At 70.7% G+C, this 49,142-nt stretch carries 53 protein-coding genes (1 of these 53 cut by a window edge); 11 read left to right on the top strand and 42 right to left on the bottom strand.

Translation table 11 applies throughout. The annotated features are described in order from the left end of the window. Nucleotides 1-353 precede the first annotated feature (353 nt). Entirely contained in the window at nt 354-512 is a 159-nt protein-coding gene (locus tag ACGF0J_RS12675) for a hypothetical protein (RefSeq protein ID WP_393144957.1), read from the bottom strand. 81 nt (nt 513-593) lie between these two features. Between ACGF0J_RS12675 and ACGF0J_RS12670 the strand changes: the two genes are divergently transcribed. Then, on the top strand, nt 594-1,493 hold the full coding sequence (locus ACGF0J_RS12670) for a CDP-alcohol phosphatidyltransferase family protein (protein ID WP_393144955.1): 900 nt from the start codon (nt 594-596) through the stop codon (nt 1,491-1,493). A 270-nt stretch (nt 1,494-1,763) separates the two neighbouring features. On the opposite strand, the gene ACGF0J_RS12665 is transcribed toward ACGF0J_RS12670, so the two are convergent. Genes ACGF0J_RS12665 through msrA form a run of 3 tightly spaced genes read right to left on the bottom strand, consistent with a single transcriptional unit; the run spans nt 1,764 to nt 3,323 of the window. After that, nucleotides 1,764-2,282, bottom strand: a complete 519-nt coding sequence (locus tag ACGF0J_RS12665) for a type II toxin-antitoxin system RelE/ParE family toxin (protein WP_393144953.1) — start codon at nt 2,280-2,282, stop codon at nt 1,764-1,766. 3 nt (nt 2,283-2,285) lie between these two features. Then, entirely contained in the window at nt 2,286-2,594 is a 309-nt protein-coding gene (locus tag ACGF0J_RS12660; RefSeq protein WP_393144951.1) for a hypothetical protein, read from the bottom strand. A gap of 57 nt (nt 2,595-2,651) precedes the next feature. After that, the gene (gene msrA / locus ACGF0J_RS12655; protein WP_393144949.1) at nt 2,652-3,323 is read right to left on the bottom strand and encodes a peptide-methionine (S)-S-oxide reductase MsrA; all 672 of its coding nucleotides are present in this window, start codon (nt 3,321-3,323) and stop codon (nt 2,652-2,654) included. A 120-nt stretch (nt 3,324-3,443) separates the two neighbouring features. Between msrA and rarD the strand changes: the two genes are divergently transcribed. After that, nucleotides 3,444-4,382 (top strand): EamA family transporter RarD, encoded by a 939-nt coding sequence (gene rarD / locus ACGF0J_RS12650; RefSeq protein WP_393144947.1) that lies wholly within the window; start codon nt 3,444-3,446, stop codon nt 4,380-4,382. Here rarD and ACGF0J_RS12645 read toward each other — a convergent pair. The 17 genes from ACGF0J_RS12645 to ACGF0J_RS12565 all read right to left on the bottom strand — a co-directional run bounded on the left by ACGF0J_RS12645 (nt 4,358) and on the right by ACGF0J_RS12565 (nt 22,779). Continuing rightward, nucleotides 4,358-5,347 (bottom strand): polyprenyl synthetase family protein, encoded by a 990-nt coding sequence (locus tag ACGF0J_RS12645; RefSeq protein ID WP_393144945.1) that lies wholly within the window; start codon nt 5,345-5,347, stop codon nt 4,358-4,360. The two genes, rarD and ACGF0J_RS12645, sit on opposite strands and share 25 nt — an antisense overlap. Nucleotides 5,348-5,356: 9 nt before the next feature. Next, on the bottom strand, nt 5,357-6,943 hold the full coding sequence (gene nuoN, locus ACGF0J_RS12640; protein WP_393144943.1) for an NADH-quinone oxidoreductase subunit NuoN: 1,587 nt from the start codon (nt 6,941-6,943) through the stop codon (nt 5,357-5,359). Beyond that, a complete protein-coding gene (locus ACGF0J_RS12635) occupies nt 6,940-8,505 on the bottom strand; it encodes an NADH-quinone oxidoreductase subunit M (protein ID WP_393144941.1) in 1,566 nt (521 codons plus the stop codon). Before ACGF0J_RS12635 ends, nuoN begins: the two co-directional genes overlap by 4 nt. Next, nucleotides 8,505-10,349 (bottom strand): NADH-quinone oxidoreductase subunit L, encoded by a 1,845-nt coding sequence (nuoL, locus tag ACGF0J_RS12630; protein ID WP_393144987.1) that lies wholly within the window; start codon nt 10,347-10,349, stop codon nt 8,505-8,507. Before nuoL ends, ACGF0J_RS12635 begins: the two co-directional genes overlap by 1 nt. Before the next feature lie 73 nt (nt 10,350-10,422). Further along, complete coding sequence (nuoK, locus tag ACGF0J_RS12625) at nt 10,423-10,719, bottom strand: NADH-quinone oxidoreductase subunit NuoK (protein WP_185084414.1); 297 nt, start codon at nt 10,717-10,719, stop codon at nt 10,423-10,425. Next, nucleotides 10,716-11,474, bottom strand: a complete 759-nt coding sequence (locus ACGF0J_RS12620; RefSeq protein ID WP_393144939.1) for an NADH-quinone oxidoreductase subunit J — start codon at nt 11,472-11,474, stop codon at nt 10,716-10,718. Before ACGF0J_RS12620 ends, nuoK begins: the two co-directional genes overlap by 4 nt. Then, the gene (nuoI, locus tag ACGF0J_RS12615; protein ID WP_101786346.1) at nt 11,467-11,982 is read right to left on the bottom strand and encodes an NADH-quinone oxidoreductase subunit NuoI; all 516 of its coding nucleotides are present in this window, start codon (nt 11,980-11,982) and stop codon (nt 11,467-11,469) included. The genes ACGF0J_RS12620 and nuoI overlap by 8 nt, the downstream gene beginning before the upstream one ends. Beyond that, nucleotides 11,969-13,318, bottom strand: coding sequence for an NADH-quinone oxidoreductase subunit NuoH (gene nuoH, locus ACGF0J_RS12610; RefSeq protein WP_393144937.1), 1,350 nt, complete (start codon nt 13,316-13,318; stop codon nt 11,969-11,971). The genes nuoI and nuoH overlap by 14 nt, the downstream gene beginning before the upstream one ends. Continuing rightward, nucleotides 13,315-15,702, bottom strand: a complete 2,388-nt coding sequence (locus ACGF0J_RS12605; RefSeq protein WP_393144935.1) for an NADH-quinone oxidoreductase subunit G — start codon at nt 15,700-15,702, stop codon at nt 13,315-13,317. The genes nuoH and ACGF0J_RS12605 overlap by 4 nt, the downstream gene beginning before the upstream one ends. After that, on the bottom strand, nt 15,699-16,988 hold the full coding sequence (nuoF, locus tag ACGF0J_RS12600) for an NADH-quinone oxidoreductase subunit NuoF (RefSeq protein ID WP_393144933.1): 1,290 nt from the start codon (nt 16,986-16,988) through the stop codon (nt 15,699-15,701). The genes ACGF0J_RS12605 and nuoF overlap by 4 nt, the downstream gene beginning before the upstream one ends. Continuing rightward, nucleotides 16,985-17,641, bottom strand: a complete 657-nt coding sequence (gene nuoE / locus ACGF0J_RS12595; protein ID WP_393144931.1) for an NADH-quinone oxidoreductase subunit NuoE — start codon at nt 17,639-17,641, stop codon at nt 16,985-16,987. The genes nuoF and nuoE overlap by 4 nt, the downstream gene beginning before the upstream one ends. Next, nucleotides 17,638-18,963 (bottom strand): NADH-quinone oxidoreductase subunit D, encoded by a 1,326-nt coding sequence (locus tag ACGF0J_RS12590; RefSeq protein WP_393144929.1) that lies wholly within the window; start codon nt 18,961-18,963, stop codon nt 17,638-17,640. Before ACGF0J_RS12590 ends, nuoE begins: the two co-directional genes overlap by 4 nt. Further along, complete coding sequence (locus ACGF0J_RS12585) at nt 18,960-19,640, bottom strand: NADH-quinone oxidoreductase subunit C (protein ID WP_393144927.1); 681 nt, start codon at nt 19,638-19,640, stop codon at nt 18,960-18,962. Before ACGF0J_RS12585 ends, ACGF0J_RS12590 begins: the two co-directional genes overlap by 4 nt. Continuing rightward, nucleotides 19,637-20,185 carry a NuoB/complex I 20 kDa subunit family protein gene (locus tag ACGF0J_RS12580; RefSeq protein WP_393144925.1) on the bottom strand — a complete coding sequence of 183 codons (549 nt, stop codon included), beginning with the start codon at nt 20,183-20,185 and terminating at the stop codon, nt 19,637-19,639. The genes ACGF0J_RS12585 and ACGF0J_RS12580 overlap by 4 nt, the downstream gene beginning before the upstream one ends. 2 nt (nt 20,186-20,187) lie before the next feature. Further along, entirely contained in the window at nt 20,188-20,583 is a 396-nt protein-coding gene (locus tag ACGF0J_RS12575; RefSeq protein ID WP_101786362.1) for an NADH-quinone oxidoreductase subunit A, read from the bottom strand. Nucleotides 20,584-20,656: 73 nt separating this feature from the next. After that, nucleotides 20,657-21,913, bottom strand: coding sequence for a geranylgeranyl reductase family protein (locus tag ACGF0J_RS12570; protein ID WP_393144923.1), 1,257 nt, complete (start codon nt 21,911-21,913; stop codon nt 20,657-20,659). Nucleotides 21,914-22,062: 149 nt separating this feature from the next. Next, a complete protein-coding gene (locus ACGF0J_RS12565; RefSeq protein ID WP_393144921.1) occupies nt 22,063-22,779 on the bottom strand; it encodes a demethylmenaquinone methyltransferase in 717 nt (238 codons plus the stop codon). Nucleotides 22,780-22,856: 77 nt separating this feature from the next. Here ACGF0J_RS12565 and ACGF0J_RS12560 point away from each other — a divergent pair, with 77 nt between their 5' ends. Next, entirely contained in the window at nt 22,857-24,068 is a 1,212-nt protein-coding gene (locus tag ACGF0J_RS12560) for a hypothetical protein (protein ID WP_393144919.1), read from the top strand. Here ACGF0J_RS12560 and ACGF0J_RS12555 read toward each other — a convergent pair. Further along, nucleotides 24,065-24,283, bottom strand: coding sequence for a DUF4229 domain-containing protein (locus tag ACGF0J_RS12555; RefSeq protein WP_393144917.1), 219 nt, complete (start codon nt 24,281-24,283; stop codon nt 24,065-24,067). The two genes, ACGF0J_RS12560 and ACGF0J_RS12555, sit on opposite strands and share 4 nt — an antisense overlap. Before the next feature lie 256 nt (nt 24,284-24,539). Here ACGF0J_RS12555 and ACGF0J_RS12550 point away from each other — a divergent pair, with 256 nt between their 5' ends. Beyond that, nucleotides 24,540-24,761: a BldC family transcriptional regulator gene (locus ACGF0J_RS12550; RefSeq protein WP_026214226.1), complete on the top strand. Its 222-nt coding sequence runs from the start codon at nt 24,540-24,542 to the stop codon at nt 24,759-24,761. 147 nt (nt 24,762-24,908) lie between these two features. Here the strand turns inward: ACGF0J_RS12550 and ACGF0J_RS12545 are convergent, their stop codons facing one another. Continuing rightward, nucleotides 24,909-25,157: a hypothetical protein gene (locus ACGF0J_RS12545; protein WP_393144915.1), complete on the bottom strand. Its 249-nt coding sequence runs from the start codon at nt 25,155-25,157 to the stop codon at nt 24,909-24,911. A 10-nt stretch (nt 25,158-25,167) separates the two neighbouring features. Next, entirely contained in the window at nt 25,168-26,223 is a 1,056-nt protein-coding gene (locus ACGF0J_RS12540) for a hypothetical protein (RefSeq protein ID WP_393144913.1), read from the bottom strand. A 168-nt stretch (nt 26,224-26,391) separates the two neighbouring features. Here ACGF0J_RS12540 and ACGF0J_RS12535 point away from each other — a divergent pair, with 168 nt between their 5' ends. Then, on the top strand, nt 26,392-26,697 hold the full coding sequence (locus tag ACGF0J_RS12535; RefSeq protein ID WP_393144911.1) for a PLDc N-terminal domain-containing protein: 306 nt from the start codon (nt 26,392-26,394) through the stop codon (nt 26,695-26,697). A 24-nt stretch (nt 26,698-26,721) separates the two neighbouring features. Here ACGF0J_RS12535 and ccsB read toward each other — a convergent pair whose 3' ends face one another. The 6 genes from ccsB to ACGF0J_RS12505 all read right to left on the bottom strand — a co-directional run bounded on the left by ccsB (nt 26,722) and on the right by ACGF0J_RS12505 (nt 32,221). Further along, nucleotides 26,722-27,669: a c-type cytochrome biogenesis protein CcsB gene (gene ccsB, locus ACGF0J_RS12530; RefSeq protein WP_393144909.1), complete on the bottom strand. Its 948-nt coding sequence runs from the start codon at nt 27,667-27,669 to the stop codon at nt 26,722-26,724. Further along, nucleotides 27,659-29,218 (bottom strand): cytochrome c biogenesis protein ResB, encoded by a 1,560-nt coding sequence (locus tag ACGF0J_RS12525; protein ID WP_393144907.1) that lies wholly within the window; start codon nt 29,216-29,218, stop codon nt 27,659-27,661. The genes ccsB and ACGF0J_RS12525 overlap by 11 nt, the downstream gene beginning before the upstream one ends. 13 nt (nt 29,219-29,231) lie before the next feature. Continuing rightward, a complete protein-coding gene (locus tag ACGF0J_RS12520; RefSeq protein ID WP_393144905.1) occupies nt 29,232-29,954 on the bottom strand; it encodes a cytochrome c biogenesis CcdA family protein in 723 nt (240 codons plus the stop codon). Further along, nucleotides 29,947-30,516: a TlpA family protein disulfide reductase gene (locus tag ACGF0J_RS12515; protein ID WP_393144903.1), complete on the bottom strand. Its 570-nt coding sequence runs from the start codon at nt 30,514-30,516 to the stop codon at nt 29,947-29,949. The genes ACGF0J_RS12520 and ACGF0J_RS12515 overlap by 8 nt, the downstream gene beginning before the upstream one ends. A gap of 88 nt (nt 30,517-30,604) precedes the next feature. Then, nucleotides 30,605-31,246: a histidine phosphatase family protein gene (locus ACGF0J_RS12510; RefSeq protein ID WP_393144901.1), complete on the bottom strand. Its 642-nt coding sequence runs from the start codon at nt 31,244-31,246 to the stop codon at nt 30,605-30,607. Between the two features lie 54 nt (nt 31,247-31,300). Further along, the gene (locus ACGF0J_RS12505) at nt 31,301-32,221 is read right to left on the bottom strand and encodes a LysR family transcriptional regulator (protein WP_393144899.1); all 921 of its coding nucleotides are present in this window, start codon (nt 32,219-32,221) and stop codon (nt 31,301-31,303) included. 191 nt (nt 32,222-32,412) lie between these two features. Here ACGF0J_RS12505 and ACGF0J_RS12500 point away from each other — a divergent pair, with 191 nt between their 5' ends. Then, nucleotides 32,413-33,294 (top strand): EamA family transporter, encoded by an 882-nt coding sequence (locus ACGF0J_RS12500; protein WP_393144897.1) that lies wholly within the window; start codon nt 32,413-32,415, stop codon nt 33,292-33,294. 157 nt (nt 33,295-33,451) lie between these two features. On the opposite strand, the gene hemL is transcribed toward ACGF0J_RS12500, so the two are convergent. Beyond that, nucleotides 33,452-34,741: a glutamate-1-semialdehyde 2,1-aminomutase gene (gene hemL / locus ACGF0J_RS12495; protein WP_393144895.1), complete on the bottom strand. Its 1,290-nt coding sequence runs from the start codon at nt 34,739-34,741 to the stop codon at nt 33,452-33,454. Between the two features lie 130 nt (nt 34,742-34,871). On the opposite strand from hemL, the gene ACGF0J_RS12490 reads away from it, so the two are divergent. Beyond that, entirely contained in the window at nt 34,872-35,729 is an 858-nt protein-coding gene (locus ACGF0J_RS12490; RefSeq protein ID WP_393144893.1) for a CPBP family intramembrane glutamic endopeptidase, read from the top strand. Nucleotides 35,730-35,745: 16 nt separating this feature from the next. Here ACGF0J_RS12490 and ACGF0J_RS12485 read toward each other — a convergent pair whose 3' ends face one another. The 6 genes from ACGF0J_RS12485 to ACGF0J_RS12460 form a co-directional block, all read right to left on the bottom strand. After that, on the bottom strand, nt 35,746-36,375 hold the full coding sequence (locus tag ACGF0J_RS12485; protein WP_393144891.1) for a bifunctional DNA primase/polymerase: 630 nt from the start codon (nt 36,373-36,375) through the stop codon (nt 35,746-35,748). A 266-nt stretch (nt 36,376-36,641) separates the two neighbouring features. Then, a complete protein-coding gene (gene hemB, locus ACGF0J_RS12480; protein ID WP_393144889.1) occupies nt 36,642-37,625 on the bottom strand; it encodes a porphobilinogen synthase in 984 nt (327 codons plus the stop codon). Then, the gene (locus ACGF0J_RS12475; RefSeq protein WP_393144887.1) at nt 37,622-39,166 is read right to left on the bottom strand and encodes a uroporphyrinogen-III synthase; all 1,545 of its coding nucleotides are present in this window, start codon (nt 39,164-39,166) and stop codon (nt 37,622-37,624) included. The genes hemB and ACGF0J_RS12475 overlap by 4 nt, the downstream gene beginning before the upstream one ends. Continuing rightward, a complete protein-coding gene (hemC, locus tag ACGF0J_RS12470; RefSeq protein WP_393144985.1) occupies nt 39,163-40,035 on the bottom strand; it encodes a hydroxymethylbilane synthase in 873 nt (290 codons plus the stop codon). Before hemC ends, ACGF0J_RS12475 begins: the two co-directional genes overlap by 4 nt. A 29-nt stretch (nt 40,036-40,064) precedes the next feature. Then, entirely contained in the window at nt 40,065-41,321 is a 1,257-nt protein-coding gene (locus ACGF0J_RS12465; RefSeq protein ID WP_393144885.1) for a glutamyl-tRNA reductase, read from the bottom strand. Beyond that, entirely contained in the window at nt 41,318-42,010 is a 693-nt protein-coding gene (locus ACGF0J_RS12460; protein ID WP_101786406.1) for a redox-sensing transcriptional repressor Rex, read from the bottom strand. Before ACGF0J_RS12460 ends, ACGF0J_RS12465 begins: the two co-directional genes overlap by 4 nt. A gap of 99 nt (nt 42,011-42,109) precedes the next feature. On the opposite strand from ACGF0J_RS12460, the gene ACGF0J_RS12455 reads away from it, so the two are divergent. Continuing rightward, a complete protein-coding gene (locus ACGF0J_RS12455) occupies nt 42,110-42,343 on the top strand; it encodes a glutaredoxin family protein (RefSeq protein WP_393144883.1) in 234 nt (77 codons plus the stop codon). A 27-nt stretch (nt 42,344-42,370) separates the two neighbouring features. Here the strand turns inward: ACGF0J_RS12455 and ACGF0J_RS12450 are convergent, their stop codons facing one another. After that, complete coding sequence (locus ACGF0J_RS12450) at nt 42,371-44,092, bottom strand: antibiotic biosynthesis monooxygenase (RefSeq protein WP_393144881.1); 1,722 nt, start codon at nt 44,090-44,092, stop codon at nt 42,371-42,373. Nucleotides 44,093-44,270: 178 nt separating this feature from the next. Here ACGF0J_RS12450 and ACGF0J_RS12445 point away from each other — a divergent pair, with 178 nt between their 5' ends. The 3 genes from ACGF0J_RS12445 to ACGF0J_RS12435 all read left to right on the top strand — a co-directional run bounded on the left by ACGF0J_RS12445 (nt 44,271) and on the right by ACGF0J_RS12435 (nt 46,516). Next, nucleotides 44,271-44,921, top strand: coding sequence for a sigma-70 family RNA polymerase sigma factor (locus ACGF0J_RS12445; RefSeq protein WP_393144879.1), 651 nt, complete (start codon nt 44,271-44,273; stop codon nt 44,919-44,921). Nucleotides 44,922-44,991: 70 nt separating this feature from the next. Continuing rightward, entirely contained in the window at nt 44,992-45,630 is a 639-nt protein-coding gene (locus tag ACGF0J_RS12440) for a DUF5667 domain-containing protein (protein WP_393144877.1), read from the top strand. A 10-nt stretch (nt 45,631-45,640) separates the two neighbouring features. Beyond that, nucleotides 45,641-46,516, top strand: coding sequence for an HAD family hydrolase (locus ACGF0J_RS12435; RefSeq protein ID WP_393144875.1), 876 nt, complete (start codon nt 45,641-45,643; stop codon nt 46,514-46,516). A 4-nt stretch (nt 46,517-46,520) separates the two neighbouring features. Here ACGF0J_RS12435 and ACGF0J_RS12430 read toward each other — a convergent pair whose 3' ends face one another. From ACGF0J_RS12430 to ACGF0J_RS12415, 4 genes are all read right to left on the bottom strand, one after another. Then, complete coding sequence (locus ACGF0J_RS12430) at nt 46,521-47,360, bottom strand: hypothetical protein (protein ID WP_393144873.1); 840 nt, start codon at nt 47,358-47,360, stop codon at nt 46,521-46,523. Between the two features lie 77 nt (nt 47,361-47,437). After that, nucleotides 47,438-48,430 carry an LCP family protein gene (locus ACGF0J_RS12425; RefSeq protein ID WP_393144871.1) on the bottom strand — a complete coding sequence of 331 codons (993 nt, stop codon included), beginning with the start codon at nt 48,428-48,430 and terminating at the stop codon, nt 47,438-47,440. A gap of 2 nt (nt 48,431-48,432) precedes the next feature. Next, on the bottom strand, nt 48,433-49,014 hold the full coding sequence (locus tag ACGF0J_RS12420) for an RNA polymerase sigma factor (RefSeq protein WP_393144869.1): 582 nt from the start codon (nt 49,012-49,014) through the stop codon (nt 48,433-48,435). Between the two features lie 69 nt (nt 49,015-49,083). After that, nucleotides 49,084-49,142: the final stretch of an SDR family NAD(P)-dependent oxidoreductase gene (locus ACGF0J_RS12415; protein WP_393144867.1), read on the bottom strand. Its footprint extends 736 nt past the window's final position; 59 of the gene's 795 nt are visible here — the last part of the coding sequence; the start codon falls outside the window, past its right edge — the gene reads right to left on this strand; it ends in the stop codon at nt 49,084-49,086.

The raw sequence follows: 49,142 nt of genomic DNA, 5'->3' as shown, positions 1-49,142 counted from the left end.
ACGCTACGAGCGCCGCGCCGACCACTTCGCGTCCTTCGTCGCCATCGCCGCAGCGCTCATTTGCTACCGCCGACTCGCCAAATGAGACGACGTCTAAGGGAGTTGGACGTTGGAGGATGATGCCCGCTTCGCGGACTTCGTCGCGGACCGGGCCGATGCGCCACCGCGCCACCGGCGACGTGCTTTGGCGAGAACTGGCGTGATGCGGTCGATCTCAGAGTCAGCCGCATCGCGTCTGGCCAGGCGGCGAAAGCAGGGTACGCGGACGCTGTGCGGCACGGAAATCCCTTGAGAAGCGAGCGAATATCAGTGAATAAACGCTCGGAGACGAGAGTCGAGTATTGAAGACATTCTTAGAGCGGATGGCAAGGTTTTTCGGGGCCGACGACGCACTGCATCTCGGAGATGACACGCATGCGCTCGACGACGACGAGGAAATAGACGATGCGGAATACACGGACGATGATTTCTGAAAGACCCGTCCTGATTTCCCGGGACAGGGGCGGGTTCATCGGGCGAGTCCGTGCCGGCAAAGACCGGGGCCGGGGTTGGGAAGGGTGCGGGCCGGACAGCGGGCCGAGGGGGTTTTACTCATGACGTTCACGCTGGCGGAGGTTCGCTCGCGCACCTATAAGGCGAGGGACGCCTGGTGGACGGTGTTCCTGGTGGACCCTTTGGCGGGCCCGCTGGTGGTGGGGATCGCGAATCGGACCTCGATCACCCCGAATCAGATCACCTGGGGCGCCTTCGTTCTCGGGCTCGGCTCGGCAGGCTGCTTTGTGATGGCCGACTGGTCATGGCTGGTCGCGGGGGCCGTTCTCTATCATCTGAGCTTCGTGCTGGACTGCGTGGACGGCAAGGTCGCGCGTTTGAAGGGCAGCGGAACCGTCCTGGGTGGCTGGCTCGACTACGTCTTCGACCGGATCCGGGTGCTCACCTGCACGCTCGCCCTGACCTGGGGGCAATACGCGGCGAGCGGACAGGAGATCTACCTGGTTCTCGGCGTGGTGATCGTTTTCCTCGACATGCTCCGCTATGTCGACGCCCTTCAGATCGCGAAGGTCCGCCGCCAGATGCGCCGCACGCTGAAGAAAGCGACGCAGGACTCGGCCGCGGCGGGCCTGCCGGCCGTCTCTGCAGACCTGCTGCTCGAAGACGGCGACTTCGACGCCGATGAGGTCACGATCCGCCCAGCCGGGGCTGTTGACCTTCAGCGGGAGTTTCGCACGCGTTTCGCCTGGTATCTCCGGGTGCGCGAGTGGTTGCGCGTCCACCGTGTCCGCACGCACCTGGTCAGCGGCATCGAGTTCCAGATGGCCGTGTTCATCGTCGGCCCGCTGCTGGGCCAGATCGTCGCGGTCACCATCGGCGCGGCGATCCTCCTGCTCGTCTTCGAGGCCGCGATCATGTACAAGCTCTGGCTGTCCTCCCGCGACTTCACCCGCACGCTGGCGAGCATCCCCCCGCCGCACACGCGCTCCGCACTCGGGTAGGCGCCCGCCCTTCTCTCGAACAAGGCCGACACGCCCGCGCTACCGCCCGGGCCCTCACCCCTGGCCATGCGCTTCGGCCAGGCGCTTCTGAGATACGCGGCATCAGCGGGACTGTACGGTTTTCGACTCTGTCGCAGATTCGGTGGTGACGATACGGGTAGCGTCACGCTGAGTCATGCATATCGACGATCTTGTGGGCACGGTGTTTTCTGGGTTATCGCCGCTGGTCGTGGAGGATGTGGCGGATGAGGGAGGCAAGAGATACACAACCTAATGAGGCTTGGACCGGTACTCGGCCCACACGTCGACCGCCTCTTGAAGATCAAGAGCGGCAACGTCCTCGCGCGCCATCCCGACCGTGTAGATCAACCGGTCCGCGAGCCAATCTGGGACCGGTTCCCTAGGAGGAGCCTTCTCCACTCGGATGTGATCGGCCAGCGTGCCAAGGCGTTCGATCACCTGGCCGAGCCGGACGATCTCGGGACGGCCAGCACCCACCTCGCGAACCCTCGCCGTCGCCTCCGCGTATACTTCCGCGTCGGCCCGCTCACCGACAGCACACACCTCGCAGATCTCCACCGACTTGTCCTCGGTGATGCGGTAGACGACCCGCCAGGTATTGCGACCGACCACCAGCTTCCGGAAACCGGTCAGTTCCCCGCCTAGCGGGTAACCCGCCTCAGGGTTGTCCAGCAGAGGAAGGATCTTCTTGAGTACCTTGGACACCGCGTCTGGGCCGATGCGCCGGAGGTCGTCGACCGCCGGCGCCGTGAAGACGACGTCGGACACGATTCACTCATCGTCCGGGACGGCGGACAACGACTCGCGGGTATGCCCGAAAGCGGCAAGCACCTCGTTGAGCGAAACCCGCTCCCCCGTGTCCGTGACCGACCGGGCGAGCACAAGCGCCAGATCACGCAGATCGGCCGCCGCGTCCTCCAACTCATTGAGCCGGCGAATGCTCACCACGGCCGCCACTGGCTGATGCCGACGGGTAACCACAAGATCGGCCCCCTGCTCCGCATCAGCCACCAGGCGCGCAACGCCTCGCCGGGCCGCCTCTGTAACGCTCAGCTCGGTAGCGTCGTGCAGAACAGTCATGCATCGAGTGTACATTTTCCTATATAGAACCGCTCGCGCCCCGGCACGAGCATCGGCTCACGCGTCGCCGGACGTCAGCCCCACCGGGCAGGAGACGCCGGTGCCGCCGATGCCGCAGTAGCCGTTCGGGTTCTTGAACAGGTACTGCTGGTGGTACTCCTCGGCGTGGTAGAACGGGCCTGCGGGGGCGAGTTCTGTGGTGATGTCGCCGTAGCCGGCCGCCTTGAGGACCTGCTGGTAGGCGTCGCGGGACGCCTCCGCCGCCTGCCGCTGCTCCGGGGAGTGGTAGTAGAGGGCCGAGCGGTACTGGGTGCCGGTGTCGTTGCCCTGGCGCATGCCCTGGGTGGGGTCGTGGGCCTCCCAGAAGACCTTCAGCAGGTCCGCGTAGGAGATCCTGGCCGGGTCGTAGACGACCCTGACGGCCTCGGTGTGGCCGGTGCGGCCGCTGCAGACCTCTTCGTAGGTGGGGTTGGGCGTGTAGCCGCCCTGGTAGCCGACGGCGGTGCTGACGACGCCGGGGGTCTGCCAGAAGATGCGCTCGGCGCCCCAGAAACAGCCCAGGCCGAAGTCGGCGATCTCGGTGCCGGCGGGGTACGGCGGGGCGAGGGGGGCGTCGAGGACGGCGTGCCGGGCGGGCACCGGCATGGACTCGTCGCGTCCGGGGAGAGCCTCCTCCGGCCGGACCATCGTCGCCTTGTCGCCGAAACCGCTGCCGAACAGCCAGCCCATGGTGCTACCTCCGCAGTCTCCGTCCACTGTACAGAACGCTCAACCGTTTAGAAGTCCTACATATTTCCACATAGTGATCCGCGTTTGTGTTTAAAGGAGTGGATCGCCTTAGATGGGGGTATGCCTGACCTTCGCCGTGGTGTGCTGTTCGGCGTGGCCGCCTACACCATGTGGGGGCTGTTCCCCCTCTACTGGCCGCTGCTCAAACCGTCCGGAGCCGTCGAGATCCTGGCCCACCGGATCGTGTGGTCGCTCCTGGCCGTCGTCGTCGTGCTCGCCGTGCGCAGGCACTGGTCGTGGATCACGGGGCTGCTCCGCCAGCCGCGGAAGCTGGCGCTTCTGGCGCTGGCCGCGGCGATCATCACGGTCAACTGGGGCGTCTACATCTACGCCGTCAACACCAACCACGTCGTGGAGAGCGCCCTCGGATACTTCATCAACCCCCTGGTGAGCGTGCTGTTCGGGGTGGTGCTGCTGCGCGAGCGGCTGCGGCCGCTGCAGTGGACGGCGGTCGGATTCGGCACGCTGGCGGTTCTGGTGCTCACCCTCGACTACGGCCGGCTGCCGTGGATCGCGCTGACGCTCGCGGTCTCGTTCGGCGTGTACGGCCTGGTGAAGAAGCAGGCGAACGTCGGCGCGGCCGAGAGCCTGACCGTGGAGACGCTGGTGCTGATGGCCCCGGCCGCCGCCTACCTCGTGTACCTGCAGGCGGCGGGCGAGGCGACGTTCGGCCACCTGACGACGGGGCACGCGCTGCTCCTGGTCGGCGCTGGAGTGATCACCGCGGTGCCGCTGCTGTGCTTCACCGCGGCCGCCATCAGGGTGCCGCTCAGCACGATCGGGCTGCTGCAGTACATCGCGCCGGTGCTGCAGTTCATGTGCGGGGTGCTCGTCGCCAAGGAGACCATGCCGACCAGCCGCTGGATCGGCTTCTCGATCGTCTGGCTGGCCCTGGCGATCTTCACCTACGACAGCATCCGCGCGGCTCGGGCGACCGCCAGGGGCCGCAGGCAGGCCATGACGGCGGTCCAGGGTCAGCCGGAACGCTCGACCACGTAGTCGCACAGCGCCAGGAAGGCGTCCTTGGCCGGGATGTCGGGTAGGCCGGCCAGGTCGGCCCGGGCCCGGTCCACCCAGGCCGTGAGCTCGGCACGCGCCTGCTCCATCGCCGGGTGCGCCCGGAGCAGCCGCAGCGCCTCCGCGACGTCCTCGTCGGCCACCGGGCCGGACAGCAGCTCCACGAGCCGGGAGGAGCCGTCTGAGGCCAACGCGTACAGCACGGGCAGCGTGCGGATGCCCTCGCGCAGGTCGGTGCCGGGCGTCTTGCCCGACTCCGTCGAGTCGGACGCCACGTCGAGCAGGTCGTCGCCGAGCTGCCAGGCCACGCCGATGGCCTCGCACGCCCTGCTGAGCCGCTCCTCGACGTCCGCCGGGGCGCCCGACAGCAGCGCGCCGAACCGCCCGGAGGCGGCGATCAGGGAGCCCGTCTTGTCGGCCAGCACGCTGATGTAGTGGGTGACCGGGTCGTCGTCGCCCTTCGGCCCGACCGTCTCGCGGATCTGCCCCTGCACCAGCCGGGAGAACGTCTGGGCCTGGATGCGGATCAACTCCGGGCCGAGGTCGGCCAGGATGTCGGAAGCCTGGGCGAACAGGTAGTCGCCGGTGAGGATGGCCACGGTGTTGTCCCACCGGGCGTTGGCGGACGGCGACCCGCGGCGTACGCGGGCCTCGTCCATGACGTCGTCGTGGTAGAGCGACCCCAGGTGGGTCAGCTCGATGACCACCGCGCCGGGCACGACCCCGGGCGCCGACGGGTCGCCGAACTGGGCGGCCAGCAGCACCATCAGCGTGCGGAACCGCTTGCCGCCCGCCTCGATGAGGTGCTTGGACGCCTCCGTGACGAAGGCGTCCTCACTCTCCACCGACGAGCGCAGCAGCTTCTCGACCGCGGCCAGCCCGGAGGACACGTCCTGCGCCAACCGCTCGTCCTCGATCGGAAGGTCAACAACGGGAGGCGCAGACATTCAGGTCCCCTATCGGATGAACAGGCCGGAGGCGGCCTGGTTGGCCAGGTCGAGCGCGGGCTGCGGGAACAGCCCCACCCCTACCGTAACCAGCAGGGCGACGGTGATGACGGCCACGGTGCCCATACTGGGCACGGCGATCGTCGGCCCGTCGGCCGCGGGCTCGCTGAAGAACATCAGCACGATGACGCGGACGTAGAAGAACGCGGCGACGGCCGAGGCGACGACGCCCAGCACGACCAGCCCGGTCATCCAGCCGCCCAGCGAGTCGCCGGCCTCCATGCCGCTGCCCAGCGCCGCCGTGAAGACGGCGTACTTGCCGAAGAAGCCGCTCGTCAGCGGGATGCCGGCGAAGGCGAGCAGGAAGAACGCGAAGACACCGGCCAGGATCGGCGACCGCTTGCCCAGCCCGGCCCAGCGGGACAGGTGCCAGGCCTCGCCTCCGGGGTCACGCACCATCGTCACCACCGCGAACGCGCCCACGGTCGTCAGGCTGTAGACCAGCAGGTAGAACAGGATGGCCGACAGCGAGCCGGCGTTCTGCTCGGGCTTGTCGTAGGTGGCCATGACGCCGATGAGCAGGAAGCCCGCGTGCGCGATCGACGAGTAGGCGAGCATCCGCTTGATGTCGGTCTGCGTGATGGCCAGCACCGAACCGATGATCATGGTGAGGGCCGCGACGGCCCACATGACCGGACGCCAGTTCCAGTCGAGGTTGCCCAGACCCACCCAGAACACCCGCAGCACGGCGCCCACGGCCGCGACCAGCGTGCCGGAGGCCATCAGAGCGGTGACGGGCGTCGGAGCGCCCTGGTAGACGTCCGGCTTCCACGCCTGGAACGGCGCCGCACCGATCTTGAACAGCAGGCCGACGCCGAGCAGCGCCAGGCCGATCATCAGCAGCGGGTCCAGCAGACCGCTGGTGCCCAGGGCCTTGCTGATGCCCGTCAGGGACACGGTGCCGGCGAAGCCGTAGACCATCGCCGCGCCGTACAGGAAGAACGCCGAGGAGAACGCGCCGAGCAGGAAGTACTTCATCGACGCCTCCTGCGACAGCAGGCGACGGCGCCGGGCCAGGCCGCACAGCAGGTAGAGCGGCAGCGACATGACCTCAAGGGCGACGAACATCGTCAGCAGGTCGTTGGCGGCGGGAAACAGCATCATGCCGGCCACCGCGAACAGGACCAGCGGGTAGACCTCGGTGTGCTCGCTGCCGGCCGCCTCGGCCTCCTCCTCCTCGGCGCTGCCGGGAACGGCCGCGGCCGAGGCGACGAAGTGCCCCTCGTCATTGATCATCAGCACGCACACGGCCGACAGGATGAGCACGACGCCCCAGATGAACAGGCTGGGCCCGTCGATCGCGACCGCGCCCATGGCCGCGGCGACCCCGGTCACGTCGCCCCTGACCACCGTGACGATGACCAGCGCGAACGCGCCCAGCAGCGACAGCAGCGTGAGCGGCATGTGGATGGCCCGGCGCAGGTAGCGCGGCGCGAACGCCTCCACCAGCACGCCGAGGACGGCCGCGCCGAACACCAGCAACAGCGGCGCCAGCGCTCCGTACTCGATGGTCGGCGCCTCTATGACACCGTTCACTGGCCGGCCCCCTTCTCAGCGATAGCCGGGTTGTCCACTTTCACGTTGACCAGCGTCTGGGTCACCGCGGGATTGATCACGTCGAGCAGCGGCTTGGGGAAGAACCCGAAGCCGATGATCAGAGCGACCAGCGGCGCGAGCACGGCCACCTCGCGCACGTTCAGGTCCTTGAAGGCCTTGACCGGCTCCGCAGTCGGGCCGTTCAGCGCCCGCTGCACCATCCACAGGATGTAGACGGCGGCCAGGATCACCGCCACCGCGGACACGATCGCTGCGACGGTCAGCGCGCCCGAGCCGAAGGCCGGGCTGGAGTACGTGCCGACCATGACCATGAACTCGCTGACGAACGACGACAGCCCCGGCAGCGACAGCCCGGCGAGACCGGCGATCAGGAAGTAGCCGGCGAGCAGCGGGGCGACCTTCTGCACGCCGCCGTAGTCGGCGATGTGCGGCGAGCCGCGCCGGGCGATGAGGAACCCCGCGGCCAGGAACAGCGCCCCGGTGGCGAAGCCGTGGTTGACCATGTACAGCGTCGCGCCGGCCTGGGAGACCTGCGACATGGCGAACACGCCCATCACGATGAAGCCGAAGTGCGAGATCGACGTGTAGGCGATCAGGCGCTTCATGTCGGTCTGGCCGATGGCCACGATCGCGCCGTAGATGATGCTGATGACCGCGAGCACCACGATCGGCATCGTGAACGCCTTGGCGGCCTCCGGGAACAGCTCCAGGCAGAAGCGCAGCATCCCGAACGTGCCCACCTTGTCGAGCACGCCCACGAGCAGCACCGCGGCGCCGGCCGGGGCCTGCGCCGCCGCGTCGGGCAGCCAGGTGTGCACCGGCCACAGCGGCGCCTTGATGGCGAACGCGATGAAGAAGCCGGCGAACAGCCACTTCTGCGTGCCCGGGTCCTGGATGACCCCGACGAGCTCGGGGAACATGAACGTGCCCTTGCCCGCGACCACGTAAAGCCCGATGACCGCGACCAGCATGAGCAGGCCGCCGAACAGGGAGTACAGCAGGAACTTGACGGCCGCGTAGGACCGCTGGGCGCCGCCGTACGACCCGATCATGAAGTACATCGGGATCAGCATGGCTTCGAAGAAGACGTAGAACAGGAAGATGTCGGTCGCCGCGAAGACGCCGATCATCATCGCTTCCAGGACGAGCAGCAGCGAGAAGTACGTCTTGACCGACCGCTTCGGCGTGATGAGCGTGCCGTCGGCGGTGCGGACGCCGTCGGCGTCGTGCCAGGACGCCAGCACCACGATCGGCACGAGCACCGCCGACAGGGCGATGAGCACCAGCGCGATGCCGTCGACTCCGACCCCGAAGTGCACCCCGAAGCTGGGGATCCAGTCGTAGACCGCCTCGAACTTGAACCGCTCGCCGCTCGCCGACGGGAACTGGAACGCCATGACCAGCGTCAGCGCCAGCACCACCAGCGAGACCGCCAGCGTGAGCTGCTTGGCCGGCTTGTCACTGCCCTTGGGCAGCAGCGCCACCACGATGGCGCCCAGCACGGGCACCGCCATGAGTATTGGGAGCCAGAGTGACGACATCAGATGTTCCCAACGAGGAGCAGGGCGCCGGTCAGCAGGGCGGCACCGATCAGGATGGACAGCGCGTACGTTCTGGCGAAGCCCGTCTGGATCCGCCGCAGGCGGCCGGAGGTCCCGCCGATGCCCGCGGCCAGGCCGTTGACCACCCCGTCGATGCCGCGGTTGTCGAAGAACACCGCGATGCGGGTCAGCCACTGGCCGGGGCGCATGAACAGCGACTCGTTGAGCGCGTCGCCGTATAGGTCACGCCGGGCGAACGTGGTGAGGAACGAGCCGCGCGGCGCGACGACGGGCACCGTGGCCTTGCCGTACCGCATCCAGGCGAACCCCGCGCCGACCGCGACCAGCGCCAGCGTGGCGAGACCCGGGGTCGTGAACGGGTTGAAGCCCGGCTTCACCGCGGGTGCTCCCACCGCCGGGCTGAGGAAGTCCATCAGCCGGTTGCTGAGCACCAGGTAGCCACCCAGGAAGACCGAGCCGATCGACAGCACGATCAGCGGGATCGTCATGACCTTCGGCGACTCGTGCGGGTGCGCGTCCTCGGCCCACCGCTTCTCGCCGAAGAAGGTCATGAAGACCATCCGCGACATGTAGAAGCCGGTGATGCCCGCGCCCAGCACGGCCAGCCAGCCCAGCACGGGCTGCTCGTGGACCGCGGTCTCGATGATGCCGTCCTTGGTGAAGTAGCCGGACAGCAGCGGGAAACCGATGATCGCCAGGTAGCCGACCATGAACGTGGCGAAGGTCAGCGGCATGTACTTGCGCAGGCCGCCGTACTTGCGCATGTCCACCTCGTCGTTCATGCCGTGCATGACCGAGCCGGCGCCGAGGAACATGTCGGCCTTGAAGAAGCCGTGCGTGATCAGGTGGCCGATCGCGAAGGCGTAGCCGGCCGGACCGAGGCCCGCGCCGAGCATCATGTAGCCGATCTGCGACATCGTCGAGCCGGCCAGGCCCTTCTTGATGTCGTCCTTCGCGCAACCGATGATCGCACCGGCGAGCAGCGTGGCCGCGCCGACGATCGCGACGGCCAGCGCCTGCGGCGAGCCCGGCTCGAAGAAGAACGCGCCGGAGCGGACCACCAGGTAGACGCCGGCGGTGACCATGGTCGCGGCGTGGATGAGGGCCGAGACCGGGGTCGGGCCCTCCATCGCGTCGAGCAGCCAGGACTGCAGCGGAAGCTGGGCCGACTTGCCGCACGCGCCGAGGAGGAGCAGCAGGCCGATCGCGGTGACGGTGCCCTGGGAGGCGGTGCCCACCTGGGCGCCGAGGTCGGCGAAGGCGAACGTGCCGAACGACGTCCAGATGATGAACATGCCGACCAGCAGCCCGAAGTCGCCGACGCGGTTGACGACGAACGCCTTCTTCGCGGCGACCGCTGCCGACGGCTTGAACTGCCAGAACCCGATGAGCAGGTAGGAGGCCAGGCCGACGCCCTCCCAGCCGATGAACAGCCCGACGTAGTTGTCGGCCAGCACCAGCAGGAGCATCGCGGCGACGAACAGGTTGAGGTAGGCGAAGAAGCGGCGCCGGTCGGAGTCGTGCGCCATGTAGCCGATCGAGTAGATGTGGATCAGCGACCCGACACCGGTGATCAGCAGCGCGAAGCAGATCGACAGCGGGTCGATCAGCAGCCCCATGTCGACCATGCCGGGGATGAACTCCCACAGGTGCACGGCCTGGCGGCGCTGCCCGTCAGGCAGGCCGATCAGCTCGACGAAAGCCAGCACCGCCACGACGAACGAGGCGAGGGACATGGCCACGCCCAGCAGGTGTCCCCACCGGTTGGTGACCCGCCCGAGGATCAGCAGGATCGCCGCCCCCAGCAACGGGAACGCGATCATGAGCCACGAGACGCCGATCACTCCGCCGGCGGTGTGCTGGACGATCTCAACAGGAGATTCCACCAGTCACCTCTTAGTACTTCAGCAGGTTGGCGTCGTCGACCGACGCGGACCTGCGGGTTCGGAAGATCGTCACGATGATGGCCAGGCCGACCACGACCTCGGCCGCTGCCACCACCATCACGAAGAACGCGATGATCTGGCCTTCGAGGTTGCCGTGCTGCCGGGCGAAGGTGACGAACGCGAGGTTGCAGGCGTTGAGCATGAGCTCGACGCACATGAACACCACGATCGCGTTGCGCCGGATCAGCACCCCGAGGGCGCCGATCGCGAACAGCAGGCCCGACAGGACCAGGTAGTGCGTGGTCACTTGGACTCCTCCTCGGCCTTGTGCTGGATCGCCTCGGCCAGCTTGGGGTCCTCGGGGAGGTGGTCGTGCTCCACGTCGTAGCGCGCGATGTAGCGGTTGACCGAGTCCTCCGCGACGGAGCCGTCGGGCAGCAGCGCCGGCATGTCGATGGCGTTGTTGCGGGCGTACGTGCCGGGGCCGGGCAGCGGGGACGGCCGGTCGCCGCGGAAACGGGCCCGGGACAGGTCCTTCTGCGTGGCCTTCTCGGTGAGCCGCTCGCGGTGCGCCAGCACCATCGCGGCGAGCGCCGCCGTGATCAGCAGCGCCGAGGTGACCTCGAACGCGAACACGTACTTGGTGAACAGCAGCAGCGCCACCGAGCGGACGTTGCCGCCCTGCGCCGTCGCCATGGCCAGCCCGGTCGGCCCGGTGAACACCGCGTTGCCGATGGCCAGCACGATGAGGACGGCGAAGCCGGTGCCGGCGATCGCGGCCCAGAAGCGCTGGCCCTTCAGCGTCTCCACCAGCGAGTCGGACGAGTCGACGCCGACCAGCATGAGCGTGAACAGGAAGAGCATCATGACCGCGCCGGTGTAGACGATGATCTGCACCGCGGCCAGGAACGGCGCGTCCTGCACGGCGTACAGGACGGCCAGGCAGAGCATCACGGAGCCGAGCATCAGCGCGGAGTAGACGGCCTTCCGGTTGAAGACCATGCCGAGCGCCGCGCCGACGGACACCACGGCGAGCACCCAGAACGTGATGGTCTCACCCATTGGTCCGTCCCAGCCGGTAGTAGTCCTCTTCGGTGTCGCCGAGGCGCATCGGGTGCGGAGGCTGCTCCATGCCCTGCGTCAGCGGCGCGAGGAGCATCTCCTTGGTGTAGATGAGCGCCTCGCGGTCACCGTCGGCCAGCTCGTACTCGTTGGTCATGGTGAGCGCCCGCGTGGGACAGGCCTCGATGCACAGCCCGCACAGGATGCACCGCAGATAGTTGATCTGGTAGGTGCGCCCGTAACGCTCACCCGGCGAGAAGCGCTCCTCCTCGGTGTTGTCCGCGCCCTCCACGTAGATCGCGTCGGCGGGACACGCCCAGGCGCACAGCTCGCAGCCGACGCACTTCTCCAGCCCGTCGGGCCACCGGTTGAGCTGGTGGCGACCGTGGAAGCGCGGCGCCGTGGGGCGCTTGACCTCCGGGTAGTTGGTCGTGACGGGCTTCTTGAACATCGTGTGGAAGGTGACCCCGAAGCCCTTGACGGGGTTCAGCCAATCAGTTAGTCCCACTGGGAATCTCCTTGTGCTGCACCCCGTGGTAGTGCGGCAGATCGAGCGGCGGCACCGGGAAGCCACCTGCCGCCGGCTCGTTGGACAGCTCCTCGAACTCGGCCTCGACCTGGGCCTTCCTGGCCTCCTTGCGGCGCTGGTTGACCGTGTCGAACCGGGCCCAGATGGCCAGCGAGCCGATGACCACGATCGCCGCGAGCACCAGGACCGGCACCAGGCTGGCGTCGGTGAACGTGCCGTCGCGGACGTACATGACGGCCCGGACGGAGGCGACCAGCATGATCCACGCCAGGTTGAGCGGGATGAGGACCTTCCAGCCGAGTGACATGAGCTGGTCGTAGCGGACGCGCGGCAGCGAGGCCCGCACCCAGATGATGAAGCTGAAGGTCAGCGCGAACTTGATGAAGAACCACAGCACCGGCCACCAGCCCTGGTTGGCGCCGTCCCAGAGGGAGATCGGCCAGGGGGCCCGCCAGCCGCCGAGGAACAGCGTCACGGCGATGCCGGAGGCGGTGAAGGTGTGCAGGTACTCGCCCATCATGATCAGGGCGAACTTCAGCGACGAGGAGTATTCGGTCTGGAAGCCGCCGACCAGCTCGCCCTCGCCCTCCGGCAGGTCGAACGGGATGCGGGCCGCCTCGCCGAACATGCAGACCACGTAGATGAGGAACGACGGCAGCAGCAGGATGGCGAACCACGACGGCATCGAGATGCCGAAGAACTCGCCGCCGCCGGCCTGCGCCTTGACGATCTCCGACGTGGACAGCGTCCCGGCGAAGAGGAACACGCCCACGAACGACAGACCCATCGCGATCTCGTAGGAGACCACCTGGGCCGCCGACCGCAGCCCGCCCAGCAGCGCGTACGGCGAGCGCGACGACCATCCGGCGAGCACCACCCCGTAGACCGAGATGGCGCCCATGGCCAGCATGAACAGCACCGCCACCGGCAGGTCGACGAGCTGCAGCGGCGTCTGCACGCCGAACAGGTTGACCATCGGCCCGAACGGCACGATCGAGAAGGCCAGGAAGGCCGGGATGACCATGATGACCGGGGCCAGCAGGTAGAGCACCTTGTCCACGGTCCGCGGGAAGATGTCCTCCTTCAGTCCCATCTTGATGCCGTCGGCCACCGACTGCAGGAGGCCGAACTTGCCGGCCCGGTTGGGGCCGAAGCGGTTCTGCATCCGCGAGATCAGCTTGCGCTCGTACCAGACGCCGAACAGGATGCCCAGCATCAGGAAGGCGAAGAGCATCACGGCCTTGATGATGGTGATCCAGAGCGGGTCCTTGCCGAAGTCGGCGAGGGTCGGATCGGCCGCGAGAACGTGGGTCATGAGGCGCTCCCGATGGTGACGATGTCGCCGGCCACCACGCTCAGGTCACGGGTGACCGAGCAGCCGCCGGAGTTCGCCGGGACCCAGACCACCCTGTCGGGCAGGTCCGCGACCCGGACCGGCAGCGTGACCGGGTTGGGCCCGGGGCCGCCGATGACGAGCTTGTCGCCGTCGGCGACGCCGATCTCCGCGGCCGTGTCCGGCGAGAGCAGGGCCTCGGCGGGGCGGGCGGTGCCCGCCAGGTAGGGCTCGCCGTCCTGCAGCCGGCCGTCGTCGAGGAGCTGGTGCCAGGTGGCGAGCAGCGCCTGGCCCGCCGCGGCGGCGGGCTCCGGCCGGGTGGCGGCGTTGGGAGCGGCCACCCGGCTGCCGCGCCAGGCGCCGATGGCGCTCAGCTCGCGGCGGGCGGCCTTGGCGTCAGGCAGGCCCAGGTGGACGTCCATCCGGTCGGCCAGGTTGCCGAGGACGGCCAGCTCGCTCTGCAGGCCGGGCTTCTTCAGCGGCGCCTCGAACGAGCGGCCGCGGCCCTCCCAGTTGACGAACGTGCCGCCCTTCTCCTGCACGGCCGCGACCGGCAGGACCACGTCGGCGCGGTCGGTGACGGCGCTGGCGCGGATCTCCAGGCTGACGATGAACGGGGTGTTCTCCAGCGCCGCGAGGGCGGCGGCCGGGTCGGCCAGGTCGTAGGGGTCGACGCCGGCCACGACCAGCGCGTCGATCTCCCCCGCGGTGGCCGCGGCCAGGATGCCGGCCGTGTCGCGGCCCGGCGTGGCGGGCAGCGAGGCCACGTTCCACGCCCTGGCCACCTCGGCGCGGGCGCTCTCGTCGGCGACCGGCCGGCCGATCGGCAGCAGGTTGGGCAGCGCGCCGGCCTCCAGGGCGCCGCGCTCGCCGGCCCGCCGCGGGATCCAGGCCAGCCGGGCGCCGGAGGCGGCGCTGAGCCGCACCAGGGCCGACAGGGCGCCGGGGACGGTGGCCAGCCGCTCGCCGGCGAGCACGACCGTGCCCTCGGCGAGGGAGCCGACCAGGTCGCCGATCGCGTCGGCCTCGCCGCCGGGCGCGGTGCGGATGAGCGTGGCGCCCATCCTGGCCAGGCTCGGGGAGGCGAACGGCGCGATGGCGCTGATCTTCAGGCCGTGCTTCTTCCACGCCTTGCGCAGGCGCAGGAAGACGATCGGCGACTCCTCCTCCGGCTCGAGCCCGACGAGCAGCACCGCGGGCGCGCTCTCCAGGTCGGCGTAGGAGATCTCGATGCCCTTGCCGGCCACCGCGTGCGCGAGGAACTGCGCCTCCTCGGCGGAGTGCGGGCGAGCGCGGAAGTCGACGTCGTTGACGCCGAGCGCGACGCGGGCGAACTTGGCGTAGCCGTACGCCTCCTCGACCGTCACCCGGCCGCCGACCAGCACGCCGGCCTTGCCGCGGGCGGCGGCGAGGCCCTGGGCGGCTACGCTGAGCGCCTCCGGCCAGGAGGCCGGGACGAGCACGCCCTCCTCGTTGCGGACGAGCGGCTGCTGCAGGCGGTCGGGCTGCGTGGCGTAGGTGAACGCCCAGCGGCCCTTGTCGCAGTTCCACTCCTCGTTGACCTGCGGGTCGTCGCCGGCCAGGCGGCGGGTGACCCGGCCGCGCCGGTGGTCGGTGCGCATCGCGCAGCCCGACGCGCAGTGCTCGCACGCGCTCGGCGTGGACACCAGGTCGAACGGCCGCGCCCGGAACCGGTAGGCGGCGCCGGTCAGCGCGCCGACCGGGCAGATCTGCACGGTGTTGCCGGAGAAGTAGGACTGGAACGGCTCGCCGTCGGCGACGCCCACCTGCTCCTTGGCGCCGCGCTCGAAGAACTCGATGAACGGGTCGCCGGCGATCTGGTCGGAGAAGCGGATGCAGCGGGCGCACTGCACGCAGCGCTCCCGGTCGAGCAGCACCTGCGTGGACAGCGGCAGCGGCTTGGGGAAGGTCCGCTTCTGCTCCTGGAAGCGCGACTCGCCCTGGCCGTTGCTCATGGCCTGGTTCTGCAGCGGGCACTCGCCGCCCTTGTCGCAGACGGGGCAGTCGAGCGGGTGGTTGAGGAGCAGGAACTCCATCGCCGCGCGCTGCGCCTTCTCGGCGACCGGGGAGGTGAGCTGGGTCTGCACGACCATGCCCTCGGCGACCTCGATGGCGCAGGACGGCTGCGGCTTGGGGAAGCCGCGGCCGTTGCCCGCGTCGGGGATGTCGACGAGGCACTGGCGGCAGTTGGCCGCCGGGTCGAGCAGCGGGTGGTCGCAGAAGCGCGGGATCTGGATGCCCAGCAGCTCTGCCGCCCTGATGATCAGGGTGCCCTTGGGGACGCTGACCTGGAACCCGTCGATCGTGCAGGTCACCAGGGTCGTCTCTACAGCGGTCGTTGTCACTGGTCACCCCAGAGAGTGGACTTCTTCGCGTCGAACGGACAGCCGCCGATCTCGAAGTGCTTGAGGTACTCGTCGCGGAAGTACTTCACCGAGGAGTGGATCGGGCTGGTCGCGCCGTCGCCGAGGGCGCAGAAGGAGCGGCCCAGGATGTTGTCGGCGATGTCGGTGATGGTCGCCAGGTCCTCCTCGGTGCCCTGGCCCTTCTCCAGCCGCTTGAGCACCTGCTTGAGCCAGTAGGTGCCCTCGCGGCACGGGGTGCACTTGCCGCACGACTCGTGGGCGTAGAACTCGGTCCAGCGCAGCACGGTGCGGACCACGCAGGTGGTCTCGTCGAAGATCTGCAGGGCGCGGGTGCCGAGCATGGAGCCCTTGGCGCCGACCGCCTCGAAGTCGAGCGGCACGTCCAGGTGCTCGTCGGTGAAGATCGGCGTGGAGGAGCCACCCGGGGTCCAGAACTTGATCCGGTGCCCGGCGCGGATGCCGCCCGCCATGTCGAGGAGCTCGCGCAGGGTGATGCCGAGCGGCGCCTCGTACTGGCCGGGCCGGGTGACGTGGCCGCTCAGCGAGAAGATGCCGAAGCCCTTCGACTTCTCGGTGCCCATCCCGGCGAACCAGTCGGCCCCGTTGGCGATGATCGAGGGAACACTGGCCACGGACTCCACGTTGTTCACCACAGTGGGCGAGGCGTACAGGCCCGCCACGGCCGGGAACGGAGGCTTGAGACGCGGTTGACCTCTGTGGCCCTCCAGCGAGTCGAGCAGCGCCGTCTCCTCGCCGCAGATGTAGGCGCCGGCCCCGCTGTGCACGACGAGTTCCAGGTCGTAGCCGGAGCCGAAGACGTCGGTGCCGAGGTAGCCCTTGGCGTACGCCTCGCGCACGGCCGCGTGCAGCCGGCGGATGACGTGCAGCACCTCGCCGCGCACGTAGATGAAGGCGTGGTTGGCGCGGATGGCGTAGGAGGTGATGATGACGCCCTCGATGAGCGAGTGCGGGTTGGCCATCATCAGCGGGATGTCCTTGCAGGTGCCCGGCTCCGACTCGTCGGCGTTGACGACGAGGTAGTGCGGCTTGCCGTCGCCCTGCGGGATGAAGCCCCACTTCATGCCGGTCGGGAAGCCGGCGCCGCCGCGGCCGCGCAGGCCCGAGTCCTTCACGGCCTGGATGACGGCGTCGGGGTCCATGCCGAGCGCCTTCTTGGCGGCGTCGTACGGGCCGTAGCCGTCGAGGGTGAAGGAGTCGGGCCGGTCCCAGTTGGCGGTCAGGACCGGAGTCAGAGTCGTCGTCATGCCTCGGGGGCCTTCCATCCGTTGGCCTTGGCGACCTTGAGGCCCTCCAGCGAGGGGCCGGCGGCCGACGGGCCCTCGCCCGCCAGGTCGTCGGGCAGGCCCGCGAGCACGCGCGAGGCCTCCTTGAAGGTGCACAGCTTCTTGGGACCGCGGGTCGGCCGCACGTCCTTGCCGTCACGCAGGTCGTCGACGAGCTGCTTGGCCGACTCGGGCGTCTGGTTGTCGAAGAACTCCCAGTTGACCATCATGACGGGGGCGAAGTCGCAGGCCGCGTTGCACTCCAGGCGCTCCAGCGAGACCTTGCCGTCGGACGTCGCCTGCTCGTGACCGACGCCGACGTGCTCCGACAGCTCCTCCCAGATCTCGTCGCCGCCCATGACCGCGCACAGCGCGTTGATGCACACGCCGACGTGATACTCGCCGGCGGGCCTGCGCTTGTACATGGTGTAGAAGGTCGAGACGCCGACGACCTCGGCCTTGCTGAGGCCGAGCAGCTCCGCGCAGAACTCGTGGCCGTCGTCGGAGACGTAGCCGTCCTCCGACTGCACGAGGTGGAGCAGCGGCAGCAGGGCCGACCGCGTCTTCGGGTAGCGGCCGATGATCTCCTTGGCGTCTCTTTCGAGACGCTCGCGGACCTCCGGTGCGTAGCTCACCGGTCCACACCTCCCATGACGGGGTCGATAGATGCCACCGCGGCGATCACGTCGGCGACCTGGCCGCCCTCCGCCATGGCGGGGAAGCCCTGCAGGTTGCAGAAGGACGGCTCGCGGAAGTGGACGCGGTAGGGGCGGGTGCCGCCGTCGCTGACCACGTGCGCGCCGAGCTCGCCCTTGGGCGACTCGATGCTGGCGTACGCCTGCCCGGCCGGCACCCGGAAGCCCTCGGTCACCAGCTTGAAGTGGTGGATGAGGGCCTCCATGGAGCTGCCCATGATGTGCGCGATGTGGTCGGGGGAGTTGCCGAAGCCGTCGGGGCCGAGCGCGAGCTGCGCGGGCCAGCCGATCTTCTTGTCCTCGATCATCACCGGGTCGCCCTTGAGCGGGCCGGCGATGCGGTCCAGGGCCTGCTCGACGATCTTGAGGGACTCCTCCATCTCCGCCATCCGCACGAGGTAGCGGCCGAACACGTCGCAGCTGCGCTCGGTCGGCACGTCGAACTCGTAGGTCTCGTAGCCGCAGTAGGGCTGCGACTTGCGCAGGTCCCACGGCAGCCCGGCGGCGCGCAGGATCGGGCCGGTGATGCCCAGCGCCATGCAGCCGGTCAGGTCGAGGTAGGCCACGTCCTGGGTGCGGCGCAGGTAGACGGGGTTCTCGTCGAGGAGCTTGCGGATGTCCTTGATCCGCTTGGGCATCACCTTGAGGAACTCGCCGACCTTGTCCACCGCGCCGGCGGGCAGGTCGACGCTCACGCCGCCCGGCCGCACGTAGGCGTGGTTCATCCGCAGACCGGTGATGTACTCGAACAGGTCCATGATCAGCTCGCGGTCGCGGTAGCCGAACAGGAACGGCGTGGTGGCGCCCAGCTCCATGCCGAACGTGCCCATCGCGACCAGGTGCGAGGAGATCCGGTTGAGCTCCATCATCATCACGCGGATGGCCTGGGCCCGGTCGGGGATCTGGTCCTCGATGCCGAGCAGCCTTTCGACGCCCAGGCAGTAGGCCGTCTCGTTGAAGATCGGCGAGAGGTAGTCCATCCGGGTGACGAACGTGGTGCCCTGCGTCCACGTCCGGTATTCCATGTTCTTCTCGATGCCGGTGTGCAGGTAGCCGATGACGCCGCGCGCCTCGGTGACCGTCTCACCGTCGAGGGTCAGCACGAGCCGGAGCACGCCGTGGGTGGACGGGTGCTGCGGGCCCATGTTGACGACCAGGCGCTCCTCCTCGGAGTCGCGCACGCCGGCGACGACCTCGTCCCAGTCGGCGCCGGTGACCGAGTAGACCTTGCCCTCGGTGGCCTCGTCGTAGCCGGTGGTCACTGGTAGGACCTCCTGTGGTCGGGCGACGGGATGGTGGCGCCGCGGTACTCGACGGGGATGCCGCCCAGCGGGTAGTCCTTGCGCTGGGGGTGACCGTCCCAGTCGTCGGGCATCATGATCCGGGTCAGCGCGGGGTGGCCGTCGAAGACGATGCCGAAGAAGTCGTACGTCTCGCGCTCGTGCCAGTCGTTGCCCGGGTAGAGGCCGACGGTCGAGGGGATGTGCGGGTCACCGTCGGGGCAGCTCACCTCCAGCCGGACGCGCCGGTTGTGGGTGATGGAGCACAGGTGGTAGACGGCGTGCAGCTCCTCGCCCACCAGGTGCGGGTAGTGGACGCCGGACACGCCGAGCGACAGCTCGAAGCGCAGGGCCGGGTCGTCGCGCAGCTTGCCGCACACCTCGAGGAGGCGCTCGCGCTTGACGTGCAGGGTCAGCTCGCCGCGGTCCACGACGACGCGCTCGACGGCGTCGTCGAGGCCGAGGCTGTCGACGACCTCGTCGAAGTAGCTCCCGTACGGGCGGGGCGTGGAGAGCTGCGGCGCCCGCCGGACGACGAGACCGCCGTAGCCGGAGGTGTCACCGGAGTCGGCGGCCCCGAACATCCCGCGCCGGGCGACCGGCGACTCCGGGACCTCGGGAACCCCTGGCGTCTCGGGAAGGTTGTCTGGGGAGGTCACTTGTCAGCCCCCTGGATCAGCGGCAGGGCGCGCAGCTTCTGGCGTTCGAGCTCTTCGATCTGCTCGGCCCGGTGCGCGCCGAACTTCATGTTCTGGATCTTGTCGTGCAGCTTGACGATCGCGTCGATGAGCATCTCCGGCCGGGGCGGGCAGCCGGGCAGGTAGATGTCGACGGGCACGATGTGGTCGACGCCCTGCACGATGGCGTAGTTGTTGAACATGCCGCCGCTGGAGGCGCACACGCCCATCGCGATGACCCACTTGGGCTCGGCCATCTGGTCGTAGATCTGCCGCAGCACGGGCGCCATCTTCTGCGACACGCGGCCGGCGACGATCATCAGGTCGGCCTGCCGGGGAGACGCCGAAGCGCGCTCCATGCCGAAGCGCGCCAGGTCGTAGTGGGGGCCACCGGTGGCCATCAGCTCGATGGCGCAACAGGCGAGCCCGAACGTGGCGGGCCACACGGAGTTCTTGCGGGCCCATCCGGCGGCCTGCTCGACCGTGCTGAGGATGAAGCCGCTGGGGAGTTTCTCTTCAAGTCCCATTTTCAGTCCCAGTCCAGACCCTTGCGGCGCCACACGTACGCGTAGGCGACGAGCACGGTGACGATGAACAGCAGCATCTCGACAAGCGCGAACACTCCGAGGCCCGAGGAGAGCACGCTGCCCACGTCGTTCTTCAGCGGCGCGAAGGACACAGCCCAGGGGTAAAGGAAGATGATCTCGATGTCGAACACGATGAAGAGCATCGCGGTGACCATGTATTTGAGCGGGAACCGTCCGCCACCGACAGGCTGGGGCGTCGGCTCGATGCCGCATTCGTAGGCGTCAAGCTTGGCGCGGTTCCAGCGCTTGGGACCGGTGAAGGGGGCGATGGCGACCGAGAAGATCGCGAAGCCCCCCGCGAGAACGGCGAGCACCAGGATGGGCACGTAAAGGTCCATCGCTACGCCTCCTCTGGAGCCACGCGCGCGAACGCGCAGCCTGATCTATGGATGTGCCTGGGTCGTGTGGGATTCATGCTGGCGGCGCGACCTTCGAGAGTGCGTTAATGATCTTGTCTGACGCATCGCCCCGCCGGTCGGTGAGATTACCAAGGAGTTTGAGCGCGAAGCGCATCAGCCTCGGGTGGGGCAGACCGTGGCGGGTGCCGAAGCTCATGACCCCCGGCTTCCCGATCGCCTCGACGAACCACCTGCCGAGCGTGAAGTAGCCGCCGTAGGCGTCCTTCAACACCTGAGGATAGGTGCGCAGGGTCCGTTCGCGGTGCGCGGGCGTGGTGTCCTTGCGCAGCGCCCGGGTGATGACCTCGGCCGCGATCTCGCCGGTCTCCATGGCGTAGGCGATGCCCTCGCCGTTGAACGGGTTGATCGAGCCGCCGGAGTCGCCGACGAGCACGAGGCCGCGCGTGTAGTGGGGCTGGCGGTTGAACGCCATGGGGAGGGCGGCGCCGCGGATCGGGGCCGTCATGTTCTCCTCGGTGAAGCCCCATTCGGCCGGCATGGCCTTGCACCAGCGCTTCAGCAGGACCCGGTAGTCGATGTTGCCGAAGTGGGCGCTGGTGTTGAGCAGGCCGAGCCCGACGTTGGCGGTGCCGTCGCCGACGCCGAACACCCAGCCGTAGCCGGGCAGCAGCGTGTCGCCGTCCCACAGCTCCAGCCAGGTCTCCAGGTAGTCGTCGTCGTGGCGCGGGCTGGTGAAGTAGGTGCGCACGGCCACGCCCATCGGGCGGTCCTCACGCTTGTGCAGCCCCATGCCGAGGGCGAGCCGGGTGCTGTTGCCGTCGGCGGCCACCACGAGGCGGCTGCGGTAGGTCGCGCCGTCCTTGGTCGTCACGCCGACGACGTGGCCGCTGCGGTCGTCGAGGACCGGGCCGGTGACGGTGACGCCCTGCTTGAGCCGCGCCCCCGCCCGGACGGCGTGGTCGGCGACGATCTGGTCGAAGTCCTGGCGGGTGCGCACCAGGCCGAAGTCGGGGAAGCGGTCCAACTGCGGCCAGTCGAGCTCGAAACGGAGGCCGCCCCCGACGACCCGCAGGCCCTTGTTCCTGACCCAGCCGGGCGCGTCGACGTCGACGCCCATGTTGAGCAGCTGCTTGACCGCGCGGGGGGTCAGCCCGTCACCGCAGACCTTCTCCCGGGGGAAGGTGGTCTTTTCGAGGAGCAGCACGTCAAGCCCGGCCCGAGCGAGGTAAAAGGCGGTTGCGGAACCGGCGGGACCGGCGCCGACGACGATGACGTCGGCGTCAGCCTGTGTGGCTGTGGGCACGGTCACGGGACTGTCCTGTCCTACACGCTTGAAGGCCTCGGGTGGTGTCGCCTTCGTTCCTTTGTGAACCCCTTCACAAACTTGTCGGGCCGCAGTCTACTGCTTTTCGTGGGGACAGTGGCAGCCGGGGCACACCGTTTGACCCAACCCGTCCGTCACACCGGCTTGACCGCGCGGTGCATGGCCACGATGCCCATCGTGAGATTGCGCCACGCGACCCGCTCCCACCCCGACTCGCGGATCAACCGGGCCAGCGTGGCCTGGTCGGGCCAGTCGCGGATCGACTCGGCCAGGTATGCGTAGGAGTCGTCGTTGGAGCCGAACACCGTGGCCACCCTGGGCAGCAGCTTCATCAGGTATTCGCGGTAGACCAGGTCGAAGGCCGGCACCGTGACGTGCGAGAACTCCATCACCACGAGCCGCCCGCCCGGCTTGGTCACGCGCAGCATCTCGCGCAGCGCCTGCCCGGTGTCGTGCACGTTGCGCAGGGCCACCGAGATCGTCACCGCGTCGAAGCTGTCGTCGGCGAACGGCAGCCGCATCGCGTCTCCGGCGACGAACGGCACGCCGGGCCCGCTCAGCGCGTTGCCGCCGTGCCGGCGCACGCCCGTGCGCAGCATGCCGAGGGAGAAGTCGGAGGCGATCGCGCGGGCGCCCAGCGTCGTGAACGTGTCGGTGGACGTGCCGGTGCCGGCCCCGAGGTCGAGCACCACCTCGCCGGGCCCCGCGTCGACGGCCCTGGCCACGGCCCTGCGCCACAACCGGACCTGCCCCAGCGAGATCACGTCGTTGACCAGGTCGTAGCGGCGGGCGGTGCGGTCGAACATCGCGGCGACCTCGCCCGGCTTCTTGTCCAACTGAGCGCGCGTCATGACCCAACCCTATGGCCATACCGGCAATTGACGGAAAGTATCCGCACCGCTACGGACAGCCTGCTAAAACTTGGCGAATGCTTGCCCGAGTCACCCTTGCGGCCCTGCTGGCCGCCTCACCCACCGCCCACTCCCGCGTCGTGTCCGCCGACCCGGTCGACACCACTCCGCACGTGCTCGACGGCATCGTCAACGCGATCGCGCTGGTCGGCGGCACCGTCGTGGTCGGGGGGTCGTTCAGCGAGGTGAGCGACGCGGGGCGCACGCAGACCCTCGCCCGCGACAACCTCTTCGCCTACGACCTCGCCACCGGCCGCATCCTGCCGGACTTCGCGCCCGAGGTGGACGGCGCCGTGCACGGCCTGGCCGCCGGCGAGGCCGGCACGGTCTACGTGGGCGGCGACTTCCCCGAGGTCAATGGCGCGGCCACGGGGTCGCTGGCCAGGCTCAGGCTGCGCGACGGCGCCCTGGTGCGCGGCTTCGCCCCGCGGGTCACCGGCGGCATGGTCGCCACGCTGGCCAGGCAGGGCCGCCACCTCTACGCCGGGGGCGACTTCACCCGGCCCCGCACGGCGCTGGCCAGGCTCGACGCGACGACCGGCGCGGCCGACCCCAGGTTCGCGATCACGCCGGGCGCGCCGCTGACCCCGCGCGTGAAGGTGCAGGCGCTCGCGGTGGCGGGCGGCAGGCTCGCGGTGGACGGCAGCTTCACCACGCTCGGCGGCCGGTCACGGCCGCAGCTCGGGCTGATCGACGTCAGCGGGCCGACGGCCACGGTCGCTGCCTGGCGCACCTCGGCGTACGCGCCGGCGTGCAAGCGGGTCTTCCCCTCGTACGTGCGGGGTCTCGACTTCTCCCCGGACGGGCGCTACTTCGTCGTCGTCACCACGGGAGGGGCGGGCACGGGGACGAAGCTGTGCGACACCGCGGCGCGGTTCGAGACTTACGCGACGGCGGCGGACGTGCGGCCCACCTGGGTCAACCACACCGGCGGCGACTCGCTCTACGCGGTGGCGGTGACGGGGGCGGCGGTCTACGTGGGCGGGCACCTGCGGTGGCTGAACAACCCCCGCGGCCGCGACTCCGCGGGGCCCGGCGCGGTGGCGCGCGAGGGGATCGCCGCCATTCACCCGGGCACGGGCAGGGCGCTCACGTGGAATCCGGGACGTGAGCGCGGGATCGGGGTGAAGGCGTTTCTGCCGCACCGGGGCGGACTACTGGTTGGTAGCGACACCACGAGACTCGGACGGGAGTACCATGCCCGGATTGGCATGTTCCCCCTGCCCTAGTCGTCGTGCCGCTTGGAACGGTCGAGCCTGCCGCTGAGTCGTGCGCTCATCGCGTCGCGCTGCTTCGACAGCAGCACGTAACTCACGACGCCGCTCACCAGGAACGCCACGACGGTCAGCAGGAACAGGTTTTGCAGGCCGAGCAGATAGAGCACGCCGAACGTCACCACGAACAGCAGGACGCGCAACAGGGTGTAAACGAGAACAGGACGCACAACATCGAGGTTACTCGGCGGACAGTGCGGTCGCTCTTCGCATCCGGCGCGAGCGCTGCTAGTGTTCACAGTCAGGGAGTTTCGTAAAGAAACACCCATGAGAGCCCCAAAGAGGCTCTATCATATAACAATCGGGCAGTCAGCTGATAACAACCCGTGATCTTTGTCGAAAACCACGGATAAATCAGGCTTCGCTCGACACACTGGTTACCTGTCCGCCCGCTGGCAGGAAGCGGGATGCGAGGGGGAGAGATTGGTGGAGAGTAGCAGCGAGCGTCTGCTGACCCCGGGAGAGGTTGCCGCCCTCTTCCGAGTAGACCCAAAGACGGTTACGCGCTGGGCTGCGGCAGGCCGCATCAGCAGTATCCGCACCCCCGGAGGGCACCGGCGGTTCCGCGAGTCGGAAGTGCACGCCCTTCTGCGTGGCGAGGATGTTCTGACGGCCGACCGGCCGGCAGGTGAGTCCCCGCGCGTGTGACGTTCCGTCATGGTGATCCTGCGCGCCAGGGTCACCGCGACGGGATGCCGATCTGAATCACGAACGGCACCTCCGGGCGCCAACCGCCGACCGTGGCTGGCGCCTGTCCGGAGCTTCTCCCCCATCACCGGCCCCGCCGGCCTCACGCTAGCCCCGCTCCGGCTCCTGCTCCGCCTTGAACGCCAGGAACTCCCGCTCCAGCTCCTCGTCGCCCTCCTGCCACCGCTCGCGCCGTTCGGCCAGTTCCTCCTCCGTCAGCGACTCCTTGAGCCAGCGGTCGTAGTCGGGGTCACCCGGCTCGACGTCCACGTAGGCGTTGCCGATCAGGCGCCCGTCCTCGCTGGCCAGGCTTCGCGGCACGCGCAGGGTCCCGTCAGCGAGCCGGATGACGTACATGCCCGATCACCTAGATTCCGTAGCGCCGGTTGAAGAACAACATGACGTTCAGCGCCATCCGCGTGTCTCCGTTCAGCATGTCGACCAGGGCGGGCCGCTGGCGCGAGGCGATCGCGGCGAAGGCGTCGGCGAAGAACTCCTTGCGGCCCAGCCCCCCACCCTGGCGGTGGAAGGACGAGGCCAGCAGGGGCAGCACCTGCTCGTACAGTGCCACGAACTCCGGCGAGTCCGACACCCAGTCGCCGTAACCGGAGTCGATGTCGTCGATGGCGTGCCCCACCTCGTGCATCATCACGTCGGGTGTCGGAGACGGCCGGTCCCCGACGACGATCTTGCGGTCGCCGTACGCGCCCGCGCAGATGTCCCAGGTGGCCCGGCCGGACGGCAGCGGGGCGCCGCGCAGGTAGCCCATGTCGTCGAGGTCGGGCACGCCGCCCGGGCCGACGTAGATGCCTTCGAGCCCGTCGGCGAGCAGGTCCCTGAGCCGTTCGGGCAACCGGGCGAGGCTCTCCACCGCCCGGACGATCTCGGCCGGCGGCGGGCCGACGCGGGCGTCCCACTGGCGGTGCAGGATCGTCTCCAGCCGGCCGCAGTGCCGCAGCCCGTCACCCAGCGAGGGCGCCTCCGGGCGGTGCGGCCGGGCTCGCAGGGGCGTGTCGGCCAACTCGAAGTCGTGCCAGGTGTACGCGGAGCGGTCCACCACCGCGGCCGGCAACCGTTCGGCGCCGTCCCGCCGGCGGCGGTCCCGCGATCGGGAGCCCTCGCCGAGGTCGGGCAGGACGCGGTGCCGGTCGTCGTGGTGGAGCCAGTCGCGGACCGATCGGTCACGGTCGGCGCGGCCGCCGCCGGGCCACAGGCGCCGGCGGCCTCCGTCGCCGCGTCCGCGTCCCGTCTCGGAGCCGCGCGGGCCGTCCCCGCCGTCCGGGGGCCGGCGTAGGGTCTCGTCGTAGGCCCAGAAGGACCGGTCGGCGTCGGGCGGCGCCTCACCGCGCCGGAAGAAGAGGTACGACCCGCGTCGCCACCAGCGGCCCCGCCGATGGCGGCCCTTGTCGGTCGAAAAGGCCATCGCACCTCTCCACGCCCGTGGCGCCCGCGCGAACCGCCGGACGGTCGGGACTGCCCGGCGAGGGCTCCGCTGAATCGGGTTCCACGGTACGACGCGTACCTTCCCCAGTCACCCGAAATGGTGCATGTGGGTGACACGATCACGTCGCGGATGGCTTACAGTTCGGGCATGGCAGGTGTCCTGTTGGGCCTGGCTCTGTTGGCCTTCTGGCTCTATTCGCTGTTCGACGTGATCACCACCCCCGAGGAGGACGTCCGAAACGCCCCCAAGGCGCTGTGGCTGCTGCTCGTGGCCCTGCTCCCCCTGGTGGGCGGCCTGTTCTGGCTGGTGCGCGGCCGACCGCAGACCGCCGCCGTCGCCGGGGTGCGGCGGCAGCCCGAGCAGCCTCGGCCGCCGGCTCCCAAGGGCCCCGACGACGACCCCGAGTTCCTCCGCGAGCTGGACCGCCGCATGCGCGGCGGCAGCGACGACTGACCCTCCTCGTGGCGGGTGGGGCTCCTAGCCGACGTCGGCGTAGCTGTGCAGCCCGGAGATGAAGATGTTGACGCCGACCAGGTTGAACAGCAGGCCGGCGAAGGCGACGAGCTGCACGATCGTCGCCGCCCGGCCCCGCCAGCCCGCCGTGACGCGGGCGTGCAGGTAGGCGGCGTAGGCCACCCAGGTGATGAACGACCAGACCTCCTTGGGGTCCCAGCCCCAGTAGCGGCCCCACGCCTTGTCGGCCCACAGCGCCCCCGCGATGACGGCGAACGTCCACACCGGGAACGCCAGCACGATCGCGCGGTGGGCCACCCGCTCCAGGTCCTCCCGCGACGGCAGGCGCGACGGGCCGTCGCCGCGTACGAGGTAGAGGATGCCCGTGACGCCGGCCAGGATGAACAGGCCGCTGGCCAGGATGGCCGCCGAGACGTGGATGGCGATCCAGTAGGAGTTGAGCGCGGGCACCACCGGCCCGGCGGCGGTGTAGAGGAACTTGACGGCGAAGCCGAGCCCCAGCGCCGCCGTGACCATGACGAACGGGCCGAGGAAGCGGACGTTGTACCGCAGGTGGGTGCCGAGGAACGCCGTCACGGCGGCGAAGCAGATCGCCACCACGAACTCGTACATGTTGGCCCACGGCCAGCGCTCCACGGCCACGCCCCGCGTGACGATGGCGGCCAGGTTGGCCGCCCACGCCCCCCAGCCGAGCAGGAGCGCCACCAGGGCGGCCTTGGACGTCCACCTCGGCGGCGCCTGACCTGCGGCCTCGGCTGGGGCCTGGGGCGGCGGCTCGTCCCCGCCGCCGGCGCCCACGGTGACGGGTTGCCTGGCCCGGCTCGCGACCGTGTCCGCGCGGGTCTGGCCGAACGCCAGGTCGAGCGCGAAACCGATCATGGCCAGGAGGTAGAGCAGGACGGCGGCGAGGACGAAGAGGTCGCTCACCTCGGCCAGTTGCTCAGCGGACATCCTTGTCTCCTGCTGATAGAACCTTCACGATGTCGGCGAACTCCTCGGCGAAACCCGCCGCCGAGCCCTCGGTCCGGGTGAGGCCGCCCACCTCGACGACGCCGTCGCCGACCCGCACCCACACCCGGCGGCGGCGGACCGTCAGCGACAGCGCGATCGAGACGGTGGCGACCGCGGCGGCGAGGAGGGCGGGCAGCCGCCCCGGGTCGTAGGCGACCTGGAGCGTCATCCACTCCCTGACCCCGGTGAACTCCAGCTTGCCCGCCCCGCCGGGCAGGTCGAGCGACTGCCCCACGGCCAGCGGCTTGGGCACCGACGTGCCCATGACCAGCGGGTCGAGCTTCTTCATCAGCTCCGGCGGCGCCAGTTCGTACACCGACTGCGGCTGCCCGGAGCGCACGCCGAGGTCGCCGGAGAACGCCCCGACGACCTGCACCTCCGGCTGGAGCGCGCCGGGGAAGGCGGAGGCGTGGCTGCCGTCGGTCAGCGGCACGCTCGTCGGCAGGAACCTCAGCAGGAAGCCGAGCTGCGCGGGCCGGGCGTCGGGCGCCTTGACGACGCATCCGGAGGTCATCGAGACCTTGTCCTCGATGAGGCACGGCACGGCCCCCTCGAAGGCCACCTGCCCCTTGCCGTCGGTGACCCGGAACTCGGGGGCGTAGCCGTGGCCGATGAGGTAGGTCTGGGTGCCGTTGATCTCCAGCGGCTCGTTGACCTTGAGCTCGTAGTCGCGCTCCGGCGCGCCGGGCGCGTCGCTGACCTTGAGGTAGGCGGAGTAGTCGAGCTCCTGCCCGCGTTTTTCGCCCTCGACCTGGTAGGTGGTCTCGAAGCGGTCGAGCTGGAAGGAGAACGGCTCCAGCGACTCGGCGGAGACCTGGCTGCCGGGCAGGTAGCGGTCGTAGGCGGCGACCGTGTTGGCGAAGCCGTCGCCCTCGACGACCAGGACGTTGCCGCGGTAGCCGTACAGGGAGCCGAAGCCGACGGCCACCAGCAGGCCGAGCAGCGCGATGTGGAAGAGCAGGTTGCCGGTCTCGCGCAGATAGCCCTTCTCGGCGGCCACCCAGCCGTCGCCCGTCTCGACGCGGAAGCCGCGCCGGCGCAGCCGCGCGGCGGCCGCCTCGACGGTCGGGCCGCCCGTGACCGACGAGAAGTGCGGCAGCCGCGACAGGTTGCGCGGGGCGGCAGGCGGGCGTCGGCGCAGCTCGCGCAGGTAGGTGGTGGTACGCGGGATGATGCAGCCGATCAGCGACGTGAACAGCAGCAGGTAGATCGCGGCGAACCAGACCGAGCTGAAGACGTCGAAGAGCTGGAAGCGGTCGTACCACTCGGCCAGCGTGGGGTCGCTCTGGTAGAGCTGGGCGACCCGCTCCGGCTCGACGCCGCGCTGCGGCACCAGCGAGCCGGGCACGGAGGCCAGCGCGAACAGGAAGAGCAGGATGAGCGCCGTCTTCATCGAGGTGAGGGTGCGCCAGGCCCAGCGCAGCCAGCCCACCGCGCCCAGCCCGGCCGGCTTGGGCGCCTCCTGCTTGCGCAGCTCGTCCACCGTCATGGCGTCACCGTCATCAGATCACCGGCCGGAATCCGCCGACCAGCCCCTGCATGGAAGCGATCATCTCTCCCCACAGGCCGGTCACGAGCAGGACGCCGACCGCCACCATCATGCCGCCGCCGATCCGGGTGATCAGCCGCGAGTGCCGCCGGATGGCCCGGAACGTGCGCAGCGCCCTGCTGTAGGCCAGCGCCGCGACGACGAACGGCACCCCGAGCCCCAGCGCGTAGGCCACGGCGAGCAGCGCGCCCCGTGACGCGCTGCCCTCGTTGAGCCCGAGCGCCAGCACCACGGCCAGCGTCGGCCCGATGCAGGGTGTCCAGCCGAGCCCGAACACCACGCCGAGCAGCGGCGCGCCGGCCAGGCCGGCCGAGGGCAGCCGGTGGATGCGCACGTCGCGCATCAGCCCGGGCAGCACGCCGAGGAAGGCGAGCCCGAGCAGGATGGTCAGCACGCCGATCGCCCGGGTGATGGTCTCGGCGTGCGTCAGCATCACCTGGCCGAGCCCGCCGAACAGCGCGCCGCCGAGCACGAACACCGCCGCGAACCCGGTGACGAACAGCACGGTGCCCAGGACGAGCCGCCCCTTGCGGGGGTCCGCGCTCATCCCGGTGACGTACGACAGGTAGCCCGGGACCAGCGGCAGCACGCACGGCGACAGGAACGACACCAGGCCCGCCAGGACCGCGATGGGCACGGCCAGCAGCAGGGATCCGGAGGCGACGACGTCATTCATCGCGCACCTTGGTGACCGTGTTCATCAGGTCGGTGTAGCGCACGGCGCCGAGCGCCCTGGCGGCGATCCTGCCCTGTTCGTCGATGATGAGGGTGGACGGGATGGCCGCGGGCGGGACCGTGCCCTGGAAGGCGAGCGCGACCTTGCCGGGCTGGTCGAAGATGCTCGGGTAGCCGGTCTGCTCGGTGCGCTCGAACGCCAGAGCGTCGGCCTTGCGGTCCTTGAAGTCGACGCCCAGGAACTCGACGCCGCCGCCCTTGGTCTTGGCGGCGACCTCCTTGAGCACCGGGGCCTCGGCCCGGCAGGGCCCGCACCAGGACGCCCAGAAGTTGAGCACCACGACCTTGCCCTTGTGCGCGGCGAGCGAGGCGGTGCCGCCTTCGAGGGTCTCCCCTTCCACGGCGGGCGCGGGTTTGCGGTCGGCCGCGGCGAACAGCTGCATCGTGCCGTCGCCCGCGACGAAGCGCGTGTCGCCCGCCTGGGGCTGCCCGGTCTGGCCGCTGCCCGCGCAGCCGGCCGCCAGCAGGGCCAGGAGGATGAGGGAGACGGGCTTCGCGCGCACGGGGAAGATCTCCTTGTACTACAAGCGGTAGAGCTTGCAACTCTACCGGCGTGGCGGGCCGCCCCGGACGCTGGGGCGTCCGCCGGGATCAGGCCCCGGGAATGGTGGGGCCCTTGACCAGCGATCCGGCCGGCTCGCTGTAGCCGACGCTGACGAGCCGGTCGCCCTCGAAGGTGAACGTGGTGAGGCTGGCCAGCCCGCACTGCCGGCGCCGCGGATCGTGCCAGAGCCGGCGCCTGCCCTCGGCGGCCATCCGGATCGCCCAGATGGGTAGCTGGTGGCTGACCAGGATCGCCTCGTGGCCGCGCGCCGCGCGCCTGGCGTCGTCGACGATCGCCCGCATCCGCTGGATGATCACGGGGTACGGCTCGCCCCACGACGGGCGCATGGGATTCCAGAAGTAGCGGTAGTTGCGCGGATTGCGGAAGACCCCGAGGCCCTGGCCGATCATGCGCCCTTCGAGCATGTTGCCCGCCTCGATCAGGCGGTCGTCGAGGACGACCTCCAGGCCGAAGGTCGCGGCCAGCGGCGCCACGGTCTCCTGGGCGCGCTCCAGCGGCGAGCTGTAGAGGGCGACGACGTCGCGGGCGGCGACCGCCTTGGCGACGACGTCGGCCATCTGCCGGCCGGTGTCGGACAGGTGGTAGCCGGGGAGCCTGCCGTAGAGGATGCCTTGGGGGTTGTGCACCTCACCGTGCCGCATCAGGTGAACGACGGTGGTTTCAGCCATGGTGGGGCACAGCCTATCCGTCCGCGGCCGGGGCGCGGCATCAGGGCGCGGCCATCAGTCGACCGCCCAGGAGTTCTCGTGGGTGCGGCTGGCCTCGGTCAGCGCCTCGACGGCGGCTCTGATCGCCGGGCGGCGGGCGGCGTCGGTGCGCCAGATGGCGCTGATCCGGCGTGTCTGCCGGGGGCGCAGCGGGACGATGCCGACGCCCGCGGGCACGAGGTCCCTGCCCAGCCTGGGGATGATGGCGCAGCCGATGCCCGCGGCGACGAGCGCCATCTGCGTGGGGTACTCGTCTGCCATGCAGGAGATCTCGGGCTCCAGGTCGGCGCTGCGCAGCGTGAAGACGAGCCAGTCGTGGCAGACGGTGCCGGGCGACGAGCTGATCCACTGCTCGCCGCTCAGCGACGACAGCTCGGCCTCCTTGCTGCCGGCCAGCGGGTGGGCGGCGGGCACGACCACGTCGGCGACGTCGTCGAGCAGGGTGGCCTTGGACAGTCCGTCGGGCAGCGCCATCGGGCGGTTCATCCAGTCCTGGACGACGCCGAGGTCGAGCTCGCCGCGCGCCACCTCGCGCACCACGCGCTCGGGCTCGCGCTCGTGCAGGACGACCTGCAGGTCGGGGTGGCGCCGCCGCATGCTGGTCAGCGCGATGGGCATCAGCCCGCGCACCGCCGTGGGGAACGCCGCCATGTGCAGCCGGCCCACGACCTCGCCGCGCAGCGCCTCGAAGTCGGCCTCGGCGGTCTCGACCAGCGCGAGGATCCGTTCGGCGTGTTCGGCGAGCAGCCCGGCCGCGTCGGTGAGCCGCACGCCCCGGCCGTTGCGCTCCATCAGCCGGGCGCCGGTCTCGCGTTCCAGCTTGGCGATCTGCTGGGAGACGGCGGAGGGGGTGACCATGAGGGCGTCGGCCGCGGCGCCGACCGAGCCGTAGACGTGCACCGCGTGAAGAGCCTTGAGCCGGTTCAGGTCCAACATGTAAGCCAGACTAAAGGGTTTAGCGTAGAAAGTCTCGCTTGTGCTCCAATCTGTAGCGGATGAAAATATATGCATGCGAATCCTTACCACCAAGAAGCACGAGTCGCCGTCCGTCTCCTACCTCAAGGTCCTCGCCGAGCGGGCCCGCGAGCAGCGCATCCGCTACCAGAAGCCGCGCTCCGCCTGACCCGGTGACACCACGTCACCTCGCCCTCGCGATCGGCCTCGCGGCCGTCTGGGGCTTCAACTTCGTGGTCATGCAGGTGGGCCTGCGCCACTTCCCGCCCCTGCTGTACGCCGGGCTGCGGTTCGCCATGGCCGCGTTCCCCGCCCTGCTGCTCGCGGGCCGGCCGGGAGTGCCGTGGCGCTGGGTCGCCGGGGTGGCCGCGACGATCGGGGTCGGCCAGTTCGGCCTGCTGCTGATGGGCATGCGGGCCGGCATGCCCGCCGGTCTCACCTCACTGGTCCTGCAGGTGCAGGCCCTGTTCACCGTGCTGTTCGCGGTGACCCTGCTCGGTGAACGGCTCACCGCCCGGCGCGTCGCCGGGCTGGGCCTCGCCTTCGCCGGGCTGGCGCTCGTCGCCGTCGACTTCGGCCTGGCCGGGCCCGCCGGCGCGTTCGCCCTGTGCGTGGCCGCCGCGGCCGCCTGGGGGCTGGGCAACGTGGTGCAGCGCCGGGCGGCGCCGCCCGACGCGCTGCGGTTCATGGTGTGGGTGAGCGCCCTGTCCGCGCCGCCCCTGCTCGCCCTCTCCCTGCTCGTGGAGGGCGTCCCCGACCTCGCCGCGCCCGCCGAGGGCTGGCTGTCGCTCGGCTACGTGGCTTTCGTGTCCACGCTGGGCGGCTTCGGGGTGTGGGGCTGGCTGCTGCGCCGCTACGACGCCTCCACCGTCGCGCCGTACACGCTGCTGGTGCCGGTCTTCGGCATGTCGTCGGCCGCCCTCGTCACGGGCGAGCCGATCTCCTGGGTCAAGCTCGTCGCGGGCGCGCTCATCGTCTGCGGCGTCCTGTACGCGGGCACCCGCCGCCGCGCCGTACCGGCCCACCGGCCCGCGCCCGCCGCGCGGGAAGCGTAGCCGCCCGCGCCCCACCCGGGCGCGGCTCCGCAGACCCCCTCCTGCCGCCATCCGAACCCGGCCGATGACACGCGGGGCCGGGAGGAGGCGGCCGGCGGGTCAGGACAGGCCTTCGGGGGCCGAGCAGACGCGAATGCCCGGCCCCCGAAGGCCTGCCTCACACGGACGCGGCGGCCGCCTTGGCCGCCGCCGGCAGGGCGTCGGTCACCCGGTTGAGCGCCTCGTCGTCGTGCGACGCCGACAGGAACCACGCCTCGTACGCCGACGGTGGCAGGTAGACGCCCTGGTCGAGCATGCTGTGGAAGAACGCGGTGTACGCCGCCGTGTTCTGGCTCTGCGCCCCGGCGAAGTCGCGCACCTCCCGGTCGGTGAAGAAGACGGAGAACAGGCTGCCCGCCCGCTGCAGCCGGTGCGGCACCCCGGCCGCCGTGAGCGCGTCGGAGGCGGCCCGCCCCACGGCCAGCGCCGCCGCGTCCACCGTGGCGTAGCCGTCGGCGTCGAGGGCCCGCAGCGTGGCCAGGCCCGCCGCGCACGCCAGCGGATTGCCCGACAGCGTGCCTGCCTGGTAGACCGGCCCCTCCGGAGCGAGCCTGGCCATGACGTCGGCCCGCCCGCCGAACGCCGCCGCCGGCAGCCCGCCGCCCATCACCTTGCCGAACGTCATCAGGTCGGCGTCGACCGGGTCCAGGCCGTACCAGCCCGCGGGCGAGACACGGAAGCCCGTCAGCACCTCGTCCACGATCAGCAGCGCGCCGGCCGCCGTGCACAGCTCGCGCAGCTGCGCGTTGAAGCCGTCACGCGGCGGCACCACGCCCATGTTGGCCGGGCACGCCTCGGTGATCACGCAGGCGATCTCGGCCGCCGCGAACGCCGCCTCGACCGCGGCGACGTCGTTGTACGGCAGGACGATCGTGTCGGCCGCCGACGCCCCGGTCACCCCCGGCGTGTCGGGCAGCCCGAACGTCACCACGCCCGACCCGGCCGAGGCCAGCAGCGCGTCGACGTGGCCGTGGTAGCAGCCGGCGAACTTGATCACCTTGGACCGGCCGGTGAACCCGCGGGCCAGCCGCACCGCGCTCATCGTCGCCTCGGTGCCGGAGCTGACCAGGCGCACCCGCTCGACCGGCGCCATCCTGGCGACGATCTCCTCGGCCAGCTCCACCTCCGCCTCGGTGGCCGTGCCGTAACCGAACCCGCGGGAGACCGCCGCCGAGACCGCCTCGACGACGGCGGGATGGCGGTGCCCCAGGATCATCGGCCCCCAGGAGCAGACCAGGTCGACGTAGCGGTTGCCGTCGACGTCGGTGATGTAGGGCCCCTCGCCGGAGGCCATGAAGCGGGGCGTGCCGCCGACCGCGCCGAACGCGCGGACCGGCGAGTTGACGCCTCCCGGCACGAGGGCGCGGGCGCGGGCGAACAGGTCCTCGGACTTCTGTGTACGGCTCACGCGCTCCAGGTTAGTCGCGGCCGGCCGCGCTCCCCCCAGCCGGTGAGCCGCGTGTACATCCAAAGTCGGTCTCCGGAAATCGGACCCCGGGAGGACGACACGCGCCTCCTTCCCCGGAGACGATCACCTCGTGACTCCTCCCACGTCCTCGACCACCGCGCCCCGCCTGGCCTTCACGGGCGCGGGGCTGGCCGTGTTCGCCGCCGCCTACGTCTGGCTCGTGGCCACGGGCCACACCTCGATCACGGGCTCCGCCGACCCCGGCGCGTCGAGCATGTCCCTGTGGGCGGCCGTCCTGCCCCCGCTGGCGGCGCTGGCGCTGGCCCGCCTGGTGCCGCCCCGGGCCGAGCCGCCCCAGCCGCTCGCCGGCCTGCCTGCCTCCCGGCTGCGCCGCGAGGCGTGGACCCTGGTGGCGGCGGCCCTGGTGATGGCCTGTCTCGCCCCGTTCGCCGGCCTGCTCTACCCGGTGGTCAAGGTCGTCGTCCTGCTGGCCGTTCCGCTCCTCGCCTTCCGCCTGCTGCGTGCCGACGGCCCCCGGGCCAGGGCGATCCCCGCCCCGGTCACCTGGCTGGCCCCGCTACCGGCGGTCGTCGCGTGGTTCCTGCTCTCCCAGGTGGGCCCGCTCGCCGTGCCGTTGACCCAGGAGCTGCCCGACCCCGTCGTCCTGGTCGTCGGGTCACTCATCACGCTGCTCACGGCGAGCGTGCTGGAGGAGGTGTTCTACCGGGCCTGGCTGCAGACCCGGCTGGAGGTGCTGTACGGCAGGTGGCCGGCGATCCTGGGCTCGTCCCTGCTGTTCGCCGTCATGCACACCTCGCACGTGCGCCCCGACGCGCTCCTGCCGGGCCTGGCCGGCATCGTGGCCTTCCAGGGCGTCTTCGGCCTCATGCTGGGCTACCTGTGGTCCCGCTACCGCAACATCTGGGTGATCATCCTCATCCACGTGATCACCAATCTCGTCCTCGTCCCCCTCCTCCTCGGCCGCTGACGTCCACCGCGACGGTCTAGTCGGCCAGGCGCTCCAGGACGCGCAGCGGGTCGGGAAGCGGGCGGCCGTCCGGGGCGCGGAGCCAGGAGACGGGCTGGCCGTTCGGCAGGGTGGACGGCGGGGCGAGGACGTAGCTGTCGCGGCAGTGCCAGCGCAGCCCCGGCGTCTCCTCGATCGTGGCCGGGTCGCAGTCGAGGTGGCACGACCACCACTCGTCCTCGTCCTCCGGATTGCCCCGGGTCGCCACATAGAACAAGACCCGGTCGCCGTTGGCGGCGACCGGGCCTGAGTGGGCTCCCTCGGCGTCGAGCCGGGACAGGGCCGTGAGACCGGTGGCGAGGGGCACGTCGAAGACGTCGAACACCGTGCCGGTGGGCAGGATCACGTTCGCCTCGGGCTCCAGGTGCCACCAGCGCGCCAGCAGGCCGGCGTCGGTCGTGGCCTGAAGGTGCCAGGCGGGCGAGATCGGATGCGCGCCGGGGTCCGGACACCCGAGCCGGTCGCACGAACACGCCCGCGACCCGCGCCGCAGGGGGAAGGCCCCCGGCACGGCCGGCCATCCCAGGGCGGCATAGCCCAGGACGGAGTCGATCCGCGACGGCCGGGATCGTTTTCTGGTACGCCGAGCGAGTGGTGCCCCCACCATGGTGTCTCCCGTCGATTCGTGCCTTGAAGGTTCCCGGCTCCTGGCCATGGGCTCACGCGGGACACACCAGCACTAGTCATCACAGTTTATCGCACACGTCCCACGGCCCGGCGGGAATCCCCACGTTGGAGCCCATGCGGGCTCCACAGGGCCTGCCCAGCCCGCCCCCGCGTCACGAAAACCCGGCGGACGACGGCGTGCCGTGCAGGGGCACGGAACGCACCCCGCGCACGCTCGCGAGGGGGTACGGAGGTGTGGCGGACGGGTCAGAGACGGCGAGCCACCTCGGTCGCCCAGTAGGTGAGGATCAGGTCGGCGCCGGCGCGGCGGATCGACACCAGCGACTCCATGATCATCCGCTCGCGGTCGATCCACCCGTTGGCCGCCGCCGCCTCGATCATCGCGTACTCACCGCTCACCTGGTAGGCCGCCACCGGCACGGCCACCTCGTCGCGGAAACTTCTGATCACGTCGAGGTAGGCCAGGGCCGGCTTGACCATGACCGCGTCGGCGCCCTCGGCCAGGTCCAGGCGGACCTCGCGCAGCGCCTCCTCCAGCGGCCCCGCCGGGTCCTGCTGGTGGGTGCTGCGGTCGCCGAACTGCGGCGCGCACTCGGCGGCGTCACGGAACGGCCCGAAGAAGCTGGAGGCGTACTTGGCGGAGTAGGCGAGGATCGGCACCTCGGCGAAACCGTCGGCGTCGAGCGCCGCACGAATGGCCCCGACCTGGCCGTCCATCATGCCGCTCGGCGCGATCATCTGGGACCCGGCCCTGGCCTGCGCCACGGCGACGGAGGCGTAGCGTTCGAGCGTGGCGTCGTTGTCGACGTCACCGGACTCGGTGAGGATTCCGCAGTGGCCGTGGTCGGTGAACTCGTCCAGGCAGGTGTCGGCCATCACCACGAGGGCGTCGCCCGCCTCGGCGGTCACCTCGCGCAGCGCCACCTGCAGGATCCCGTCAGGGTCGTCGGCGGCCGAGCCCCTGCTGTCCTTGACCGCCGGGATGCCGAACAGTATGACGCCGCCCACCCCCACCTCGGCGGCCTCGTGCACGGCCTTGCGCAGCGAGTCGCGGGTGTGCTGGACGACGCCCGGCATCGAGGCGACCGGCGCCGGCTCCTCGATGCCCTCCTTGACGAACAGCGGCAGGATCAGGTCGGCGGGGTGCAGCCGGGTGCCCGCCACCATCCGCCGCAGCGCGGCGGTGCGGCGCAGCCGGCGCGGGCGGGCCGTCGGGAACTCGGCGCTCACTTGACTCTCCTCCTGGCTCCTCTGCGGTTCTGCGACGGCCGCCGGGGCGTGTCGCCCGCGGCGAGCGCCGCCTGACGCTGCTTGGCGCCGTACTCGGCCAGCGCCGCGGCGAGCGCGGACGCCGAGGGCTTGTCGGCCATCACGTCCACGCGCAGCCCGAACTCCTCGGCGGTGCTCGCGGTCTGCGGTCCGATGACGGCGATCACGGTGACGTTGTGCGGCTTGCCGGCGATGCCGACGAGGTTGCGCACGGTCGAGGAGGAGGTGAAGAGCACGGCGTCGAACCCACCGCCCTTGATCGCCTCCCGGATCGGCGCCGGCGGCGGCGCGGCCCGCACGGTGCGGTAGGCGGTCACGTCGTCGCACTCCCAGCCCAGCTCGGTCAGGCCGGCGACCAGGGTGTCGGTGGAGATGTCGGCGCGCGGCAGCAGCACGCGGTTGATCGGGTCGAGCATCGAGTCGTACGGGGGCCACTCGGCGACCAGGCCCTCCGAAGACTGCTCGCCCGACGGCAGCAGGTCGGGCTTGACCCCGAACTCGATCAGGGCCCGCGCGGTGGCGTCGCCCACGGCGGCGACCTTGAGCCCGGCGAAGGCGCGGGCGTCCAGGCCGTACTCCTCGAACTTCTCGCGCACCGCCTTGACCGCGTTGGCGCTGGTGAAGGCGACCCACTCGTAGCGGCCGGTGACCAGGCCCTTGATGGCGCGGTCCATCTGCTGCGGCGTGCGGGGCGGCTCGACCGAGATGGTCGGCACCTCCTCGGGCACCGCGCCGTAGGAGACGAGCTGCTCGGACAGGCTCCTCGACTGCTCCTTGGTACGCGGCACCAGGACCCGCCACCCGAACAGCGGCTTGGTCTCGAACCACGACAGCGTGTCGCGCGTGCCGACCGCGTCGCCGACGACCATGAGCGCCGGCTCGGTGGCGCCCGCGTGCTTGAGGTCGGCCTGCAGCCGGCCGAGCGAGGAGACGACCGTGTGCTGCTCGGTGGTGGTGCCGCCGCTGGTGACGGCGACGGGCGTGGTGTCGGCCCGGCCTCCGGCGATCAGCGCCTTGCCGATGGCGACGGCGTCGGCGAGGCCGTTGTAGACGACCAGAGTGCCCGGACAGGCGGCGTGCGAGGACCAGTCCTGCTGCTGGGCGGCGTCGACGACGCGGAACTCGGGCACGGCCGTCGCCGGCGGGATGCCCGCGTAGGTGAGCACGGCGGTCGCGGGCGGCACGCCGGGCACGATCTCGAAGTCCACCTCGGCCGCGGCACAGGCCGCGACCTCCTCGGTGATCGAGGAGAACAGCATCGGGTCGCCCTCGCACACGCGCACCACGAAGCGGCCCGCCTGGGCGTGCTTGACGAGGTCGGCCGCGGCCACCTCCACACCCTCGCGGCAGTGCCGCAGCAGCGGACCGTGACGTTCCTCGTCGAGCACGACCACGTCGGCCTTGCCGAGCAGCTCGGCCGCGCGCAGCGTGAGCAGGTTGGGATCACCGGGACCGGCGCCGACGAAAGCGACGAAGCCGGAGGTCGGACTATCGGGGCTCAATGGGACTGCTCCCCCATCAATCTGTCGGCCCCTTCGGAGATCATCTCGGCCGCGAGTGCGTGGCCGAGAGCGACAGCCTCCGAAGGAGAGCCGGCGGCGGACTTGCGGACCGCCTCTGTGCCGTCGATGGCGACGACCAGGGCGGTCAGGTTGAGAGTCTGCCCGTCATCGAGCGCGAACGCACCCACGGGCGCCGAGCAGCCGGCCTCCAGGGCGGACAGGACGACCCGCTCGGCGGTCACCGCGGAGCGGGTGCGGGGGTCGTCGAGTACGGCGAGGAAGTCGACCAGGTCCTCGCGCTCGGAGAGGCATTCCACGGCGAGGGCGCCCTGGCCGGGAGCCGGCATCAGCTCCTCGACCTCGAAGATCTGGGCGATCTCGGCGGTGCGGCCGATGCGGGTCAGGCCGGCCGAGGCGAGCACGACCGCGTCGAGCTCGCCGGAGGTGACCTTGCCGATCCGGGTGTCGGCGTTGCCGCGGATCGGGACGTACTCCAGCTCGGGGCGCAGTGCGCGGAGCATGGCGACGCGGCGCGGCGAGCCGGTGCCCACCTTGGCGCCGGCGGGCAGCTCGGCGAACGCCGCCCGGCCGACCAGCGCGTCGCGGTGGTCGTGCCTGGCGGGAAGGGCGGCCAGCGCGATGCGCTGGTCCGGCTTGGTCGGCAGGTCCTTCAGCGAGTGGACGGCGAAGTCGATCTCGCCTTCCAGCAGCTTGTCGCGCAGCGCGCTGACGAACACGCCCGTGCCGCCGAGCTGCGCCAGGTTGGCCTTGGTCACGTCACCGAACGTGGTGACACCGACGAGCTCGATGGCCCGGCCGGTGCGCTCGGTGTAGGAGTCGGCGACCATCTGCGACTGCGTGGTCGCCATCAGGCTGCGCCTGGTCCCCAGCCGCAACGTCACAGCTCCACCTCCCTCACGGCCTCGGGCATCTTCGGATCGAGATCGAACAGCTCGCGTAGGGCCTGCGCATAATGATCGCCGCCGGGCGACGTGGCGAGCTGCTTGACACGCACGGTCGGCTCGTGGAGCAGCTTGTCGACGACGCGGTGCACGGTCTGGGCGACCTCGTCGCGCGTCCTGTCGTCGAGGTGGGGGATGCGCATCAGCAGCCGGCCCAGCTCGGCCTCGACCACGCCGGCCGCCTTGCCGCGCAGCGCCACCACGGTCGGGGTGACCTTGGCGGCCCGTTCGGCGTCGAGGTAGGCGTCGAGCTCTTGGGAGACGAGCTCGCGGACCGACCTGACGGCGTCGCCCTCACGCGAGCCGATGCCGGACTCCTGGATGGTCTCCAGGTCGACCAGCGTGACGCCGGGGACCTCGCGGACCGCCGGGTCGATGTCGTGCGGCAGCGCCAGGTCGAGCAGGAACGCCCCGCGGGTCAGCATGCCGGGCGTGATCACGTGGTGGCCGGCGCCGACGCAGGTGATGACGATGTCGGCCGCGGCCAGCTCGTCCGGTACGGCCGACAGCTCCACCGCCCGGCCGCCGACGGAGGCGGCGAGCCGCTCGCCGCGCTCGAAGGTGCGGTTGGCCACGACGATGTCGGTCACCCCGGCGCGGGCCAGCGTGGCCGCGGCCAGCGAGCTCATCGAGCCGGCGCCGACGACCAGCGCCCGCCGGCCGGGCAGCTCGCCCGCCAGCGCCAGGCCGGCGCTCACCAGCGACGCCCCGGCCTTGTCGATGCCGGTGTCGGTCTGGGCGCGCTTGCCGACCCGCAGCGCCTGCTGCACGAGGTCGTTGAGCACGGCGCCGACGGTGCCCTGCTTCTGCGCCAGCTTGAGCGCCCTGCGCACCTGGCCGAGGATCTGACCCTCGCCGACCACCATCGAGTCGAGGCCGCACACCACCGAGAACAGGTGCTCGACGGCCCGCTCCTCGTAGTGCACGTACAGGTGGGGCCTCAGCTCGTCGGCGCTGACGCCCGTGTGGACGCTGAGCAGGTCGCAGATCGAGGTGAACGCGGCGTGGAAGCGGTCGACCGCGGCGTAGATCTCGACCCGGTTGCAGGTCGAGACCACCATGGTCTCCGCCACGCAGGTGTCCTGCTGCACGTCGTGCAGGAGTTTGACGAGCGCGTCGCCGGTCACCGAGACGCGCTCCAGCATGGCCACCGGCGCTGTCCGGTGGCTGAGTCCGATCGCCAGAACGCTCACTGGCTGTCCACGGCCATCAGTGGCCCCCCTGCTTTGCGTTGCTCGTGGAACGCAAGGATCTGCAGTTCGATTGATAGGTCGACTTTACGGACATCGACGCCGTCCGGCACGGACAGTACGACGGGTGCGAAGTTGAGGATGCTGGTCACGCCGACCGCCACCACACGGTCGCACACTTCCTGTGCGGCCGCAGCAGGTGTCGCCAGAACCACGATCGATACTCCACGCCGCTTGATGACGGCTTCCAGTTCGTCGATGTGCTCCACATTCAACCCCGCGATGTCGTCGCCCACCACTTCGGGGTCGGCGTCCACCAGCGCGGCCACGCGGAATCCGCGGGAGACGAACCCGCCGTAGTTGGCGAGCGCGCGGCCGAGGTTTCCGACTCCGACGATGGCCACAGCCCAGTCCTGGGTCAAGCCCAGTTCGCGGGAGATCTGGTAGACGAGGTACTCGACGTCGTAGCCGACGCCACGGGTGCCGTAGGAGCCGAGGTGCGACAGGTCCTTGCGGAGCTTCGCGGAGTTGACCCCGGCGGCCATGGCCAGGTCCTCGGAGCTGACGGTGGCGATCGCCCGCTCGGCCATCCCGTGCAGCGCCCGCAGGTACAACGGAAGCCGGGCGACCGTGGCGTCGGGGATGCCGCGGTCGCGAGGTTGGGACGGGCTCTTCACGTGCCGGGGCTCCATGGGAACGGGCGGCCGGGGGCCGCGTGGTGGGATCGAACCGCCTTTCAGGTTAATCCCTTTGTGAACCGACGCACAAAGTCAGCCGCTACGGTGGGGGTCATGCACAGCATCACGTTGCTCGGAAGGCGGGGCTGCCACCTCTGCGACGACGCCCGCGAGGTCATCGCCAGAGTCGCGGGAGAGCTGGGCGTGCCGTGGGAGGAGGTCGACATCGACTCCTCCGCCGAGCTCCGGGAGAAGTACGGGGAGATGATTCCCGTCACACTTGTCGACGGCGTCCAGCACGACTTCTGGCGCGTGTCGGAGGACCGGCTCCGGGCGGCCCTGACCTGACCCCCGGCCGGCCCGGCCCGCGCCCCCCTAGAACAGCACGGTCGGCAGCGGCACCACCTTGGCGGCGTTGACGTTGAGCTCGATGACGTTGGTGGCCAGCACCATGGCCTGGCGCTCGTTGACGAACCGCTCCACGTGCGGCTGGCGCTGGTGGTCGCGGTAGGCCACCTCGTCGCGGTAGAGCTCGTAGACGATGCGTTGCAGCGGGGCCGACTTGACCGCGTGACAGGCGTAGACGAGCGTGTCGGGCTCGCCCCGCCGGACGGCCTCGACGGTCTGCTCGGCCAGCCGGTCGAACGCCTCGCCCGCGCCGTCCATGATCGTGAAGACGGTGAGCAGGCCGTAGATGCTCGGCGATGGCCGGCCGCCGGCGGCTTGGGCGTGCTGCTGGGGCTGGGCGTGCGCGGGCTGGGGCTGCTGGGTGTGGGCGGGCGGCGGGGCGGGCTGCCCGGCGCGCCCGCCCGGCGCGAACAGGTCGGCGCCCGTGAACAGCGCGCCCGTCGCCGGGCCGTCGTCGCCGTAGTCGGCCCCGGCGCCGTATCCGGGCCCGCCGCCATGACCGGCGCCGTGACCAGCGCCATGACCGGGCCGGGAGCCCAGGTCGGGGTGGGAGCCGAGGTCGGGGCGGGAGCCGAGGTCGGGGCGGGAGCCGAGGTCGCGCTCGCGGCCGAAGCCGGCGTCGTGACGCGGCGGGTCCGTGCGCGGGCCGTCGTAGCCCTGCGTGGAGGCCCCGTAGTCGTCGCGGAAGTCGCCGTGCCGGCCGTTCATGATGTAGCCGGTGGACGGGCCCGCATCGGGCGGCGGCGCCATCCGGGCGGCGTAGTCGGAGTCCAGGTCGCCCGCCCGGTACTCGGCCACCAGATCGCCCAGCCCCGACACCCTGCGGGGCGGCTGGACCCCCGGCGGCTCGGCCGCGGCGACGGGCTCGGCGGCGCGGGAGGCGGCCCGGCGGCCCGGCGGCGCCTGCTCGCCGTGCCGCCCGTCCCGGACGCCCCCACGGCCCCCGTCACGGGCGCCGTCACGGGCGCCGTCACGGGCCCCGCGGTGGCCGTCCGGCTGCTCGTCGTCCTCGTCGTCCTCGTACGGCGCCAGCGGGCGCAGCACGCAGTACCAGGCGCCGGCGGCGGCCACGACGAACAGCGCCGCGGTGAAGAAGCCGGGCATCGCGAACCGCATGGCGCCCAGGATGGCCAGCGCGGCCGGCGCGATGACCGCCACGGCGTGCAGGTTGTCGGTGTCGTACTCGTCGCCGGAGCGCCATCGCAGGGCCGCGACGACCACGGCCCCCAGCAGGATCACCGCCACGGCGACGTGCACGCCGAGAAGCAGCGTGTCGGGGATCAGCCCCCAGTGCTGCTTGGCGGCGGGCAGCACCTTGCCCATCTGCTCGGAGACCAGCGGATCGACGAAGAGGATCACCCCGGCCACGATGGTGATCGCGATGCCGAACAGCCAGGCGGCGAACTTCGGCGGCACCTTCTCGGCCAGTAGCTGGATCAGGCCGATGGCGAGCCAGAGCGGGGCCAGCAGCGATCCGGTGACCTGGTAGATCTTGAAGGTGACGGCCCCGAAACCCATGAGGTGGCCGACGCCGATCACCGCCAGCGACAGGCACAGCGCCGCCGTCGCCGCGGTCCAGGCGATCAACCACCCCTCGATCTCCTCACGCAGCCGGTTCGCCAGCGCGCCCGTGGCGATGGCGGCGAGGAGGGCACCGGCGAAGGCGATGACAGCAACGAGGATCTCCATGGTGACTCCAATGCTGCCGGACTATGCCTCCCAGCCGGTAGCCGAAGAGGGAACGGGTCGGTCCACACCGTATCCGCCACTTACGGCTAGTCATGACTTTGGAACGCGGATTGTGGAATCCTCAGTTGATTTCTAGAGTGTTCGAGCACGCCGCACCCCTTACCCCCAGGGATACCGGATGCCTGACTCGTGGCCGTTCGCCGGGCTGCTCTCGCCGGCGGCCGCCGGCGCCGCCGGCACCGGCGAGCCGACCGCCCGCGAAGCCGCCCGCGAAGAGCTGCCCGACGAGCTCCGCACGCTGGTGCTGCACGCCAAGACCGGCGACGCGGAGGCCTTTGGCACGCTCTACGACCGCTACGTGGACCTGGTCTACCGCTACATCTACTACCGGGTGGGCTCCCATCCGCTGGCCGAGGACCTCACCAGCGAGACGTTCCTGCGCGCGCTGCGCCGCATCGCCGACTTCACCTGGCAGGGCCGTGACTTCGGCGCCTGGCTGGTGACGATCGCCCGGAACCTGGTGACCGACCACTTCAAGTCGGGGCGCTACCGGCTGGAGGTCCCCACCGGAGAGGTGATCGACGTGCCGCTGGACGGTGCGCACATCCCGGAGAACGCCGTGGTCACGGCGATCGTCAACGACCGGGTGCTGCGGGCCGTCCGGGATCTCAACCCGGAGCAGCAGGAGTGCGTGGTGCTGCGGTTCCTGCACGGCTTGTCGCTGGCGGAGACCGCGCTGGTCATGGGCAAGAAGAGCGGGGCGGTCAAGGCGCTGCAGTTCCGGGCGGTCCGCGCGCTGGGCCGCGCCTTACGGCACGACCTGGCGTAACCTCGCCGCCGTCCCGTCGTTAGGCATGTGCCACTACTGGATCTCTTCGCGGGGGCGTCAGGGAGCTGTCATGGGTAGGTCGCGCAGTTCGCGCGAGCACGTGCTGGATCACCTCACGCAGTTGCGACGGCTGCCCCTGGGAGGCGGGCCGAGCGACTCCTTCCGCGAACGCCTGCGAGCGGAGCTGGTGTCCCGTCCGCCGCGGCCCGACCCGGCGTCGCCCGGCGCGGCCGCGCCGTCGGCGGCCCGCCGGCGGCTGCCGTGGCCGTCGCAGCTCCTCACGTTCGGCATGGCCGGGGTCATGATGGCGGCGGCCTTCACGACCTGCCGGACGGTGCCGGGCGACGCCCTGTACCCGCTCAAGCGCGCCGCGGAGAGCACGCTCGTCCGGCTGAGCCATGACGACGTCGAACGGGGCGAGCGCGAGCTGGTCTCGGCCAGGACCCGGGCCGCCGAGGTGGCCAAGCTGCTGCGCTCCTCCGGCGCGGGGCAACTGGTCACCGAGACGCTCAGGGAGATGGAGCGCTCGACACGCGCGGGCGTCAGCAGGCTGAAGCGGGTCAGCCCGCGCTCACCGGAGATCATCAGGTTCGCCCGTGACCAGCGCGACGTGGTGGAGCCGATGCTGGCCCGGCTGGCGGAGGCGCACCAGGACCAGGCCAGCGGCTACCTCGACTACATCGAGGGCCTGGCGGCGCCTCCTGGGTAAGCTGAAGCCCATGTGGCGGCTAATCCGACGACGCGACGAGATCGAGGCGGAGATCGCCGGCGAGGCCGCGGCCGCGGCGGCCGTGACGACTCCCCCCGCCGAACCCGACCTCCAGGCGGCGGCCTTCTTCGACGTCGACAACACGATGATGCGCGGCGCGTCGATCTACCACTTCGCGCGCGGGCTGGCCACGCGGGGCATGTTCACCACCTCCGACCTGTTCAAGTTCGCGGTCGGGCAGGCGGTCTTCCGGCTGCGCGGCAACGAGAACCCCGAGCACATCGCGGTGGCCCGCGAGACGGCGCTCGCGTTCGTGGCGGGCGCCAAGGTCGACGACGTCGTACGGCTCGGCGAGGAGATCTACGACGAGGTGATGGCCGATCGCATCTGGGGCGGCACCCGCGCGCTCGCGCAGAGCCACCTGGACGCCGGCCAGCGGGTCTGGCTGGTCACGGCCACGCCCGTCGAGCTGGCCAGGGTGATCGCCCAGCGTCTCGGCCTGACCGGCGCGCTCGGCACGGTGGCCGAGAGCACCGACGGCGTCTACACCGGGCGGCTGGTCGGCGACCTGTTGCACGGGCCGGCCAAGGCCGAGGCGGTGCGGGCGCTGGCCCGCCGCGAGGGCCTCGACCTGACCCGGTGCACCGCCTACAGCGACTCGGCCAACGACCTGCCCATGCTGTCGCTGGTCGGCCGGGCGATCGCCATCAACCCCGACACCGAGTTGCGCGAGCACGCCAGGAAGCACGACTGGCCGATCAAGGACTTCCGCACCGGCCGGAAGGCGACGCTGACCGCGCTGCCGATCGCGGCCGGGGTGGGCGCGGTGGCGGGCGGCGTCGCGGCGGGCATCGCCCTGCGCAAGCACTACCGCGGCCCGCGCTGACCGGCTAGTACCAGAAGCCGGGGATGCGGGCGGGCACGGCGTCCACGACCTGCTCCCTGTCGACCGCGTCTCCTTCCAGCGGCAGGTGCACGGTGGCCTCGCGGCCCCACGCCGAGAAGCGGGTGTCCGACTCCACCGCGACGGTCGCGTCGGCGTACGGGAGGACGGCCTTGGCGGTCGCCCGCTCGACCAGGCCGGCGGGGTTCAGCCGGAGGGCGTAGGAGACCGTGCCGTGGCGGCCGCTCTTGAAGCGGGTGCCGAAGCGCGTGGCGAAGGACTTGGACACCGTGGCCAGTTCGGCGGCCTTGATGGAGCCGCTGACCGTCCGGTCGCGCACGGAGGTGCGGTGCCGCAGCAGTGTCCTGAGCGTGGCGGGGTCCAGGACGTCGAGCAGCAGGTTGCTCGGCGGCAGGTCCGCCCGCCGGTAGCGCACCCAGTCGGCGTCGCTGGACAGCAGGGCCTGGCCGACCAGCGGGCCGGCGACGTAGCTCACGCCGCGCGTGGAGATCACCTCGATGGGCCCCGCCTGCAGGGCGTCGGTCTCCGCCGGCCGCTGCTTGCGCATCCGGCGGAGCATGTCGGCGCTGTAGCGCAGGCTGTGGGTCACGTCCGACGCGGCGGCGCCCCGCGGGCCGAAGCCGATGGTGCCCTCCACGTCGGAGGTGGCGGACAGGCCGCGGGCATACGTCACCTTGGCCGTGGACCGGAAGTTGACGGCCTTGCCGCGGACCGACTCGGCCCTGAGCGCGTTGACCGGGTCGAGCTTGGGCGCCGCGTGCGCGGGCACGGCCGTGAGCTGCGCGACGCCCACGGCCACGGCGACACCCACGATGGTTCGCTTCATGAGGTTTCCCTGGGAACGAGGGGGATTGACGCGAACAATCTGGTGCATCCAAGATCCCCCGTCAATCCGCTTGCGACCTATCGGAGGCTTTCGAACAGCTCGCCGGCTTCGGGCTGCTTCCAGACGACCCTGTTCGGGTCGCGCGGATCGGGCTTCCAGGGCACCGTGTGCGACGCGTATCCCGCGGTCCGGTCCATGGTCATGGCGAGGGCGGCCATCGTCTCCAGGTCGAAGTCCGGGTCCGTCTTGACCGACTTGGTGGCGGCTGCGAGGAATTCGCGTAGCTTGGCCGGCTCGTCCAGCATCGACTGGCCCTTCCTCAGCATCGCCATCAGGAGAATCATCTGGCGCTTGATCCGCTGAACGTCCGAGCCGTCGCCGTGGTTGCGCAGCCGCATGTATCCGAGCGCCTGCTCCCCGTCGAGCAGGTTCTTGCCCGCGGGGAGCTTCAGCTTGGACTTCGGATCGTCGATCGGCTCTCTGATCACGACCTCCACGCCGCCCAGGGCGTCGACCACCTCCTTGAAGGCGGCGAAGTCGAGCTCCATCATGTGGTCGATCCGCACGTCGGTGAGTGTCTCAAGGGTCTTGACGGTGCAGCTGAGCCCGCCCTTGTCGAACGCCGAGTTGATCATGTCGCGGCGGGGCGGCTCGGAGCCGCACCGAGGGATCTGGACCATGGAGTCCCTCGGGACGGAGATCGTGGTGATCTGCTTCCGGTCGGCGGGCAGGTGCACGAGCAGGATGGTGTCCGAACGGGCGCCCTTGCGGGACCGTGGGGTGCCCGCCTGGCTGTCCGTGCCGACCAGCAGGATGTTCATCGCCCCGGTCACCTTCGGCGGCCGGGCCCCGACGGGGGGCGGCACGGTCTCGTGACCGCTCAGCACCACGGTGGGCACGGCCACGGCGACCGCGGTGGCCGCCGCCGCGAGGGCCGTCACGAGCCAGCCGATCCTGCGGCGGCGGGGGCGCCGCTCGGTGAGCAGGCGGTTGCGCTGGCGGGCCAGCGTCGCCGGAGGCTCATGCTCCAGCTTCGCGCCGAGGTCGCGCAGCAGCTTCAGGTCGTTCATCGTCACGCCTCCTCCAGCAGCGGGTTGGTGTCACCGAGTGCCGCGCGGACCTTCCGCCTACCCCTGTTGAGGCGGGAGCGCACGGTGCCGACGGGTATGCCGAGCGCCCGGGCGACCTCCACGTAGCTGAGGTCGCCCCAGGCGACCAGTAACAGCACGTCGCGGTCCTTGGCGGGCAGCGCCGCCAGCGCGCCGACCAGCTCCGGGCGGACGGCCTGCGCGCTCACCCCGCTGGCCACCCGGTCGGCCGGGGAGTCCACGTGGTTGTCGGCAGGGGCCCGCAGCAGCGCGCGGTATCGGGCCGCCTCGGAGCGGTGGTGCCGGGACATGAGCTTGGTGAGGATGCCGAACAGCCACGGCCGCGCGTCGGTGTAGGACAGGTCGTAGCTGCGGCGGCGGGAGAAGGCCACCAGGAACGTCTCTCCGACGAGGTCCTCGGCCGGCTCGGGGCCGAGTCGTTTGGAGACGTACCGGTAGAGCATGGCGGAGTAGCGGTCGAACAGCTCGGCGAACGCCTCCGGCTGGGTCCAGGAGGCTCGCACGAGGTCGGCGTCCGCACCCCGGGTGGCGGGTTGTGTGATCATCTCCGCCCTTCTGTGGGGAAGTCGGTCAGGGATGTATCGCCACAACCCGCCTCATGGGTTCACCGAGGGCTACAGCTCCTTCAGGAAACCCCCGTCGACCGCCAGTTCTGTCCCGATCGTGCTGCCGG

Origin of the sequence: Nonomuraea sp. NPDC047897, assembly GCF_043204415.1 — a bacterium.
In the GTDB taxonomy this organism is placed as follows: domain Bacteria; phylum Actinomycetota; class Actinomycetes; order Streptosporangiales; family Streptosporangiaceae; genus Nonomuraea.
The sequence above is the reverse complement of the archived record's forward strand: the minus strand, read 5'-3'. Positions and strand labels throughout refer to the sequence as shown.

What these genes read in the sequence shown, in the direction of transcription:
- ACGF0J_RS12670 (WP_393144955.1), top strand. Translation starts at nt 594, where the DNA reads ATGACGTTCACGCTGGCGGAGGTTCGCTCGCGCACCTATAAGGCGAGG.
- ACGF0J_RS12435 (WP_393144875.1), top strand. Translation starts at nt 45,641, where the DNA reads ATGTGGCGGCTAATCCGACGACGCGACGAGATCGAGGCGGAGATCGCC.
- ACGF0J_RS12635 (WP_393144941.1), bottom strand. Translation starts at nt 8,505, where the DNA reads ATGTCGTCACTCTGGCTCCCAATACTCATGGCGGTGCCCGTGCTGGGC.
- rarD (WP_393144947.1), top strand. Translation starts at nt 3,444, where the DNA reads ATGCCTGACCTTCGCCGTGGTGTGCTGTTCGGCGTGGCCGCCTACACC.
- ACGF0J_RS12455 (WP_393144883.1), top strand. Translation starts at nt 42,110, where the DNA reads ATGCACAGCATCACGTTGCTCGGAAGGCGGGGCTGCCACCTCTGCGAC.
- ACGF0J_RS12420 (WP_393144869.1), bottom strand. Translation starts at nt 49,014, where the DNA reads ATGATCACACAACCCGCCACCCGGGGTGCGGACGCCGACCTCGTGCGA.
- ACGF0J_RS12675 (WP_393144957.1), bottom strand. Translation starts at nt 512, where the DNA reads ATGAACCCGCCCCTGTCCCGGGAAATCAGGACGGGTCTTTCAGAAATC.
- nuoH (WP_393144937.1), bottom strand. Translation starts at nt 13,318, where the DNA reads ATGACCCACGTTCTCGCGGCCGATCCGACCCTCGCCGACTTCGGCAAG.
- ACGF0J_RS12535 (WP_393144911.1), top strand. Translation starts at nt 26,392, where the DNA reads ATGGCAGGTGTCCTGTTGGGCCTGGCTCTGTTGGCCTTCTGGCTCTAT.
- ACGF0J_RS12525 (WP_393144907.1), bottom strand. Translation starts at nt 29,218, where the DNA reads ATGACGGTGGACGAGCTGCGCAAGCAGGAGGCGCCCAAGCCGGCCGGG.
- ACGF0J_RS12430 (WP_393144873.1), bottom strand. Translation starts at nt 47,360, where the DNA reads ATGAAGCGAACCATCGTGGGTGTCGCCGTGGCCGTGGGCGTCGCGCAG.
- ACGF0J_RS12540 (WP_393144913.1), bottom strand. Translation starts at nt 26,223, where the DNA reads ATGGCCTTTTCGACCGACAAGGGCCGCCATCGGCGGGGCCGCTGGTGG.
- ACGF0J_RS12440 (WP_393144877.1), top strand. Translation starts at nt 44,992, where the DNA reads ATGGGTAGGTCGCGCAGTTCGCGCGAGCACGTGCTGGATCACCTCACG.
- ACGF0J_RS12510 (WP_393144901.1), bottom strand. Translation starts at nt 31,246, where the DNA reads ATGGCTGAAACCACCGTCGTTCACCTGATGCGGCACGGTGAGGTGCAC.
- ACGF0J_RS12445 (WP_393144879.1), top strand. Translation starts at nt 44,271, where the DNA reads ATGCCTGACTCGTGGCCGTTCGCCGGGCTGCTCTCGCCGGCGGCCGCC.
- msrA (WP_393144949.1), bottom strand. Translation starts at nt 3,323, where the DNA reads ATGGGCTGGCTGTTCGGCAGCGGTTTCGGCGACAAGGCGACGATGGTC.
- ACGF0J_RS12460 (WP_101786406.1), bottom strand. Translation starts at nt 42,010, where the DNA reads ATGGAGCCCCGGCACGTGAAGAGCCCGTCCCAACCTCGCGACCGCGGC.
- ACGF0J_RS12565 (WP_393144921.1), bottom strand. Translation starts at nt 22,779, where the DNA reads ATGACGCGCGCTCAGTTGGACAAGAAGCCGGGCGAGGTCGCCGCGATG.
- ACGF0J_RS12575 (WP_101786362.1), bottom strand. Translation starts at nt 20,583, where the DNA reads ATGGACCTTTACGTGCCCATCCTGGTGCTCGCCGTTCTCGCGGGGGGC.
- ACGF0J_RS12450 (WP_393144881.1), bottom strand. Translation starts at nt 44,092, where the DNA reads ATGGAGATCCTCGTTGCTGTCATCGCCTTCGCCGGTGCCCTCCTCGCC.
- ccsB (WP_393144909.1), bottom strand. Translation starts at nt 27,669, where the DNA reads ATGTCCGCTGAGCAACTGGCCGAGGTGAGCGACCTCTTCGTCCTCGCC.
- ACGF0J_RS12485 (WP_393144891.1), bottom strand. Translation starts at nt 36,375, where the DNA reads ATGGTGGGGGCACCACTCGCTCGGCGTACCAGAAAACGATCCCGGCCG.
- ACGF0J_RS12620 (WP_393144939.1), bottom strand. Translation starts at nt 11,474, where the DNA reads ATGGGTGAGACCATCACGTTCTGGGTGCTCGCCGTGGTGTCCGTCGGC.
- hemC (WP_393144985.1), bottom strand. Translation starts at nt 40,035, where the DNA reads ATGGCGACCACGCAGTCGCAGATGGTCGCCGACTCCTACACCGAGCGC.
- ACGF0J_RS12505 (WP_393144899.1), bottom strand. Translation starts at nt 32,221, where the DNA reads ATGTTGGACCTGAACCGGCTCAAGGCTCTTCACGCGGTGCACGTCTAC.
- ACGF0J_RS12520 (WP_393144905.1), bottom strand. Translation starts at nt 29,954, where the DNA reads ATGAATGACGTCGTCGCCTCCGGATCCCTGCTGCTGGCCGTGCCCATC.
- ACGF0J_RS12660 (WP_393144951.1), bottom strand. Translation starts at nt 2,594, where the DNA reads ATGACTGTTCTGCACGACGCTACCGAGCTGAGCGTTACAGAGGCGGCC.
- ACGF0J_RS12560 (WP_393144919.1), top strand. Translation starts at nt 22,857, where the DNA reads ATGCTTGCCCGAGTCACCCTTGCGGCCCTGCTGGCCGCCTCACCCACC.
- ACGF0J_RS12425 (WP_393144871.1), bottom strand. Translation starts at nt 48,430, where the DNA reads ATGAACGACCTGAAGCTGCTGCGCGACCTCGGCGCGAAGCTGGAGCAT.
- ACGF0J_RS12645 (WP_393144945.1), bottom strand. Translation starts at nt 5,347, where the DNA reads ATGTCTGCGCCTCCCGTTGTTGACCTTCCGATCGAGGACGAGCGGTTG.
- ACGF0J_RS12545 (WP_393144915.1), bottom strand. Translation starts at nt 25,157, where the DNA reads ATGTACGTCATCCGGCTCGCTGACGGGACCCTGCGCGTGCCGCGAAGC.
- nuoL (WP_393144987.1), bottom strand. Translation starts at nt 10,349, where the DNA reads ATGATCGCGTTCCCGTTGCTGGGGGCGGCGATCCTGCTGATCCTCGGG.
- ACGF0J_RS12580 (WP_393144925.1), bottom strand. Translation starts at nt 20,185, where the DNA reads ATGGGACTTGAAGAGAAACTCCCCAGCGGCTTCATCCTCAGCACGGTC.
- nuoF (WP_393144933.1), bottom strand. Translation starts at nt 16,988, where the DNA reads ATGACGACGACTCTGACTCCGGTCCTGACCGCCAACTGGGACCGGCCC.